Origin of the sequence: Bradyrhizobium sp. Tv2a-2 (assembly GCF_000472425.1) — a bacterium.
Lineage (GTDB): Bacteria > Pseudomonadota > Alphaproteobacteria > Rhizobiales > Xanthobacteraceae > Bradyrhizobium.
Genome location: NZ_AXAI01000008.1, coordinates 206,019 through 259,108, shown reverse-complemented (window position 1 = coordinate 259,108; position 53,090 = coordinate 206,019). Strand labels below are relative to the sequence as shown.

Annotated in this window: 70 protein-coding genes, 3 tRNA genes and 1 pseudogene (2 of these 74 cut by a window edge); 29 read left to right on the top strand and 45 right to left on the bottom strand. The window is 61.2% G+C overall.

Translation table 11 applies throughout. The annotated features are described in order from the left end of the window. The 3 genes and pseudogenes from A3AI_RS45800 to A3AI_RS46310 form a co-directional block, all read left to right on the top strand. Positions 1–52: the final stretch of a hypothetical protein gene (locus A3AI_RS45800; RefSeq protein ID WP_024517127.1), read on the top strand. The gene continues 377 nt to the left of window position 1, outside the view; only the last 52 of its 429 coding nucleotides appear in the window; its start codon lies off the left edge, out of view; it ends in the stop codon at positions 50–52. A 677-nt stretch (positions 53–729) separates the two neighbouring features. Continuing rightward, positions 730–1,105: pseudogene (locus tag A3AI_RS43125) on the top strand (helix-turn-helix domain-containing protein); the annotation flags it as partial. Positions 1,106–1,185: 80 nt separating this feature from the next. Then, the gene (locus tag A3AI_RS46310) at positions 1,186–1,521 is read left to right on the top strand and encodes a DUF3551 domain-containing protein (RefSeq protein WP_084800978.1); all 336 of its coding nucleotides are present in this window, start codon (positions 1,186–1,188) and stop codon (positions 1,519–1,521) included. A gap of 120 nt (positions 1,522–1,641) precedes the next feature. Here the strand turns inward: A3AI_RS46310 and A3AI_RS47740 are convergent, their stop codons facing one another. The 3 genes from A3AI_RS47740 to A3AI_RS43120 all read right to left on the bottom strand — a co-directional run bounded on the left by A3AI_RS47740 (position 1,642) and on the right by A3AI_RS43120 (position 3,140). After that, positions 1,642–1,797 (bottom strand): hypothetical protein, encoded by a 156-nt coding sequence (locus tag A3AI_RS47740; protein WP_156927858.1) that lies wholly within the window; start codon positions 1,795–1,797, stop codon positions 1,642–1,644. A 161-nt stretch (positions 1,798–1,958) separates the two neighbouring features. Beyond that, entirely contained in the window at positions 1,959–2,345 is a 387-nt protein-coding gene (locus A3AI_RS0119210) for a hypothetical protein (RefSeq protein WP_245286916.1), read from the bottom strand. Positions 2,346–2,807: 462 nt separating this feature from the next. Then, positions 2,808–3,140, bottom strand: coding sequence for a hypothetical protein (locus tag A3AI_RS43120; protein WP_024517124.1), 333 nt, complete (start codon positions 3,138–3,140; stop codon positions 2,808–2,810). Between the two features lie 198 nt (positions 3,141–3,338). Here A3AI_RS43120 and A3AI_RS49980 point away from each other — a divergent pair, with 198 nt between their 5' ends. After that, positions 3,339–3,467, top strand: a complete 129-nt coding sequence (locus A3AI_RS49980; protein ID WP_283807252.1) for a hypothetical protein — start codon at positions 3,339–3,341, stop codon at positions 3,465–3,467. Positions 3,468–3,524: 57 nt separating this feature from the next. Here the strand turns inward: A3AI_RS49980 and A3AI_RS0119190 are convergent. After that, positions 3,525–3,598: transfer RNA gene (locus A3AI_RS0119190), tRNA-Gly, on the bottom strand. A gap of 551 nt (positions 3,599–4,149) precedes the next feature. Between A3AI_RS0119190 and A3AI_RS0119185 the strand changes: the two genes are divergently transcribed. Further along, positions 4,150–4,551, top strand: coding sequence for a YciI family protein (locus A3AI_RS0119185; RefSeq protein WP_024517123.1), 402 nt, complete (start codon positions 4,150–4,152; stop codon positions 4,549–4,551). A 394-nt stretch (positions 4,552–4,945) separates the two neighbouring features. On the opposite strand, the gene A3AI_RS45400 is transcribed toward A3AI_RS0119185, so the two are convergent. Next, positions 4,946–5,980 carry an acyltransferase family protein gene (locus tag A3AI_RS45400; RefSeq protein ID WP_024517122.1) on the bottom strand — a complete coding sequence of 345 codons (1,035 nt, stop codon included), beginning with the start codon at positions 5,978–5,980 and terminating at the stop codon, positions 4,946–4,948. 238 nt (positions 5,981–6,218) lie between these two features. Here A3AI_RS45400 and A3AI_RS0119170 point away from each other — a divergent pair, with 238 nt between their 5' ends. Both A3AI_RS0119170 and A3AI_RS47735 read left to right on the top strand, forming a co-directional pair. After that, positions 6,219–7,124, top strand: coding sequence for an SDR family oxidoreductase (locus A3AI_RS0119170; RefSeq protein WP_024517121.1), 906 nt, complete (start codon positions 6,219–6,221; stop codon positions 7,122–7,124). A gap of 425 nt (positions 7,125–7,549) precedes the next feature. Beyond that, positions 7,550–7,783 (top strand): hypothetical protein, encoded by a 234-nt coding sequence (locus A3AI_RS47735; RefSeq protein WP_156927857.1) that lies wholly within the window; start codon positions 7,550–7,552, stop codon positions 7,781–7,783. Positions 7,784–8,041: 258 nt separating this feature from the next. On the opposite strand, the gene A3AI_RS0119160 is transcribed toward A3AI_RS47735, so the two are convergent. Beyond that, a tRNA-Tyr gene (locus A3AI_RS0119160) sits at positions 8,042–8,127 on the bottom strand. A gap of 234 nt (positions 8,128–8,361) precedes the next feature. Between A3AI_RS0119160 and rlmB the strand changes: the two genes are divergently transcribed. Further along, a complete protein-coding gene (gene rlmB / locus A3AI_RS0119155) occupies positions 8,362–9,198 on the top strand; it encodes a 23S rRNA (guanosine(2251)-2'-O)-methyltransferase RlmB (RefSeq protein ID WP_024517119.1) in 837 nt (278 codons plus the stop codon). A 56-nt stretch (positions 9,199–9,254) separates the two neighbouring features. Here rlmB and A3AI_RS0119150 read toward each other — a convergent pair whose 3' ends face one another. The 4 genes from A3AI_RS0119150 to A3AI_RS0119135 all read right to left on the bottom strand — a co-directional run bounded on the left by A3AI_RS0119150 (position 9,255) and on the right by A3AI_RS0119135 (position 11,640). After that, positions 9,255–9,740 (bottom strand): hypothetical protein, encoded by a 486-nt coding sequence (locus A3AI_RS0119150; RefSeq protein WP_024517118.1) that lies wholly within the window; start codon positions 9,738–9,740, stop codon positions 9,255–9,257. A 44-nt stretch (positions 9,741–9,784) separates the two neighbouring features. Further along, the gene (locus A3AI_RS0119145) at positions 9,785–10,264 is read right to left on the bottom strand and encodes a hypothetical protein (protein WP_024517117.1); all 480 of its coding nucleotides are present in this window, start codon (positions 10,262–10,264) and stop codon (positions 9,785–9,787) included. A 143-nt stretch (positions 10,265–10,407) separates the two neighbouring features. After that, on the bottom strand, positions 10,408–11,100 hold the full coding sequence (locus A3AI_RS0119140; RefSeq protein WP_024517116.1) for a sulfite exporter TauE/SafE family protein: 693 nt from the start codon (positions 11,098–11,100) through the stop codon (positions 10,408–10,410). A gap of 327 nt (positions 11,101–11,427) precedes the next feature. Continuing rightward, entirely contained in the window at positions 11,428–11,640 is a 213-nt protein-coding gene (locus A3AI_RS0119135; RefSeq protein WP_024517115.1) for a hypothetical protein, read from the bottom strand. 175 nt (positions 11,641–11,815) lie between these two features. On the opposite strand from A3AI_RS0119135, the gene A3AI_RS0119130 reads away from it, so the two are divergent. The 20 genes from A3AI_RS0119130 (at position 11,816) to A3AI_RS46305 (ending at position 22,640) form a co-directional block, all read left to right on the top strand. Next, positions 11,816–11,890 (top strand) — tRNA-Thr (locus A3AI_RS0119130). Positions 11,891–12,304: 414 nt separating this feature from the next. Beyond that, on the top strand, positions 12,305–12,916 hold the full coding sequence (locus A3AI_RS0119125) for a hypothetical protein (protein ID WP_156927856.1): 612 nt from the start codon (positions 12,305–12,307) through the stop codon (positions 12,914–12,916). 44 nt (positions 12,917–12,960) lie between these two features. After that, positions 12,961–14,280 (top strand): RtcB family protein, encoded by a 1,320-nt coding sequence (locus A3AI_RS0119120; RefSeq protein WP_036048723.1) that lies wholly within the window; start codon positions 12,961–12,963, stop codon positions 14,278–14,280. 53 nt (positions 14,281–14,333) lie between these two features. Next, positions 14,334–16,370, top strand: coding sequence for a DUF8224 domain-containing phage-derived protein (locus tag A3AI_RS0119115; protein WP_024517112.1), 2,037 nt, complete (start codon positions 14,334–14,336; stop codon positions 16,368–16,370). Between the two features lie 27 nt (positions 16,371–16,397). Further along, entirely contained in the window at positions 16,398–16,793 is a 396-nt protein-coding gene (locus tag A3AI_RS0119110) for a hypothetical protein (RefSeq protein WP_051382444.1), read from the top strand. A gap of 54 nt (positions 16,794–16,847) precedes the next feature. Then, positions 16,848–17,369, top strand: a complete 522-nt coding sequence (locus A3AI_RS0119105; RefSeq protein WP_024517110.1) for an HD domain-containing protein — start codon at positions 16,848–16,850, stop codon at positions 17,367–17,369. Continuing rightward, positions 17,362–18,336, top strand: coding sequence for a DNA polymerase beta superfamily protein (locus A3AI_RS43110; protein WP_036048721.1), 975 nt, complete (start codon positions 17,362–17,364; stop codon positions 18,334–18,336). Before A3AI_RS0119105 ends, A3AI_RS43110 begins: the two co-directional genes overlap by 8 nt. Further along, on the top strand, positions 18,333–18,791 hold the full coding sequence (locus A3AI_RS0119095) for a hypothetical protein (RefSeq protein WP_036048719.1): 459 nt from the start codon (positions 18,333–18,335) through the stop codon (positions 18,789–18,791). The genes A3AI_RS43110 and A3AI_RS0119095 overlap by 4 nt, the downstream gene beginning before the upstream one ends. Positions 18,792–18,867: 76 nt before the next feature. Then, on the top strand, positions 18,868–19,029 hold the full coding sequence (locus A3AI_RS47730) for a hypothetical protein (protein ID WP_156927855.1): 162 nt from the start codon (positions 18,868–18,870) through the stop codon (positions 19,027–19,029). Further along, a complete protein-coding gene (locus A3AI_RS0119085; protein WP_024517108.1) occupies positions 19,029–19,211 on the top strand; it encodes a hypothetical protein in 183 nt (60 codons plus the stop codon). The genes A3AI_RS47730 and A3AI_RS0119085 overlap by 1 nt, the downstream gene beginning before the upstream one ends. Next, positions 19,211–19,552: a hypothetical protein gene (locus A3AI_RS48790; protein WP_024517107.1), complete on the top strand. Its 342-nt coding sequence runs from the start codon at positions 19,211–19,213 to the stop codon at positions 19,550–19,552. The genes A3AI_RS0119085 and A3AI_RS48790 overlap by 1 nt, the downstream gene beginning before the upstream one ends. A gap of 166 nt (positions 19,553–19,718) precedes the next feature. Next, on the top strand, positions 19,719–20,006 hold the full coding sequence (locus tag A3AI_RS0119070; RefSeq protein ID WP_024517106.1) for a hypothetical protein: 288 nt from the start codon (positions 19,719–19,721) through the stop codon (positions 20,004–20,006). Beyond that, entirely contained in the window at positions 20,003–20,239 is a 237-nt protein-coding gene (locus tag A3AI_RS0119065) for a hypothetical protein (protein WP_024517105.1), read from the top strand. The genes A3AI_RS0119070 and A3AI_RS0119065 overlap by 4 nt, the downstream gene beginning before the upstream one ends. Next, positions 20,236–20,478 (top strand): hypothetical protein, encoded by a 243-nt coding sequence (locus A3AI_RS0119060; protein WP_024517104.1) that lies wholly within the window; start codon positions 20,236–20,238, stop codon positions 20,476–20,478. The genes A3AI_RS0119065 and A3AI_RS0119060 overlap by 4 nt, the downstream gene beginning before the upstream one ends. 10 nt (positions 20,479–20,488) lie before the next feature. After that, positions 20,489–20,677: a hypothetical protein gene (locus A3AI_RS0119055; RefSeq protein WP_024517103.1), complete on the top strand. Its 189-nt coding sequence runs from the start codon at positions 20,489–20,491 to the stop codon at positions 20,675–20,677. Between the two features lie 99 nt (positions 20,678–20,776). Further along, complete coding sequence (locus A3AI_RS0119050) at positions 20,777–20,968, top strand: hypothetical protein (protein ID WP_024517102.1); 192 nt, start codon at positions 20,777–20,779, stop codon at positions 20,966–20,968. Beyond that, complete coding sequence (locus A3AI_RS0119045) at positions 20,965–21,147, top strand: hypothetical protein (protein ID WP_024517101.1); 183 nt, start codon at positions 20,965–20,967, stop codon at positions 21,145–21,147. Before A3AI_RS0119050 ends, A3AI_RS0119045 begins: the two co-directional genes overlap by 4 nt. 34 nt (positions 21,148–21,181) lie before the next feature. Next, entirely contained in the window at positions 21,182–21,502 is a 321-nt protein-coding gene (locus tag A3AI_RS43100) for a hypothetical protein (RefSeq protein ID WP_024517100.1), read from the top strand. 20 nt (positions 21,503–21,522) lie between these two features. Continuing rightward, positions 21,523–21,696 carry a hypothetical protein gene (locus A3AI_RS47725; RefSeq protein WP_156927854.1) on the top strand — a complete coding sequence of 58 codons (174 nt, stop codon included), beginning with the start codon at positions 21,523–21,525 and terminating at the stop codon, positions 21,694–21,696. A 104-nt stretch (positions 21,697–21,800) separates the two neighbouring features. Continuing rightward, positions 21,801–22,640, top strand: a complete 840-nt coding sequence (locus A3AI_RS46305) for a class I SAM-dependent methyltransferase (protein WP_084800962.1) — start codon at positions 21,801–21,803, stop codon at positions 22,638–22,640. Here the strand turns inward: A3AI_RS46305 and A3AI_RS45395 are convergent. The 24 genes from A3AI_RS45395 to A3AI_RS0118905 form a co-directional block, all read right to left on the bottom strand. Continuing rightward, the gene (locus tag A3AI_RS45395; protein WP_156927853.1) at positions 22,637–25,420 is read right to left on the bottom strand and encodes a hypothetical protein; all 2,784 of its coding nucleotides are present in this window, start codon (positions 25,418–25,420) and stop codon (positions 22,637–22,639) included. The genes A3AI_RS46305 and A3AI_RS45395 overlap by 4 nt on opposite strands. A gap of 14 nt (positions 25,421–25,434) precedes the next feature. Next, positions 25,435–26,232, bottom strand: coding sequence for a hypothetical protein (locus tag A3AI_RS0119015; protein WP_024517096.1), 798 nt, complete (start codon positions 26,230–26,232; stop codon positions 25,435–25,437). Between the two features lie 216 nt (positions 26,233–26,448). Then, positions 26,449–27,333 carry a hypothetical protein gene (locus A3AI_RS0119010; protein ID WP_156927852.1) on the bottom strand — a complete coding sequence of 295 codons (885 nt, stop codon included), beginning with the start codon at positions 27,331–27,333 and terminating at the stop codon, positions 26,449–26,451. A gap of 63 nt (positions 27,334–27,396) precedes the next feature. Further along, entirely contained in the window at positions 27,397–27,837 is a 441-nt protein-coding gene (locus A3AI_RS43090) for a GNAT family N-acetyltransferase (protein WP_024517094.1), read from the bottom strand. Then, the gene (locus A3AI_RS0119000; protein ID WP_024517093.1) at positions 27,834–28,193 is read right to left on the bottom strand and encodes a hypothetical protein; all 360 of its coding nucleotides are present in this window, start codon (positions 28,191–28,193) and stop codon (positions 27,834–27,836) included. Before A3AI_RS0119000 ends, A3AI_RS43090 begins: the two co-directional genes overlap by 4 nt. After that, a complete protein-coding gene (locus tag A3AI_RS0118995) occupies positions 28,190–29,425 on the bottom strand; it encodes a hypothetical protein (RefSeq protein WP_036048716.1) in 1,236 nt (411 codons plus the stop codon). Before A3AI_RS0118995 ends, A3AI_RS0119000 begins: the two co-directional genes overlap by 4 nt. A gap of 86 nt (positions 29,426–29,511) precedes the next feature. Continuing rightward, a complete protein-coding gene (locus A3AI_RS43085) occupies positions 29,512–30,171 on the bottom strand; it encodes a P-loop NTPase family protein (protein WP_036048714.1) in 660 nt (219 codons plus the stop codon). 16 nt (positions 30,172–30,187) lie between these two features. Next, positions 30,188–30,382, bottom strand: a complete 195-nt coding sequence (locus A3AI_RS0118985) for a hypothetical protein (RefSeq protein ID WP_156927851.1) — start codon at positions 30,380–30,382, stop codon at positions 30,188–30,190. 65 nt (positions 30,383–30,447) lie between these two features. Continuing rightward, complete coding sequence (locus tag A3AI_RS0118980; RefSeq protein ID WP_024517090.1) at positions 30,448–31,389, bottom strand: hypothetical protein; 942 nt, start codon at positions 31,387–31,389, stop codon at positions 30,448–30,450. 22 nt (positions 31,390–31,411) lie between these two features. Further along, entirely contained in the window at positions 31,412–32,086 is a 675-nt protein-coding gene (locus A3AI_RS0118975; RefSeq protein ID WP_024517089.1) for a lipase family protein, read from the bottom strand. After that, on the bottom strand, positions 32,083–32,286 hold the full coding sequence (locus tag A3AI_RS43080) for a hypothetical protein (protein ID WP_156927850.1): 204 nt from the start codon (positions 32,284–32,286) through the stop codon (positions 32,083–32,085). Before A3AI_RS43080 ends, A3AI_RS0118975 begins: the two co-directional genes overlap by 4 nt. A 5-nt stretch (positions 32,287–32,291) precedes the next feature. Continuing rightward, positions 32,292–32,927: a glycoside hydrolase family 19 protein gene (locus A3AI_RS0118965; RefSeq protein WP_024517088.1), complete on the bottom strand. Its 636-nt coding sequence runs from the start codon at positions 32,925–32,927 to the stop codon at positions 32,292–32,294. 46 nt (positions 32,928–32,973) lie between these two features. Beyond that, positions 32,974–35,028 carry a hypothetical protein gene (locus tag A3AI_RS45390; RefSeq protein WP_024517087.1) on the bottom strand — a complete coding sequence of 685 codons (2,055 nt, stop codon included), beginning with the start codon at positions 35,026–35,028 and terminating at the stop codon, positions 32,974–32,976. Between the two features lie 114 nt (positions 35,029–35,142). Then, a complete protein-coding gene (locus A3AI_RS0118955; RefSeq protein WP_036048708.1) occupies positions 35,143–36,309 on the bottom strand; it encodes a hypothetical protein in 1,167 nt (388 codons plus the stop codon). A 2-nt stretch (positions 36,310–36,311) separates the two neighbouring features. Further along, positions 36,312–37,076 carry a UCP028438 family phage-derived protein gene (locus A3AI_RS43070; protein ID WP_024517085.1) on the bottom strand — a complete coding sequence of 255 codons (765 nt, stop codon included), beginning with the start codon at positions 37,074–37,076 and terminating at the stop codon, positions 36,312–36,314. After that, positions 37,073–38,320, bottom strand: a complete 1,248-nt coding sequence (locus A3AI_RS0118945; RefSeq protein WP_024517084.1) for a baseplate J/gp47 family protein — start codon at positions 38,318–38,320, stop codon at positions 37,073–37,075. Before A3AI_RS0118945 ends, A3AI_RS43070 begins: the two co-directional genes overlap by 4 nt. Positions 38,321–38,329: 9 nt before the next feature. Then, positions 38,330–38,695, bottom strand: a complete 366-nt coding sequence (locus tag A3AI_RS0118940; RefSeq protein ID WP_024517083.1) for a hypothetical protein — start codon at positions 38,693–38,695, stop codon at positions 38,330–38,332. Position 38,696: 1 nt separating this feature from the next. Next, positions 38,697–39,596 (bottom strand): hypothetical protein, encoded by a 900-nt coding sequence (locus A3AI_RS0118935; RefSeq protein ID WP_024517082.1) that lies wholly within the window; start codon positions 39,594–39,596, stop codon positions 38,697–38,699. Beyond that, entirely contained in the window at positions 39,596–40,357 is a 762-nt protein-coding gene (locus A3AI_RS45385) for a hypothetical protein (RefSeq protein WP_024517081.1), read from the bottom strand. Before A3AI_RS45385 ends, A3AI_RS0118935 begins: the two co-directional genes overlap by 1 nt. After that, entirely contained in the window at positions 40,354–41,379 is a 1,026-nt protein-coding gene (locus A3AI_RS0118925) for a hypothetical protein (RefSeq protein WP_024517080.1), read from the bottom strand. The genes A3AI_RS45385 and A3AI_RS0118925 overlap by 4 nt, the downstream gene beginning before the upstream one ends. A gap of 12 nt (positions 41,380–41,391) precedes the next feature. Next, positions 41,392–41,748, bottom strand: a complete 357-nt coding sequence (locus A3AI_RS0118920; protein WP_036048706.1) for a hypothetical protein — start codon at positions 41,746–41,748, stop codon at positions 41,392–41,394. Between the two features lies 1 nt (position 41,749). After that, positions 41,750–42,064 carry a hypothetical protein gene (locus A3AI_RS0118915; RefSeq protein WP_024517078.1) on the bottom strand — a complete coding sequence of 105 codons (315 nt, stop codon included), beginning with the start codon at positions 42,062–42,064 and terminating at the stop codon, positions 41,750–41,752. Next, positions 42,061–42,558, bottom strand: coding sequence for a hypothetical protein (locus A3AI_RS43060; RefSeq protein ID WP_024517077.1), 498 nt, complete (start codon positions 42,556–42,558; stop codon positions 42,061–42,063). Before A3AI_RS43060 ends, A3AI_RS0118915 begins: the two co-directional genes overlap by 4 nt. 3 nt (positions 42,559–42,561) lie before the next feature. Then, positions 42,562–44,391, bottom strand: a complete 1,830-nt coding sequence (locus A3AI_RS0118905; RefSeq protein WP_024517076.1) for a phage tail tape measure protein — start codon at positions 44,389–44,391, stop codon at positions 42,562–42,564. A 29-nt stretch (positions 44,392–44,420) separates the two neighbouring features. On the opposite strand from A3AI_RS0118905, the gene A3AI_RS0118900 reads away from it, so the two are divergent. After that, on the top strand, positions 44,421–45,053 hold the full coding sequence (locus A3AI_RS0118900) for a GIY-YIG nuclease family protein (protein ID WP_024517075.1): 633 nt from the start codon (positions 44,421–44,423) through the stop codon (positions 45,051–45,053). Here the strand turns inward: A3AI_RS0118900 and A3AI_RS43055 are convergent. The 11 genes from A3AI_RS43055 to A3AI_RS0118840 all read right to left on the bottom strand — a co-directional run. Continuing rightward, positions 45,050–45,502: a phage virion morphogenesis protein gene (locus A3AI_RS43055; RefSeq protein ID WP_024517074.1), complete on the bottom strand. Its 453-nt coding sequence runs from the start codon at positions 45,500–45,502 to the stop codon at positions 45,050–45,052. The two genes, A3AI_RS0118900 and A3AI_RS43055, sit on opposite strands and share 4 nt — an antisense overlap. Then, a complete protein-coding gene (locus A3AI_RS0118890) occupies positions 45,502–46,740 on the bottom strand; it encodes an N-acetylmuramoyl-L-alanine amidase (protein ID WP_024517073.1) in 1,239 nt (412 codons plus the stop codon). Before A3AI_RS0118890 ends, A3AI_RS43055 begins: the two co-directional genes overlap by 1 nt. Before the next feature lie 177 nt (positions 46,741–46,917). Then, positions 46,918–47,310, bottom strand: a complete 393-nt coding sequence (locus A3AI_RS0118880; RefSeq protein ID WP_024517072.1) for a hypothetical protein — start codon at positions 47,308–47,310, stop codon at positions 46,918–46,920. 90 nt (positions 47,311–47,400) lie between these two features. Then, complete coding sequence (locus A3AI_RS0118875) at positions 47,401–47,838, bottom strand: hypothetical protein (protein ID WP_036048704.1); 438 nt, start codon at positions 47,836–47,838, stop codon at positions 47,401–47,403. 69 nt (positions 47,839–47,907) lie between these two features. Further along, entirely contained in the window at positions 47,908–49,869 is a 1,962-nt protein-coding gene (locus A3AI_RS45380; protein ID WP_024517070.1) for a hypothetical protein, read from the bottom strand. A 69-nt stretch (positions 49,870–49,938) separates the two neighbouring features. After that, the gene (locus A3AI_RS0118865; protein ID WP_024517069.1) at positions 49,939–50,133 is read right to left on the bottom strand and encodes a hypothetical protein; all 195 of its coding nucleotides are present in this window, start codon (positions 50,131–50,133) and stop codon (positions 49,939–49,941) included. A gap of 15 nt (positions 50,134–50,148) precedes the next feature. Further along, entirely contained in the window at positions 50,149–51,099 is a 951-nt protein-coding gene (locus A3AI_RS0118860; protein ID WP_036048702.1) for a hypothetical protein, read from the bottom strand. A 1-nt stretch (position 51,100) separates the two neighbouring features. After that, positions 51,101–51,493, bottom strand: a complete 393-nt coding sequence (locus A3AI_RS0118855; protein WP_024517067.1) for a hypothetical protein — start codon at positions 51,491–51,493, stop codon at positions 51,101–51,103. Continuing rightward, positions 51,490–51,645 carry a hypothetical protein gene (locus A3AI_RS47720; protein ID WP_156927849.1) on the bottom strand — a complete coding sequence of 52 codons (156 nt, stop codon included), beginning with the start codon at positions 51,643–51,645 and terminating at the stop codon, positions 51,490–51,492. The genes A3AI_RS0118855 and A3AI_RS47720 overlap by 4 nt, the downstream gene beginning before the upstream one ends. Position 51,646: 1 nt before the next feature. Next, positions 51,647–52,546: a head-tail connector protein gene (locus A3AI_RS45375; protein WP_051382442.1), complete on the bottom strand. Its 900-nt coding sequence runs from the start codon at positions 52,544–52,546 to the stop codon at positions 51,647–51,649. Positions 52,547–52,755: 209 nt separating this feature from the next. Next, positions 52,756–53,090: the 3' portion of a hypothetical protein gene (locus A3AI_RS0118840; RefSeq protein ID WP_024517065.1), read on the bottom strand. 7 nt of this gene lie beyond the right edge of the window; the window shows 335 of its 342 coding nt (coding positions 8–342); its start codon lies beyond the right edge, outside the window; its stop codon occupies positions 52,756–52,758.

Sequence of the window (53,090 nt, the reverse complement as noted above, 5' to 3'; positions counted from 1 at the left end):
TGGTGCCTTCGCGACCCAACCTTGGACCAATACGCCGACCTGTCCGTATTGATTTCCATATTGATAGAGTCTCTGGGCCTCCGCAGGTCGCTACCAGGGCGCCCGCGCGGCTGGGATTTTCAAATTTTGATCCCCGCCGGTGCCGGACGCTGCATGGCCTAGGCCGAACCTTTGGCCCGCCGCGCCCGGCGACGTGCGCAACGGAGGAGTCGGCCTGTGCCGCTGCGCCACCATCAACGCGGCCGTTGGCCGATGGTTCACGCCTCGATCCGGCACCGGCCAGGCGGTGCGGCCGTCGGCTCAGTCCCGCTTCCCCTTCTCGAAGGTGGAAGTGGGGCGAGAGCTCCGTGCAACCATATGAGATTACGTTGGCGTAATTGCGTTTGGTTCAATCCGACGTCGGCACCGCGCTTGGTTCTTATTTGATGGACCTCGCTGGGCTAGTCGGCGATGATGCCTCCCGATACTACGCCCGGCGTGCGATGGCTTTGGCGCGTCGGGCTTTTTTCATTTCCCCGCAGTTTTGCCCAACCCTCCGGGTGGCACTTGCATACCGCAATTGCGGTACCCCCGCTAATCCAAGGTTGCCGGGGTAACCGCGTATGGCATGTGGCAGGGTACCGTGGGGACGCATCGTCATTTCGGGCGGTCGCTCTCCACATAGCGAGCCTTGCCCGGCGAGATACCCAGCCCGCCGGGCTTTTTTCGTGAGGTCCCGACCACCCCGAGTTCATGCGGCGCGGCGTGGTGATCCGCACCGTCATCAACAACGTGACGTTTGATGGTGCCACTCAGGATCCCGTGCAGAAGGCCGTGCGCGACGCACTGATCGCCTTCATGGCCGCGACGGCGCAGAGGCGCAGGCCGAAGCGACGAAGGCCGCTCAGCGAGCCGGTATTGAGCACGCCAAGTTAAGGGCGAAGGATATCGCGGGCGCAAGCCGAGCTACACGCGCGACCAGTTCAGCACCGTGCGGAACATGCTTGGTCAGAGCGCCAACGTCGCTGACATAGCGCGGACCTCAGGCCTCACCCGTCAGACCGTCTATCGTATCAAGGATGACCCGACATCGGCCGAGACGGCACTGGCGATGTGGGGCCTTTGATCCAGATCAAGCTCGCCAGCTGGTCGGGAGATCAGAGTCAGCGCGGTTGGGGCGACGACCAGCACGAAAGGGATGCCCCCATGCGACGCATTCTTCTGATCACAACTCTCGCAGTTGCTTCCACGCTCACGCTGACCGCATCAACGTCACCCGCCTCCGCGGCGCGCTATTGCCTGCAGGGCGGTCACTGGGGCCATCCAGGCAACTGCCATTTCGCGACTCTCCACCAGTGTAGGGCGGCAGCGTCGGGCACTGGCGCTATGTGCGGCCTCAATCCGCGATATGCGGCCAGGTCGGGCGGTACGGTCGGCATGGGCTCCGGCAGCACCGTGGGCACCCCCGCAGGCGGCTGGTACGGCCCTCGGGGCGGGTTGGTTGGTGGCTCGGATAGCGGTGTCGATAGGCCGACTCGTTAGACACGAGCGCAACGGATGAGGCCGCCAACTGAGGCGGCCTTATTCTTTAGCTAGGCCATGGCCGAAATCGCCAAGTCCTACGCCGTCGACATCAGCATAATCTCGCGGCTGCGCTGATCGTCACGGCAGTACAGGCACCGAAACTTTGGCAATACTTCCGACAATGTTTCCTATGTCAAACGAGCCGCCGGTAACCGCGTCAAGCTCGTCATCTCGCAGGGTCTGAATGTCGCGTTCGATGTCTGGTGCCTGTCGAGGTTCAGTCGTGCTGCTCATGGCGGGTTCTCCTGGTTTGCTCGGGGGAGATAGGATGTCCCTCCCAGAATAAGCCAGCGGTTCAATTTCACCGTGATGCGGATCACGATCCTGGGGTATTCGTGCGTATCTGCGGTCTCCCTTCGCCTTGAGCCCGAGCCCGACCAGCCGGCTGATGAGCCTCAGGTGCCGTCAGGCTTACCTTCTGGTTTGCCCTGAAACTGAATGTTGCACTTCTTCGCGATGGACGCTTGCTCGACGGCAACCATCTGGCCCTTCATCTGAGCAAGCTCAGCTGCCGTCTGCTTATCACCACCAACGAAAAACGCGGCCGGCCAAAAGATAACGACCGCAGCGCCCGTGGCCCAAGCATCCTTGGTTCGCTGGCTGTCTTGCGCGCCGGAAAGTGTGGCGGCCCTAGTCGAGATCGATTGAGCTTCGAGCGCCAGTTGCTGACAGGTATAAGATTGGTAGGCAACCGGCGAGACGTATGCCGGTGCAATATCAGCCGCGGACGACGCGCAGCCGCCCAGTGCGGCGCATAGCGCCACGATTCCCAGATTACGCATGAACATTGCCCCCTAGACCCGCCACAATCCAAGCGCAACTAGGGCGCGAGGGCAAGGGGATATCCCCAGCTGCCCTGGCTATGACGAGCGCTGCGCCTGAAGCGCGACCGTCCCGATCTACGGACATCATTGTTGACTAATAGCGGTTTGCGAGCGCGTGTGTGAATTGTGTCACTCAACGAGCCCGGGAATTACGCTATGTTTTGGTACTTCCTCCCTGGACTGACCCGTCGCCAATGGCGGGTCGATTTTCGAGAGGCTGCCCATGGTTCGTTTGGATCGGACTGAGTGGCTGTTCGCCGCAATGGTGGCGATCGGGGTGGCTATGTTCGGCGTCGCGGCTTTGATGTGGTAGCTGCACCAGAGTGGCTCGCTGATGCGTGTTTTTGTTGCCCGCCGTCTGCCACGACCACTGCAGAATAACGCGCAGGCGCGGCCTGGCGGGCGTGTTAACGCCGCTCCCTAGCGAAGACGATTTGGATCTGACCTAAATTGGCCGCCGGCCGACATTTCGAGGCAGGTCAAAAGCTCGACGTAGCTCTTATCGCCCCCGATGACGCTCTCGCCGACGCACTCCTTTTTCTGTGACGCGCTATAGGAAGACCAGCGTTTGGCCAGCTGATTCTTGGCTTCTGTTTCGTCACTCGTGCAGCGGGCGGGCCCCTCGATGCCCGCATCTGACGTTTCTGCCTTGCAGTTTCGAGCGATATCGAACTCGGGCACGTCGTCGGCTCTGGCCCAATCACTCGCAAAAGCAGGAACGATGGCAGCCAAAGCAAAAATGAAGGTGCGCATTTGAACTTCTCCAAAGTGACTTATTTCTTCACCTTCAGCCCAATCGCTACCAGCCGACGGATGGCTTCGGTCTCCAAATAATCACTCACGTCAGAGCCATCGAGGAACGGCGGCTTGCGCGATGAGATATCCTTTGCCTCGTTCCGACATGGTGGGCCTAACCGAAACTGACGACGCCGAGCTGACTGACCCGAGATCTTGGCGCAGAGCAGGCACACCATCGTCAAGGTGCTGCCGAAATACGTGAAGCGGGCCACGAAACAGATCGCCACCGGCGCCAAGAAGCGGCGCGCGGCGCGAAGGAAAGACGGACATTTGTCCGAATGAGCACCAGCATCCTTGTCCGAAAGGAAAACGGAGGACGTGATAAACCATTGAAAACATTGGAGCGGGTGAAGGGAATCGAACCCTCGTATTCAGCTTGGAAGGCTGCTGCTCTACCATTGAGCTACACCCGCGCGCCAACGATCCCCTAGCACGGCCGGGCGGGCGGCTTCAACCGGCTGAGCCCTTCGCTCGCTCCCGTTCCACCGCCAGGACACGCTTTGACCCGGGCCGCCCAAGCCCTATATTGGGAGTCCCATCAACAAGGAAAGGAGGTGATCCAGTGTCTTATCCCAAGCGCTGTCACCTCGCTGAGGTCGCCCGCTAGGCCGTCATGACGGCTGGCACGGGGCGCCTCGGCGCCTGGACCAGCGAGTTGCAACAGTTGGAGCGCGGCGGGAACCTTCCCGCCGCGCTTTTTGAACTTTGCGCGGTCACCCCAGGGAAACGCCCGCCGGAATCACCGCCCGGCCCGGCTCGACGCTCGTCGATAGCCGGCCTCCGTGTCGCCTTCGTTATGCTGCGTCAGTCGCCTCCTGCGCGAGCCGCGTTCGGGAGGCACCGGCTCTGATCGTGCTTCAGGATTGTTTCGCGCCTCCTCCCGAACGAGATCGTGGCGGTGTCGGAATAGGCTGGCACCGAACGTCCTTGAGGGTGTGCAGGCCAATCGGAACAAGGGAAACTCATGCTTTACGCCATTCTCGCCTATCACGTCGAAACCGAGGTAACGTCCTGGACGCCGGCGGAGGACGCCGCCGTGATGGCCGGTCTCAACGAGGCTCATGCTCGCATCAACCGGACGAGCAAGCTCGGACCCGCCGCGCGGCTCGGGGCAACGCAAAAGGCTCTCACGTTGCGCGGGCCCGGCGCGGGCATCGTGCTCGACGGCCCGTTCTCCGAGACCAAGGAGCAGCTACTCGGTTTCTACGTCGTCGATGTCAACAGCGAGGACAAAGCCATCGCCGCCGCGCGCGAACTCAGAACCGCCAATCCCGGCGCGGTCTACGAGATTCGTCCGATTGCCTTGTTTCTTCCCGGGCAGGGCATTCCGCAAACGCAAGACGATTCGGCGTTGATCCCATCGTAGAGCTTCGGTTTTGACTGAATCAGAACCGAAGTTCCAGATTCTTGTTTTGGCGCGTTTTCTTCACTGCGAAGCGGTGTCCACTTCGTTTTCCGATGCGGCTCGGCCGCTATCTCGCGACTTTTGCCCTGCTCACCGCCGTGACAATAGCGGTATCGACCGTCACCTACATCTGCATCGAGGACGCGCTTTAATCGACTAGGCCGCAAGCTGGCTCGACGTTGGTTGCCGCGTTCGGATCGTGCCGATCCATCTTCAACTTTCGGCGTCCACACCGTAGCGAAAGCAGAGGTGGCGAACGTAGAGGCCCGGACCGCCGCCTGAGCGGGCCCAATTCGCCCCTCAATCCGCGGCAGGATCGGCAATTGCGCCCTCGGTGCTATCCATAAAGCGGGAGCTAGCCTTTCGTCATCGCGGAAGCCACGGTCGTTTCCGAATGTTCCACCTTGCTTTCGCCGCTTCTTCTTGTTGTCCAGTTTCCGTTTCGAATCCTACGCAGCATTGGCTTCTCGACGTAAAGATGAACGCAAACGCCGATTGCGATACTCGCGGCAACCCAAAGCAGCATCACTTGGACGCTATTTTTCGGCAGCGTCTCACCGTGTCGTATGGCGTGGCTCTCGGCCATCGTGAAGAAGATGAGGTGCGTTAAGTAGATAGCATAGGAGGCATCGCCGATCAGGACCAACGGTCGCCATCTAACAACGACGCCGCTGCTCTCCAAAAATAATGCGCTGGTCACGATGATGATCGGCGCATGCGCGAGCAGCGTCAGGTCTGGCACCCAGGGCTTAACGAATTGCGACCCATAGCAGATCACAATGGCTGTAATGCCAATGATGATTGTCGGCCAACGTGGCGCAAAGCGCGAGAGGGCAACCCAACCGTAGTACACCGCGATGCCGTAGAGAAAATAGCGGATGTAATCGTGTGAGTAGTAATGCACCAGGAACCCGCCAATGCCGACCGAGTCGAGTAAGAGCACGCCATAAATGAATGTGGCTGCGATCAGAGGTGCAAACCGTTGATTGATCCAAAGCGCTACCGCGAACACCAAATAAAAGTATATTTCGAAGTTGAGCGTCCAGCCCACATGGAGCACTGGGAAATCTAGTGACGGCAGAAACAGCAAGCTTCGCGCCAAATAGGTCACGAATTGCCAGCTCATTAGATCTAAGGGCAGTTTGAACGTGAGAAATATCAGAGCGAAAGTGCAAGCCCAATAAAATGGCACGATGCGCTCGAAGCGCTTGCGCAAGAAACGATCCGCATCGTCGCGCGTGATCCAGCACATGATAAAGCCGGAAATGACAAAGAAGGTCGAAACGCCGAAAAATTCAGTGTGGTGGTCGCCGCCAAGAAGGAAGCCGGTATGGTAAAAAACTACACCGACAGCCGCGATACCGCGCAGGATCTGCAGATTAAACAACATGTTTGACGGCCGCGAGAATGGTCTTCTGGCCGTTCGACATCGTTTTCGGTACGCGCCGCGCGAACAGAATTGACAATGTTTGGAAACTTAACAGAAAGACATAGAAATGCACAACTTGTGCGTTGTATTTTCCCCTGCCGCTGTGGCTTTTGGGTCCCAGTCAAGCTCGTTCGCAAAGGACGGGAAGTAAGATCAAACTGCAGCTCATGGTTGCTTCTGTCAATGAGGCGTGACCATCATGAAGCAATGTTCAGGCAATGCCGAATCCAGTCTTGTGATCGGAGCTTCGGGTTTGGTCGGCTCTCACATCGTCTGTCAGTTGTTTACGGAGAGCAAACCACCATTTGGCCTCTCCCGAACGGAACAGAGCGAGGCTCGTGCTCGATGGATCAAGGGCGATCTCGCAAATCCAGAAGGAATCTCTTGGCCGGAAGTTGAGGTCATATATTGCACGGCGAGCGCGAGGCTCTTCGCAGGCGCGTTGCCAGATATAGCTACACCTTCCCTGAGGCGTGTTGTCCTCTTCACGACCACGAGTATCTCCACGAAAGCCAATTCGCCTGATCCCGAAGTGCGAGCGGGGATCGACGCCTATGCAAGGGCCGAAAACGACGTGATCGCTTGCTGCAATAAAATTGGTGTGACGTGGACGGTGCTCCGCCCGACTATCATTTACGATGAGGGCAACGATCGTAACCTCACGCGACTGGCCCGTTTCATCGCGAGGTTCGGCTTTTTTCCATTGTGCGGACGGGGGAGCGGTTTGCGCCAACCGGTCCATGCTGAGGATTGTGCGGTGGCTGCCGTCAGTGCAGCGCAATCTGAAAGAGCCGCCAACAAGATTTACGATTTACCGGGTGGGGACACAGTTACATATCGCGAAATGATCGGCCGCATCTTCGATGGCTTGAAACGACCTCGCTTCATCGTTCCGGTCCCGCGGCCTTTGTGGCTGCTGATATTTCGCTTAGTTCAGCGCTATTTTCCGGGCATCAAGGCTGAGATGGGTATTAGAATGGCGACCGATTTGGTTTTCGACAAATCGGCTGCCGCAGCCGACTTCGCGTGGAAGCCAAGAGAATTCCATCCATCTTTCGATTTGGGGGTCCCTCGGAACGTCACCGATCGCTGGAGCCGCAAGTGATTGGGGGCGAGTGCCATCGTTTTGCTCACTCGGCATTCGCCGTTGATTGCGCGAATGGGTCCGCTCGCCTTGCGAAGCGCGCGAGCATGGCGCCGGCGATCACGGCCGGAGAGCGGAATGTAGATAATTCCAGAGGCGGACAGGCCCGATGGCTCCGCCGAAAGGCTCTGGGATATTGTTTCTCTAGGTACCCATGTCGCTAGATGCCCCGAAACGTCGCTCCTCGGTCAACAGTGATTGAATGAGGCATCCGGGTAAATGATCGTGATCGGCCGATTTCTCGTTCTGGCAAAACGAACGGTTGACCACGTCCCCGACCGCAATTGCTCCTCTGGCTCTGCCGGAGTGGCAACCAGCTCGTCGGTCGCAAATACGATGTTCCTGTTGCGCGCGAGATAAGGAAGCTCGGGCCTCATCCTCGAAACATGGGTGATCTTGAAGGCTCGCTTCGTCGGATTGAGCGGCGGGTGGATGTGGATCTCGAACCCGGCCGCTTCGGCGATATCATGGGCTTGCTCATCGGCTCCGATGCAATCGCCGTGATGAAACTCGCCAGCGGCGGTCTGAAGGAATTTGCGGAGGCTATTGCGCTGCGCGTCTGTCATACCGCGCCGCGTTCCCGTGAATCCAATCTTCATGCTTCTCCTTTCATTCCGTGAGTTCGGGTCTGGCGACTCAGTAGCAAATATGGGTCCGGAAGGTCATCTGACCGTTCCAGAGACGGCCGGAGACATGCCGTGGAGCACTTGAATCCCATCCGACCGTGGAAAGTAGCCCCCGATCGTCACGCATATGGGGCGCCAAATGTAGCCCTCGAGGCAGCGTACAAACCGGGAAATTCGGATTGCTTACAGCGATGCTTGCGGATTGATTACAGCTGTCCGAGCTGCGTTCTGGACTTGCCAGAGATTTCAAGTTGGTGGGGGAGGAAGGACTCGAACCTTCGAAGCCATGAGGCGGCTGATTTACAGTCAGCTCCCTTTGCCACTCGGGACACTCCCCCGCTCGACGGCGTCGCGGTCCGCTGATCCGCTTTTTTGAGCGGCGGCGCCGGACCTGCGGCCATGGAGTGGTGAAAACCGCGTCTCCACAATGATGGGCGAAGCGGCCGGGCGCGTTTATGGGGATGGGAAGCGGCAAAGTCAACCAATCCGCGACCGCAAAATAGGGGCTAAAGCCAGTCAAATTGCCATTCTTCGGAACCCATGACACAAGGCGCACGGAAAAGAAGGCACAAATGACCAATCGTGACCGAAAGCCGCCGTTTCGGCGCGGCGGGGGAAAGCCATACGTCAAGGGCAGCCTCGGGCGAAAATCTGGCCCGAGGCCCGCATTTCGTGCCCGTGACGCGTCCCCCGACGGCCCGGTCATCCTCTATGGCTGGCACACCGTCAGCATGGCGCTCGCCAACCCCGAACGACGCTTCCGCAAGCTCCTGCTCACCGAGAATGCCGCACACCGGCTGGCCGAGGAGAACGTCCCGACCCGGATCACCCCGGAGATCGTGCGGCCCAACGACATCGACCGGCTGCTCACCGCTGACGCGGTGCATCAGGGGCTTTATGCCGTGACCGATCCCCTGCCCTCGCCGGACCTCGAGACGCTCGCGCCGAAAGGTCTGGTGCTGGTGCTCGACCAGATCACCGATCCGCACAATGTCGGCGCGATCCTGCGCTCCGCAGCGGCCTTTGCCGTGAAGGCCATCGTCACCACCGCGCGGCACAGCCCGGAGGCCACGGGCGTGCTGGCGAAAGCCGCCTCAGGCGCGCTCGAGCTCGTGCCGCTGGTGACGGTGCAAAATCTCGCTCGCGCGCTCACGGCGTTGAACGAGCGCGGGTTTCAGACCGTCGGCCTCGACAGCGAGGGCAGCGAAGATCTTTCGGCCATTGGATTGCGCGAGCCGCTTGCGCTGGTGCTCGGCGCCGAGGGCAAGGGTCTGCGGCAATTGACCCGGGAGACCTGCAGCGCGGTCGCGCGGCTCGACATGCCCGGCGAGATCAAGAGCCTCAACGTCTCCAATGCCGCGGTGCTCGCGCTCTATATCGGCGCCAGCCGGCTTGACCTGATGAAATGAGAAACGCCTGCCCGCAGGCTGCGGACAGGCGTTGAAGCTCAGGACAAATCTAAAGCTCAGTAATAGCGGCGCAGCACACGACGGCCATTATAATACGGGCCATAGTGATAGGTGTAGTGACGGTAGTGATGCCGCGCGTAGCCGTAGCGATAGCCGTAGACCGGCGGAGCTGCGACGCCCGCGCCTTCATAGTAACCGTAGCGAGCAGGATGCTCGACAGGCACCGCGTTCTCCTCATAGACCGGATAGGGCGCGAACGCGCCGGGGCCGGTATAGGTCGGGCCCTGGTTCACGTAATAATATTGAGTGGTGGGAGCCGCGAGGCGCTCAAAGCCCCAACCGGCATAACCGAAATTGCCGCAGCCGCCGCAGCCCGAATAGCCGTAAGTATAGGCCGGCGCGTAGGTATAGGCCGTTGCATAGGTCTGGGCGCAAGGCGAATATAAGCCGCAGCAGCCACCCCAGCCACACGCCATTGCCGGCGCGGCACCGACGGTCATCAAGCCGACGGCTGCCATCATTCCTGTCAAAGTCTGACGCATTACTCTCTCTCCTGTTATGCCTGTTTTCGTTGGCTTAAAAAAACTTAGTTCGGAAAATGCTTCGGCATTGGCGGTCGCATCTTGCGCTGTTGGAAATCATTGCCCATCGGCGGCGCCACGATCACCGGCGGCGGATAGGCCGGCACCTCCTGCGGCGATGTCGCCGGCAGCGGCATGGAGTGCGCCGACCATGATTCATGATAGGATTCGGCCGGCTTCGGCAGCGGACGATTTGGCGGCGGCTCGACCTCGAGCCGGCCATAGCCGGGCCGCTGCCCGAGGCTCGGATAATAATGACCGACATTGGGGACCACATCGACGTAGTGGCCGCCATACACCGTCGGCTGGTTGTTGACGCCCTTGCCGAGGCCGAATTCGCCCTCCACGACACCGAAGGACGCATCCACGCCGTTGATGATCACGGGGACGCCGGGCCGGCCGGGGATGACGACATTGAACCCGTCCGAGGCGTATGCCGCGGGCGCAAGTCCGATCAGAATGGCCAAAGCCGCTTGAAGGCGCATGGAAAGGTCCGGTACTCGAAGCGGCAATTTAGCCAATGACCGCATCGCAAGTGTTAAAGGGCCGCACTAAACGTCCGGTAAGCCTAACGGGATAGGCATTTACCGGGGTCAATTGCCGGCTATCCCAACACCAAAGCGTTAATTTAGAGCGCCGTCGCGACGATGGTGTGCAGCCCGATCGCCATGGTGACGAGCCCGACAGCGCCCTGCAGGCCGCGATTGGCAAGGGTGAGCCAGCGCGCAGAGATCGCGATCGGCACCGCGATCACGGTCGACAGCACCCCCATCCCGATCATCGAGCCGACGCCGAACAGCGCGACATAGCCGAGCCCGATCGCGGCATTCGGCGCCCGGGACACTGTGAGCACCAACAGCGCCGCCGATCCGGCCATGCCATGCATCAACCCGACCAACAGCGTGCGCCAGCGAAAGCCGTGACTGTGCTCGTGGCTCGCGCGGTCATGCGACCCGCGTTCGCCAGCATGGCTATGGGCATGGAAGTGCAGCCTGCCATCGCCATGGGCGTGACCGTGAAAATGCACACGGTCATGCCACAGCCGCCACAGCACATGTGCTCCCAGACCTACCAGCATGATGCCGACCGCGGTCTCCAGCGGCTGCGACCAGTGCTTCGGAATGGCATGCCCGAGCAGGATCGCCGCCCCCGCAAACAGGAACAGCGTCACGGTGTGGCCGAACCCCCAGGTCAGGCCATGCTTGACGATGTCGGCGACCTCGCTGCGCCGGGCGGCGATGCTCGAGACCGCGGCAATGTGATCGGCCTCCAGCGCATGCTGCATGCCCAGGAGGAAGCCCAACCCTAAAATTGCAAACATCGGCCCGCTTCTCGCCCGCCACAAAAGCCGCCGCTCCCACGATCGCTTCGATGCAGGTGACGGCGCGTGGAACTTGAGCACCCGTGCCAGAGCCGCACAACCCCCTTTGTGCGCCTCAACGCCGTGTGAAGCGAAAGGCTGATGAGGAACGCAACCTCTCCCGTGCTTGTTGCTAACGCCGCAACCACAACAGAGGCCCCCAATGCAGACCTCAGCGTTCTTGGCGCGGCGATGCTCGCGGCGGCCTCAACCCTCGCCGCAACCGCGCAGATACCTGATCCTTGCATCACGCTCGACACCCGCGTCGGCGTAGGACAGGCCCAGGCATCATTGGTAGTGAACGGAAAAATCCGTCAACCAGCGTGAACCCTGCAGGCCGGCCGCACAGCGCGGATTGGCAAGCGCGCCGCGCACCTGCTTCAGGGCTGCCTGCGAATACTGCCGGCAGAAGGCGGGATCGGCCGCCCGTGCCCCGCTGATGGCGGCGAGGGCCAGCGCGCCGACAGCCAAGGCCATGCCGACAAGAGGCCTTTTGGTCATGTGCGTGCCCGCGCCCCGATTCCGGATCGCGATTCTACCACACAGGGGACTGCAACAAACGCCTCCAGGCGGCTCGTCAGCCTGTAGCCCTGGCAGCCCAACTCTGCTATCTGACGGCCCGTCCGCCCCGTCCACGGGGAGCGCGATCAATCGAAAGCGCGGTTTTTCGCCTGTCGCCGGCTTAGCTCAGCGGTAGAGCAGCGGTTTTGTAAACCGAAGGTCGGGGGTTCAATCCCCTCAGCCGGCACCAAGTAAACCGCTTGAATTACTTACGTTTTCGCGATTTGACGGCCCCGGCATAAGCGGCACATACGGCGAACAGCAGCGGTCGCGACAGGCACAAAAACAGGCACAGTTGTTCTCGTCTTGTTTACGGCTGAGTCCGGGCTTTGAGTTGGAGGTGGGGTGATGACTAGACCCCGCTTTATCTCCGGCTGTTGCGAAGGCGAGCGCTGCCACTGCGGTGCCCCGGCCGAGCACAAGGTCGAAGAGGCCGTCTTTTACGATGACCCTCTCCCGCAACGGCACCCGCTGACGGCCTACGTCTGCCACGAACATTTTCGGCAGATGATGGGACCAATCGCAGATTGACGCTTTACAAATGCACCAACTTGGTGCAAATTGAATCGCACGTCCCCGTTCGCAGCGGGTCAAGGAGACCACATTGTCATTCGCCACCCTGCCCGACGTCCCCATGGACGAGGTGATCGCCACCTCGTATCGGGACTTCCACGTCAAGGGCTTTGATTACATCTGCCTGCGCCGCTCTCCGTCGGAGACGGTCAAGCTCTATTTCTTCGATGGCGATGTCTCGAAGCTGCCGGAGGTCGTGAACCCGCACGATCACCGATATGACTTCACGACGCTCTGCGTCGCTGGGCGCGTGCAGAATATGTGGTTTAGCGAGAGCCGTACGGGGGAGCTTTTCCAGCGGTTCGCCTATGAGACGCCGCTACTCGGTGGCGACGGCTTTACGTGGGTTGGCGAAACGCGCCTGTCTTGTGTGCGGAAATACTCCTGCTCGGCCGGACGGCGCTATTCCATGCGGCATCACGAAGTCCACACCATTCGGCTGATGGAAAACAACACCGTCATTAGCCTGGTCCAGTTTGAGGACAAGGTTTCGGACTTTACGCCCACACTAACCTTTACCCGCGACCGTGAGCCGCCATCGCTTGACGGCCTCTACCGTCGCTTCGAGCCGGACGCGATCCTGAGCCGCCTGAAGGCGCTTCAGGAGCGCGTACGAGGTTTGAGATTGCCAAGGATTGTCTAATCCCCTTCCCAAGGAGACCAGCATTGAGACGATCTGATCCCTACATGGAGCGAGCGCGAGAATTGTGCGTCGCTGCTGGCGTTGATCCCGACTCTCGCGTCGGCGAAGGTCGCGGACAACCCGCGTGGTGTCTCTATCGCGATGCTGCCCGTAAAGAGCACCTGGGCCGCGAAGCCGCGGCCGCCAGTGCGGAGATTGTGGCCCTGCGTCCGCAGGAGGCTCGCTTTCAGAACGCGCCCCTGGAGGTCCACGGCCAGCACGACGAGGCCACCATCGAGCAGATGCGCAACTGCATGGCGGTCGGCAACGTCGTGGGCGGTGTGATCTGCGCTGATGGCCACCTTGGTTATGCTCAGCCTGTTGGGGGTGTCATCGCCTATGAAGGGCAGATTTCCATCTCGGGTGTCGGCTTTGACATCGGCTGCGGCAACATGGCCGCGCGCCTCGACACGCCCTATGAGGCGATCCGCGACGTAGCTCCCTTGCTTGCGCGCGACATCGCCAGGATCATCTCCTTCGGTGTGGGTCGAACCAATGCCGAGAAGGTGGAGCACGCGCTGTTCGACGATGGCCACGCGTGGGTCGAGAGCGACATGGAGGGCTACCGCCAGAAGGCGGTCTCCCAGCTCGGCACCGTTGGCTCGGGCAACCACTATGTCGATCTGATGCGCGACGAAGACGGTTACGTGTGGGTCGGCGTTCACTTCGGCTCCCGCGGCCTCGGCCATACCTCGGCGACGCGCTATCTCAAGGCGGCCGGCGGCAAGGACGGCATGAACGTGCCGCCGGCCGTGATCGACGAGGACTCTGAGCTTGGGCGGCGCTACATCGCCGCCATGGAGCTGGCGGGCCGCTATGCTTATGCGGGCCGGGAGTGGGTCGTGGATCGGGTGCGCCAGATCATCGGCGGCAACATCACCGAGACCATCCACAACCATCACAATTATGCGTGGCGCGAGAACCACAACGGCAAGGATCTCTGGGTCGTGCGCAAGGGGGCAACGCCTGCCTTCCCGGGCCAGAAGGGCTTTGTCGGCGGCTCCATGGGCGACGATGCCGTGATCATCGAAGGCGTCGACAGTGAAGAGTCGAAGGCCTCGCTCTATTCGACTGTGCACGGCGCCGGCCGCCTGTTCAGCCGGACCGCCGCCAAGAGGACGTTCACGCGCAAGCAGATGGACCGCTGGCTCCACGAGCGCGGCGTCACGCTCATCGGCGCTGACCTCGATGAGAGCCCCATGGCCTACCGTCGCCTACCCGAGGTGATCGCCGAGCACGCCGGCACGATTAAGGTCCTGCACACGCTGCGGCCGTTCGCCGTGGTCATGGCAGGCAAGGATCTCGAAGACCCCTGGAAAGACTAGTCACCACACCCAAGGCCCCTGTTCGCAGCGGGGATCGTCAACAAGGAGACCACATGGACTTCCACGCCTTCAAGGCGCCCGTCGAGGCGCAGTTCAAGCGGCTGACCAAACACGACCTGTTCTGTGTGGACGTGGATGGGGACGCGCTCTGGGAGCACTACCTCGCCAGCTTCCCCGAGGGGACAAACCCCATCTTCCGCAAGCGCACCGAGCACGACTGCTCGTCCTGCCGACGCTTCGTGAAAGTCCTGGGTGGGGTTGTCGCCATCGTCGATGGCGAGCTCAAGAGCGTGTGGGACGTCAAGATCAAAGAGCCGGCCTATGCGGCCGTTGCCGGCGCCATGTCGGAGTTCGTCAAGTCGAAGGCGATCGACCGGCCGTTCCTGCATGGCGAAAAGCATGTCGGCACCGACAAGAACCACGGCGAAGTCGATGGCGCAGTCCGCACCTTCAATCACTTCTATGCCGACATCCCTTGGGGGCGGAACGAGGGTAAGACCTTCTTCTGCCAGGCCGCGGACATCCCGACCAAGATCGGCGAGATGAAGACAACGCAAGAGGTGTTCTTGCGATCCCTGCAGACGGTGAGCCAGGAGGCGATCGACACCGTGCTGGAGCTGATTGCCAATAAGTCGCTGTATCGCGGCGAGGAGCACAAGTTCGTCGTCACCGAGTTCGCGAAATTGAAGCAGGCTCACGACCTCTTGCCTGCGGGGGAAGCGCGTGTGCTGTTCACATGGGCCAACTACGACAAGGTGCCGCCCTCAGTTGCGCGCGTCCGCAACACCGCCATCGGCACCCTGCTCATCAACCTGTCCGAAAACATGGAACTCGAACAGGCGGTCGGCAAGTTCGACGCCGTGATGGCGCCGACCAATTACAAGCGCCCCACCGCGCTGGTCTCCAAGGCCATGGTTGAGAAGGCCCGCGAGGCCGTGGTGAAGCTCGGCATCGGCGACGCCCTGGAGCGTCGCCACGCGCGGCTGACCGACATCTCCGTCAACGACATCCTGTTCGCGGACCGCAGCGCGCGGAAAGTGATGAACGGCGACGTATTCGATCAGGTCGTCGTCAAGGCCCCTGCCAAGGCTCAGAGTCTCGACAAGGTCGAGACAGTAGGTGTCGAGGAGTTCGTCCGGCACATCCTGCCCAAGGTCGATAGCATCGAGGTGATGTTGGAGAACCGCCACGCCGGCAATCTGGTCAGCCTGATCGCACCCCAGCACAAGAGCGCCAAACCCCTGTTCAAATGGGGCAACGGCTTCTCATGGACCTATAACGGCGAGGTCACCGACTCGATCAAGGAGAAGGTCAAGCGCGCTGGCGGCAACGTCAGTGGCGACCTCTGCTGCCGATTGGCGTGGTTCAACTACGACGACCTCGACTTGCACATGAAGGAGCCGAGCGGGCACCATATTTTCTTCGGCACCAAGAGTACGGTCTCGCCGTCTGGTGGACGGCTCGATGTCGACATGAACGCGGGTCGCGGCACCACGCGGGAGCCGGTCGAGAACATCTTCTACGCCAACCGGGCCACCATGAAGGAAGGAGAGTACCGCCTCTCCGTCAACCAGTACGCCCGGCGCGAGGTAGACAACGTCGGCTTCGACATCGAGATCGACTGGCTCGGCGAGGTGACGCACATCCACTACGACAAGGCCCTGATTGGCTCAGCCGAGATCGCCCACCTGCGCTACACCCGCGCCAAAGGCATCGAGATCATCCGCTCACTGCCGAGCACGCAGGTCTCTCGTTCCCTGTGGGGCATCAAGACCCAGGACTTCCACCGCGTCACCACGGTCATGCTCTCGCCGAACCACTGGGCCGAGGGCAACGGCACCGGCAACAAGCACTATTTCTTCATGCTTGACGGCTGCGTCAACGAAGAACGCCCGCGAGGCTTCTTCAACGAGTTCCTGATCGATGAGCTATCGCCTCATCGCAAAGTGATCGAGATCGTGGGCGCCAAGTCGAAGGTCGAGTCCACGGTCGACCAGCTCTCGGGTCTGGGCTTCTCCTCGACCCAGAGGAACGAGCTCTTGGTTCGCGCCAAGGGCAGCTTCACACGCACGGTGCGTGTGCAGTTTTAATCCAGACCCACCACCAAGGAGACCACCATGGATATGTTTGAGAAGGCGGCGCGCATCAAGCTCCGTTTCGACACCGGCAAGGGCATGCTCGCCGTGGAGGATCTGTTCGATCTTCCGCTTGCCTCCAAGACCGGCAAGACCAACCTCGATGACCTCGCCCGCTCCCTCTACAAGCAGCTTAAGAGCGGCGAGGACATCTCGTTCGTGGAGGCCGACAAGGCCTCCGACCCGACCGTCCAGCTCCGCTTCGATATCGTCAAGTTCGTGATCGACACCAAGCTGGAGGAGAACCGTCAGGCCTCCAAGGAGCGCGATCGCGCCGAACAGAAACAGAAGATCATGGCACTGATCGCCGACAAGCAGGACGAGGCGCTCAAGGGTAAGTCGCTGGAGGACCTGCAGGCCGAACTGGCCAAGCTCTAATCAGGCATCGCGCCGGCTCCCCTGCGGGGCCGGCGTCACTTCGGGATCGTTTCAATGAACATCGTCGACAAGGCCCGCAAGTTCGCCGAGCGCGCACACGCGACCCAGGCGCGCAAGTATACCGGCGAAAAGTACTTTGTGCATCTGCATGAGGTCGCGGAACTGTGCCGGCAGTTTGGCCTTGGCAAGACGGCGATCGCTGCGGCCTATTTGCACGACACCGTCGAAGACCAGCCCGTCACCCACCAGGATCTGGAGCGCGAGTTCGGGCGCGAAATTGCCGGCATTGTGCGCGAGCTAACCGACGTGCCGGCGGTCCCCGGCGGACCGACACGCAAGCAGCGCAAGGCCATGGATCTGGCGCGGCTTGAGGCTGCTGGCGCCGATGCGCAGTCGATCAAGTGCGCCGACCTTATCAGCAATACCTCCAGCATCGTTCGTCACGACCCGCATTTCGCGCGGACGTACCTGCCGGAGAAACGTGCCGCGCTCACCGTGCTGACGCGGGCAAATACCGGCCTGCACGCCCTGGCATGGCTGCGGCTATTGGAGGCGGAGAAGCAACTCGATGCGTAATATCGTCACCGTACATTTCGGTAGTTTCCTCTACGGAACCTCCACGCCAGCCTCCGACATCGATTACAAGTCGGTGTTCGTTCCATCCGCGCGCGACATCATCCTGCAGCGAGTCAAGTCGACCATCTCCAACAAGCGCCCCAAGGGCATGGGAGAGAAGAACTACGCTGGAGAGGTTGACGAGGAGGCGCACAGCCTGCAGCGGTTCCTGGAGCTGGCCTCCGAGGGTCAGACGGTCGCGCTCGACGTGCTGTTTGCGCCCGAATGGGCCATGGTCGAGCCGCCGTCGGGCGAGTGGGTGGAGATCATGGCCAATCGCCATCGCCTCCTCACCAGGAAGTCGGCGTCGTTCGTAGGATATGTAAGGACCCAGGCAAACAAGTACGGCGTGAAGGGCTCGCGCGTGGCATCATCGCGCGCGGCGCTCGCACTCCTTACGCTGGCGATGGAGAAGTACGGAACGACGCAGAAGCTGGAATTGATCGGGACGGACATCCAAGACTTCATCGTCGCGCACGAGCACACGACCGTCATCACCATCGACAACCCATCAACCGGACGTCCCATGCCGCATTGGGAAGTCTGCGGCCGCAAGATGCCATACTCGGCCTCGATAAAGAACGCCCATGGCGTCATGCAGCGCATGGTCGACGAATACGGCCAGCGTGCGCTGATGGCGGAGACCCAGCAAGGCGTCGACTGGAAGGCGCTCAGCCACGCCGTGCGCGTGGGGACGGAGGCGCTGGAGCTGCTCAAGACCGGTCACATCACCTTCCCGCTACCGAACGCGCGGCATGTATTGGACATCAAGACTGCAAAGCTTCCTTACCAAGAGGTTGCGGCAGAGATCGAGGATTTCCTGGAGAAGGTCGAGGCGGCAGCCGCCGTGTCGGCGCTGCCGGCCGAGCCGGATCATCAATGGATCGAGGACTTCGTGCATCGCGTGTACTTGGCGGAGGTTCTATGAGCATCGCCCACGACCTCATCGCGCACATGCGCGCAAGGATGGATGCCAACGTGCGTGCCATCATGCTCGACACCTTCACGTCAACGGTGCCGGCGCCACCACAGGAGGATCTGACGTTCGAGAAGATCCGTCAGGCAATGCGTGACTTAAACCCGCCACCAAGACCACCGACCATCGCCTTCTCGATCCACGCAACGAAGGACGGTGACCGCACCTTTCCGGTCAGCAGGCACCGCTCCAAGCGCATCCACAAGAAGCTCATCAAGCGGTTCGGTGGGGAGTTCAAGCGAGACCCCGCTATCTACCAAGTCGGTGATGAGATCATCGCCCATCCGTTCTTCCGGTCGCAGCTGGAAGCCAAAACCAAGGAGACCAAGAGCGATGTGTATATGCACACCACACAAACGAACCCCATTCTGTGGGGCCGCAGGTTGTACGGCACCGCCACAATCTGATGAGACTCGGACGCCGCTCGGGGTCGCCGTCGGCGAGCACTGGCGGCACAAAAAGCGAGGCGGCGTCTACGAGGTCGTGTCAGTCGATGCCGAGATACAAATTTCAGCTCTGACCGCCGACAAGTCCGCTCTCCTCGAAGCGCAGGACTGGGTCGCCTACCGCAATATCAACGGCGGCAAGCTCGTGTTCCGGATGCGCGAGGAGTTTCTGGACGGTCGCTTCGAGAGGGTCTTCTGATGCCCACCATTGAATCGAAGCTCACCGACATTGAGGCCGAGCTACTGCAGGAGACCGACCGCGCCTACCGCCTGTACGACGGCAAGACGCGAGCCTGGGTTGCGAAGTCGCTGGTCGAAAACAACGGTGACGGGTCATGGACCCTCCCGCTCTGGCTGGCCCAGGAAAAGGGGCTGGTCTGATGCCCAAGATCATCAAGGAGCTCCCCTCCACCGTGACCGAGGTCGACGCCGACGGCCGTGCGACCATCAAGCCGATGTCGTGGAAACTCGTGCCGCCGCCAAAGGATCACTGTCTGGTCTGCGCGCGCAAGCACCCTCCCGAAGACCCACACGACGTGCAGCAGATCTATTACCAGACCTGCTTCCAGGCCATGGTCGGGCGTCCCGCCACATGGGCGGACGCCATGGCGCACTGCTCGGACAAGATCAAGCGAGTGTGGACGGAGGTGCTGCACAAGACGGGCCACTGGAGCGAGCCGCCGAATGGCGAGGCGCCGGTCAAGCACCACGGAGTCGAATGATGGATCTGTTTTTGAGGGCGCATGAGTTCATCGAGGTCGTTAATCGGCGCTGGTGCGTTGGGTGCGACCTCTACCAGAGCAAAAGCTCAACCGCTTCTTGGCGGGAGCCGCTGGAGGAGTGCCCGCGCTACACGGCATACGCAGTCGCGCAGGATCGGAGACAGACATGACTGACATTCCCGCGATCGCCTCCAGACTCACCATCATCGGTGCCATCAACGTCAAGGACGCCGGCAAGAACGAAGACGACAGTTGTGGCCGCATCCACACCGGCCTTGGCAAATGGACCCACATAGCCGCGCTCGGTGTCGAGCGTAGCCTGACCAAGCTCGGTCTGGTCGAGGTCCGTGGGAAGCATGACGGCCTGTTCTGGACCCCTCTTGGCAAGGAAGTTGGCGCGTACGTGCGCGCCAACTGGGACAAACTTAAATTCAGGGATGGGCGCAAGCGATGACCGACCCTCGCACCGTCCACCGCTTCGTCCCCGCATCCGACAAGCACGGCAACAAGACGGCGTGCGGCATCATGCTGCGTCCTGGTCGCCTGCAGCCAGAAGATCCGCCGATTGTCGAGGTCTTGGATGAGTATGAGAGTCGTCTGCTCGTCGCCAAGAAGGGCGAGCCCTTCGACTGCAAGCGCTGCACGGCAACCATCGAGACCTTTCGCAAGGGGAGAATGACCATATGAAAGTAGCAGAATTGATTTTGGCGCTGCAGGCGCTGCCGCAGGACGCCGTCGTCGTCCAGGCGATAGATCCGGAAGGCAATGGGTTCATGCGGACATCAGGTGCCCACATAGGCCGGTACGACGCCGGTGACAGCCGCTTCGGTCTCGATGAGCTGACGGACGAAGACGAGGAACAGGGGTATTCGGAAGAGGACGTCGTGGACGGCCCCTTGGCGGTATGCCTTTGGCCGACGCACTGAGAGCTGCGCCATGAGCAAGAACATCCGCTGCGTCGTCGTCACCACTGACGGCAAGCGCTACGTGACACGGTGGTTCACGAATGGCCTGACCGCCATCCGGGCCGCTGAACGCCTTGCCGAGCGCAAGGAGCTTAAAGTGAAGGCAATTAACGGGATGGTGCGGAAGCAGGTCGCGGATACTTCCGGCGCTCTCGCGTAGCACCCTCGAAAACGCAAAAAGCGCCCGCTCCACTGCGGGAGCGGGCGCGATGGTTGGTAAGATCAGCTGGTTTAGAGGCGACTTTTAGTAGGAAACGCCATGCAGATAAAAATCACATTCGAGGAGTCATCCACGGCCAGCTTCATAAGCTGGAAGCGGTTGGCGGAGGAACTATTCAAGCGGAGTGGCGAGCTTAAATCCGGCGAGCGCATCACCCATTTTGACGTTGGCGAACGCGGTATCAACTACTTCGTCGCCAGAACGCCGATCGCGAATGGCGAGGGACAGTGAGCAAGAAGATCAGCCGCGATAGGCTTGAAAAGGCAGCAAGGGCTTACCTGCTGGAATGGGGCTATGAATACAACGGATCGATCCTCGACTGCGCAGAATCGACCGATCCGGACGTCTACAATCCGCGCTGCGCGAAGGCTGTAGAGGCTGCGCGCAAAATACTACTGGCGGCTGCGTAACCGCTTTTGACCGAAGACTGACAGCGAGGAAACAATGAGCGATCCCTATGAACCGATCATGAAAGAGGCGCTAGCGATGGCGGATGAAAAGCTCAAACTCCAAAAGCGGGTTTTTGAGAAGAACCGCGATCCGCTGGAGGCGCTAGTCTCCAAGTTCTCGGCAGCATTGCTTGAAAAGCTACGCACGGCCGAGAAGAAGTACGGCTACAACAATGATTGGATGCGCGACAATTGGGAGGCAGAATGCCAGAAGCACCTAGCCGAACATTTGGCGAAGGGTGATCCGCGCGATGTTGCCGCCTATGCTGCTTTCTGTTGGCATCATGGCTGGCCGACTGCTCCCCGGCAATCCTGAGCAGCAACCGGGAGACAACAATGTTTGAAGATGAAATGACTGAGGAGCACATAGCCCGCACCGAGGCGGAGTACCGCGCGGTGACACGGCAGGAGGTACGTGATCAGAAATTGGCTGACGACCGAGCACATCAGCGTGCATTGGCCGGCGCGACTATAGCCGCCGCGTATGCGGTCCTTCGCAGCCGTTCTTAAACAGTGAGCGGTCGGGAGCCGATCCGCGACCAATTGTAGGCCACAAGCACGGGTTGTGTTCAATCCCACTGACATTTATAACAACTAGAGGTCGTCTTGCACTTATGAATTGCTTAATTTGCGACGCCGAAACCAATCGGCTATTTCAAACTTCTCATTTCGATTTGCGTTGGTGCAACCAATGTTCATTCGGTCGCCTGGCTGGAGACTTCACCCCAGAGCAGGTTTCCAGCTTCTATCCGGCATCCTACTATACCCACTCAATAGCGAAGGATGAGTCGCGCAAGCCGTCGCCTCTCGAAAGGCTGCTAATTCACAGCGCGTTCAAATTGGACGGCGGCAAAGATTTCGATCCGAGCGAACTTCCCGCCGGCAAAACAGCTTGCGATATCGGCTGCGGGAATGGCGATTTGCTCCGAAAATTGCGATCCGCGGGCTACAGCATTGTTGGCATCGAGCCTGATCAACGTGCCCGCCACATCGCAAACGATGTGTGTCCAACCTACGATGGCACCGCAGAACACCTGCCGCCAGTTGGCAAATTTGATGTCGTGCTCATGTCTCACGTTTTAGAGCACTGCATTGATCCAATTCGAGCCCTGACAAACGCAAAATCGATTCTCGCGAACGACGGCGTCATTGTTATCGAGGTGCCAAATAACGCCGCCACTGGCTTTCGCTGGTTCAAGGATGCATGGCCATGGACAGATATCCCGCGCCATCTTTCTTTCTTTACCGAAAGATCACTTCGACTTTTGCTCGAAAGAACTGGATTGCAAGTTACAGACGTTTTTTACACTGGGTACACTCGGCAGTTTATGCCGAAATGGCGGGCCGAATTAAACTTGGTGCGCGCTGGATGGCCCCTGCTGCTTCGGACGATGCTCGCCCCAAACAGTGCGAAATACGACTCGATCAGGGTGCATGCGAGGGTGCTGAGTTAAGGCACACCCACGAACGACGCAAAGCCGTTGTAGAGCTGATATTTCGCTGATGTCGGGAGAGTGCCAGATGTCAGCGAATATTGACCACCACCCGGCAGAACGAGATGCGATGGCGTCTTGGAGTGGGTCAGCGCCATGAACGCGTTGTAGTAGGCTAAGATCAACGCGCTGGCGTCAGCGTTGTTCTTCCAACTGGTCAATCCCGCCTGCAGGGCGGCGTTTGCGGTCGCCGCCGATCCGGCGACCGTCACACCGACGCTGGTTAACGAGTTCGCGCCCGTAGCCGGAGGCGCCAAAGGCTCTGGAGCCCCCTCGTACCACTCGACACGCAGCGCCGACATCCCCGCCGGCCTGTCGCTATCGAAGGCCGCCGCAACGGCTTCCCATTGCGGATACATGTGAGCGGTCAATGCAGCGAGCGTCGTGTCGTTTGCTGGCCCAACGGATGTCGTCCCAGTGCCAGGCGACACACCGATCGGTGTGCTGCCGCACGTCCCATCCGAATTGAACGCGGCGATCTGGAAGGTCGTGGATGTGACGTTGATAAAGCAATAGCCCTTCCCCGCAGTCAGACCATTGCAGACAGTTCCCCCGGTCGCCGTGAAGATGGCGACCATGTTGTTATTGCCGGGATTGGTGTTCGAAAACCCATGCGCGGCAGAGGTCGAGAACGTGGTCCCGGTCGGGCAGCTAAAGGTCGTCGAGGTGCCCGAGTTATAGGTCAGCGTCGAGGCTGTGCCCTGCCGGAAGTCGTTGTCAAGCGATGCTATCGAAGTCGGATCGTTCGGGTTGGAGTTGAGGGCCGTGGCCAGCGTCTGCAGGAACGGGGCATTGATGCTGGTGACAGCGGTGCCACCGTTTACGCCCTGGTCGGAGAAGTTGGTGCCGGCGGTGTACGGCGCATAGCCCTTGCTCTCGATAAAATCGACAGGCCGATTTGGCTTCGCGTTGTAGGCGACGCCAATGATCGAGGCATAGTATGGATTGGTGTAGGTCGCGGTCTGCGTGCCCGATTGCGTCCCGCTTGTGTTGATCGCCGCGCCACCTGGCGTGGCCGAAAGCTGGAGCGTGCCGTTGTTTGAATTTGGGTTGAGAACGTAATACGTCGTTCCGGCAATCAAGCCCGTCGGCAGAGACCCTGTCGTGGACATAACGACTGGCCATCCGGACTGCAAGCCGTGCCCGAACCAGCCAGAGAGAACGGCGGGCGAGGCTACGGAGATTGAAACCGGGTTTGAGTAGCTGACGTTGTTGGCAAGGTCGGCGCCCTTCATCCGGTAGGTTTTGGTCGCCGCGGGATCGCCGAAAGCCTGATAGCCAAGGTAACGGCGCAGATTGGAAGTGCGCCCGGCCCACACCGATGGAACGGTGCTTCCGAGATACTGCGCGATGCGCAGGCCGTACCAGCCGCTCGCCGGCTCGTTGTTGGCCTGCGGGAAGCCCAGAGCCAGCCCTCGCTGGTTTGCCCACTGGGTCTGCGGAAAGGAAAAATTCCAGATCTCGTTGCTGTACTCAAAGATGCCGTAGAGACCCGTCTTGAGATTGAGCGCAGCGGTCGCCTGCTGAGTCACGTAATTGGAATTGGCCATCGCGGGGATGGTGATCCACAAATTACGATTCAGGTAATTCGCAAGGAGGACCTGAGCTTCAATGGGTAGCGTAGCCGTCAGGCCGCCATCAGGATTGCTGCCGCCGACGATGTAGGCAATGTTCAGCCAACGATGCGTAATCCCGTCGAAGATAAAAGTGCCCTGACCGGACGAAACAATTCCAGCGCCGGTGGTCAAACCGTCTGGAGTGACAACTGGATATTGTGCGCCACCGACGCACAGATAGGGCTGCGCCGTCGTGTTGGTTGTCGGGATGACCCCTTGGATTACCGATCCGTCAACCGGAGCGCCGGCCGTGTCGGTCGTGGCACTAGCCGTGTAGACTTCCTGTGAACCTCCAACTGTCGTGCAGCTTCCGTTGCCAGTCGCAGCATAGGTAATGCTGCTCGACCAAACAGTGGTCGGGAAAACACCAGTGTTCCAGCTCAGTGCGCTTACTGGAGTCCGATAATTCCACGCGGTATCGCTTGAGAGATTGTTTCCGCCACTATCAACCCAACCCATGGGCCTGATGTTTTTGGCGTTTGTACCCGCTTGAAGGGACAGATATTCCGGCGTGAAGATCCCGCGCGCATCGGTGTTGCCATAAGCAAGATAGTTCGCGTAGTCCGTCGCCCTGACAATGGCGAGATTGGCGGTTCCTGCAGCGCCGTATGACGATGCCCCGCTGAAGTTGATCGTGAACTGCCCTGTCGGGGTGAACTGAACTGCAGCAGCGCCAGTGCCGTCGAAGGTGATGGTGACATTTCCGCCGAGGCATCCGGTGTAGCTGCCCGCCGTCCCGGAAAGCACGGAACAACTGCTAGCTTGCGTGCCTCCCGTGCTGGTGAATGCAAGCTTGGTCCCGGCCGGCACAACCGCGACATAAGGGACATTGTAGAACCCGCTGCCACCGGTCAGCGGCTCTGTAAAAGATATGGTCCCCGAAAAGCTTTTGGTCGGATAGCCGTTCGAGTCCAGCCCGGCCGAATTTGGCGTGGCCCCTCCCGAAAACCCCGCCTGCATCACATGCATGATGTCGACGAAATTTCCGAGCGCGAGATCCCCGCCGCCGATATTCAGGGTGGCGCCATTAGGCGCCACGCCTGCTGCCGACGCCTTAATGGGCCAGGCATGACTGGGCTCAGAAATCAGTAGCGCCGAGAGTAGAACGGCTAAAAATCTTTTCACGGATAGCACCCCAATTACGGAACGGACTGCACTTTAAACCCGACGATCGGGACGGGATTTCCTGTCGTGTTGGAATTGATGATTGTCCAGGTCGAGCCGGCCAGAGAGGCGGGCCACGTGTTGAAGGTGCTGGAGCCCCCGTTGCAATTTGCTCCAGAGCAAGAGACGCCGCCTATGCTGGTCCCACCAGTACCGTTCAAGATGTCTGACAAAGTTGAGCTTCCAACATAGGCCGCCCCGCTCAACGCATTGAAGCCGCTTATGACCGGGGTCATCGTGCTATCGTTGGTGTTCGCGCAGAACCATAAAGCGGCGTCGCCGTTGGCCCCTCCGGGACCGACCTGTTTGTTGGCACCGAGCGCCCCGCTCACTGCGCCAGTCACATTGTTGGCGATGTTGGCTGTGTTGCTGAGTAGCGACCCGGGTTTGCCATTTACCGACGAATAGACCGCAAGCTGCACATTGCTTGACCCGGCCGTATTGATCCCGATCGCAAGCGCACTGATCGTGACCTTCTGATTAATGATTCCGAATTTGCAATAGATTGTGCTGGACGTAACACCTTGGCCGATAGAGGACGCAGCTTCGTTGATTGGCACATACCAATTGCTGGCAACATAGCCTGGCGAAATATTCGAGTATGCCTTGACCTGGGCTGCGGTTGGCGTGGTCGCAGGATTGGCGCCTTGATAGGCTGGGAACAGGTCGGTGTTGCTGACCGCGCTGCCGGCGCCGAGCGTGTTAATGGTCTGATCAGCGTACGCGGTTGCTGGCGCAAGCAAAAGCAACGCGATCAGTAGGAGCTTCTTCATTGCGAACCTCATTGGAAAAGCAGGCATGAGCCAGTGTTGGCGAGAAGTTTGGAGCCGGTCTGGACGAGAATGCAGTTGGTGGTTGCTCCCCCACTCGAACTCCCCACCCCCGTGAGGAGCATGTTCGTGGCACCTGCAGGGGATATGGCCAGCCAAAGCGCGAGGGCTACGCGGACGGCCTTTTGTAGAGATCGATGCAAAGCCATTCGCGTCTCCTTACTGAGCCCAACCAGAAGCGTTGACGATTACGTTCGCGCCGGTCGTGACATCCACCGCATAGAGGCCGTTGCCCGAGGTGGTGTGGAACATCGGAGTGCCGCCAGCCTGCTCGACATGACCGCCAAAGGTTGGACCGCAAGTCAGCGTCCTAAGCGTCGCGCCGCCGCTGCCGTCTTGAATGTTCACGAAGGTGCCGGTCGAGCTGCTGTTGCCGCAGGAGACCTCGGTCACGTAGATGCTTTTCGACGCGACGGCAGCGATGACCTGCGTGCTGGTCGTTGCGGTCATGGCGGCAGTCGTGCCGTTCACGTAGCTCGAGACCGACGCCCACAGACCGAATTGAGCGGCATAGTTTGTACCGGTCGGAAGAGGTCCCTTGATGTCATCGTCAATCTGCCCAAGGCAGCCGATAACCGTATAGCCAGCCACAGAGCAGCCGTGCGCGGTGGTGATCGTGCCTTCCACCGTGTCGGCGCCGTTGGCGACCGTGACCGCGCCACCGCCACCCGCGCCGCACCCGGTAACGCAGTTGACCTTCAGGTTCTTCGACCCATCAACCTGGATCTGGTCCCAGGTCGTGCCGTTGAAGCCATAGAGGTACGCGATCGCAGGGAGATTCGCGGATGATGTCGTCACCGCCGAAGACGCATTCGATGAAGCGCCGGAGACAGGCTGCGCGGTCGTCCCGGTTGGGTCGGTGCGCAGCGGGTTCGACGCCGTCGCCTTCTCTGAACCGGACGAGTCGATCAGCACCTGCGCCGGGCATATCTTTGTGGTCTGACACACGAAGGATAGGACGGTCTGCAGAGTGCCGGTGCCGTCCTTGATCTGATAGTCGGCGAACGCCCGACTTCCGACGAATACAGCGGCGATGAGAAGCAAAGTCGGAAGGATCACGCGTTGGAGACGCATGGTGGTCAGCCCCTTTTGTTTTGGAGTGGGTCGCTAGAAAAGGATCTTGGCGAAGTAGATCGATCCCGGGGCGCCCCACGGTTGCTCCGGAATGAACTCGGAAAATCCAGCCTTGCTGAAGTTGCTGGCGGAATGGACGTTGTCGCCGCTGCACTCGGAGACCAGCATGCGCCAGCCCAGCTGGCGCGCCTTGTCCTCGCGCAGGCGCATGAACGAGAGTTGCAGCCCCTGCCCGCGGTACTCCGGCAGCACGTAGGCTCGTTTGAAGTAGCCTACACCGTCCTTTGGACCGAAGAACGGCACCAGGGCCGCGAAGGCGACCGCAATGTTGGTGTCGTGCTCCTGGGCGATCCACCAATATCCATGCGAGAAGTGCTTGCTCGCAAGCGCCGGGAACGACGGATCGAACGCGTTCATGGTGTGCAGGATGTCGGAGCACTCCATGCCGTCGATTTCGCGCACGAAATAGCTCATAGGTACTTCTTCATCCACATGAGGAGCTTGGGGTTGTCGCGGAGCAGAGAGACCATGCCGGCCTCGAAGGCGAGTACGATCTGCTCTTCGCGATCTTCCTTGTCGCGCTTGAGTTGCCCGAGGCCATGATTGTCGAACATGACGTGGTAGCACTCGTGCAGAAAGATCCCGACGACCTTTTCGGCGGTGGCGATGTTCTTCGGCCAGATGCGGATGGCGCTGGTGTCGAAGTCGGCCTGGCCGTAATTCTCCGAGGCATCATCCAGCGCCACGACCTGCCAGTCGTACGCCCCGATCTTGATGGTCTTGGGAAGGTCCGCAATGCAGGCTTCAACCGTGCGCGCGGTCCTCGTCACGACATCACCATCTCGGGCGTGAGCGTGATGCGACCGACCTCGCCGTAGTTCTTGTGATAGGTGATGACCTTGGACGAGCGGCCGCTCCGCCAGCCGCCATTGGCCTCGTAGGAAGAGGCCGCCGCCAGCGTCTCGTGGCGCTCCACCTTCATCAGGTTCGATGAAAAAAGCTCGTCCGAGTGCAGGTGGCCGGTGTGCCCGTAGGAGAACCTGGTCTTGCCGTAGAGCTCGCGATGGGTGGCGACGAACACATCGTCCACCTGCTTGATCTTCTTCTTGTGGCCGTGGTGATAGAACAGTGAGACCAGGCCCCACTCGAAGGCGTAGTAGGTCCCGGGCGACAGGTCGATCGAGACCCGCGGTTCGTCCTCGTAGTGGGCTGCGAACATCTCGCGCAACCAGATCTCGGATGCCGGATCGTGGTTGGCGTCCGCCATGATGAGGTGAACGTTCTCGTGTTTCTCGAGCAGAAGCCGCACCGCATATCGCATGCAGCGAATGACCACCCTGACCACCTTGGCGAAGCGGCTGTCGGCGTCCAGTACGTGGCCGCTGGTGGGCGTGACAGCCGAGAGGCTGTCGAAGTGCAGGAGGTCGCCGAGCTGGGCCAGGATCGCGGTGTGAGCGTCTGGCGCGAGCCGCACGGCGGCCGCGAACCAGTCCATCCAGAGCTTCTCGGCGATCTTCAGATCCCAGTCCGCGCCGGTCTCAGGCCTCCATGACAAGAGCCCAAAGTGGTAGTCCGTGATCGTATATTGGTTGACGAGGTCGGCGTTGCCGACGATGTGGGTGTTGACCGGCTCGGCGCGCGGCAGCTCGCTGCAGAAGCCCGCGACGACGGCCTGGATGGCCGCCTCGCGCTGCTGGACATCGACCTCGGCCCTGATCCAGTCTTGAATGATGCGGCCAGAGGCGTCGCGATTGACGGTCATCTTGCCGAGGAAGTGCGTCTTCGGCATCTCGAAGACGGCGCCCGGCTCTTGCTGCTGGGTGATGTGGGTCGGGTTGCCCTCACCGTCCGTGGCGACCTTGGTGACCTCGAAGCCCGGCATAGCCTCCGGGCCGCCGCCGTTGAGCATCAGGCCGCGCTTGGCCGCCTGCTTGAGGCGGTCTCCGACGGAGCGGTCAGCGATGCCGAGGGTCTTTGCTGCACCCATCCAGCTTTTGTTGTTGTCGTAATAGGCCTGAACCGTTGCTCGGAGCGTTTCGTCAGAAAGAGGATTCGCCGGCATCGGATCTCCTTCACGCAGGACTTGACATGACAAAGCCGCCACGGCGCTTGCCATGGCGGCTCGAGAACTATGCGGAGAGGTCGGATCTAGAGGACGTTGAACGCGTGGTCGTCGTAGGCCTTGAAGGTGCGGTTGAGCCACGCATCGACGTAGCCGCGCAGCACGCCGGACTGGTTCGCCTCGTCGTTCCAGAAGGCCTTGAAGCCCATGCTGAGGCGATCGACGGTGTCGGCTGCCATCTCGTTGAGCTGGCCGACGATGATCGGATCGCGCACCGAGTCCGGCAGGCCTGCAAACTTCGACTTGTTGATGTGGTTGAGCAGGATGTGGTGTCTTGCGCCGGCCAGGGCCGACGCCGTCTTGTCGATCTCGTCGAAAGAGGCCTTGTTCGAGCCGATGACATGGACCACGGAGGTCCGCATGCGGTCGGCCTGCGCGCCCCCGAGAAGGCCGACCTCGGTCAGGGTCGCCAGCGTCTTGGAGAGAAGCCCTGCGCGAATGTCGATCAGCGTCACCTGCGCGGCGTTCAGATTGTCGAACACCAGCATCTGGTCGGCCGGATCTTCGAGATTGATGATCTTGGTCTTGGTGGGATGGAAGCGCGCCAGGACGCCTTCCGGGTGCTCGGTATCGAAGGAGCGAACCGTGATGCCGCGGGTCTCGAAGTAGTCGACGAAGGTGCGGGAAACGGTGGTCTTGCCAACGCCTCCCTTGTCCGCGCCGACGATGAGTACATGGGGAGCCATTTAAGCCTCTTGGGGGTTAGTCGTTCTTCAGCCAGTTCCAAAACTTGCGAGCCAGGAAGAACAGCTGCAGGGCGCCGACTGCGAAGCCGACGTACGGGAGAAGCGTGCCGAAGAACCACGATCCATCCACAAACAGCTTGAGCCAGCTCTCCGACGTCATCAGGACGACGGAGAGCGGGAGGTTGACGATGTAATCGTGGTGCATCCGCATGGTCTTTCCTTTTGGAAGCATCGGCGGGCAGCCGACGTGCACCCGCCCGCCGGATTGAGCGGGCGTTAGTAAAGGAAGCTGATGCCGACGCGGGCACCTTGATCTGGTTTGATGCAGGCAGCGTTACCGATCGCGCCGACGCAGATCGATTGGGTCGCGGCCTTGTATTCAGCGAAGGTGTCGGCCACGACTCCGTTGGAGAGGCGGTAGCGAAGGCCGAGACCGATGCCCCAAGACAACAGCCACTCTCGGTTCTGTGAGATGCCGTTGGACAGCGAGATATCGTCCTGATGCAGGGCGACAAAGGCGTACGGTGCGCCGGGGCCGGATGTGATGCCGGTGGGCAGCAACGGCAGGCTCGGGACCGCCGGCGAGGCCGAGCCTGCCGGCAGGATCGATCCGATCACGCTGTTGAGCGGCGTACCGGCGCCAAAACGTTCGGTGAAGGATGCGGGACCAGAGAGCGACAGGCCGTTGGTGGCGCCGTTGATGTTGGTGATGTCCGCCATCGCCTCGACGAACCAGAATGAGCCGTTCTGGGCGTTGATCGGACAGCCGTAGCCGACCGTGCCACCGAGACCGCCCTGCACCACCTGCGTGCCGGGCTGCACATTTCCCGCAACGCTGGAGGTCGAGCCGATGGCGTTGAAGCCGAAATAGGCCCCGCACCTGGTCAGGTCGTAAGGCTGCGCAAAAGGGTTGGAGAGCTTGGCCTTGGTGGGGAGGTCCGCCGCACGGACGGTGCTCGCCAAGCCAACCAGCGAGATCACCACAATCAATACCGCCGGCAAAGCCTTCTTGATGCCGTCCGGCAGCTTGATGTCGGGGAGCGCGGGATAGCCCTGCACCGCCGTCATGATCATGGTGTTGATGACGACGAGGTTGAAAGCCCAGTCCTTGATCACGGGGACCCAGTCCGGCGCTACGCCGGTCAGCTTGAGCGTGCCCAGCGCGAACAGGGACAGGAAGTTCGTCCACAGGCCGAAGGCGAACAGAAAACGCTTCATGGGGATTGGTCTCCTTGGTCTCTCAGTTGAGCCGCTGGGGATCAGCAGCTTTCGTCTCAGCGGCCGCGATCGCCGCCTCGTAAAGTTCGATGTGGTGCCAGGAAAACGCGCCCCAACGATCGTCCGCCGGCGGCGCGGCGCACACCCGGATGATCGGCGTCGGGCGTACATACTCTTCCGGTGGGAAACTGAAGGGGACGTCCGTGATGAGATCGTGGTGAAAGCCGTCGCCGTTGCGGTAGCTACCGCCGGGGATGCGGGCGATGCGCGAGGTGAAATCAATTAGGCCGGGCTTCGGCTCACCGAACACCACACGCAAGACCGGGTCTTGCCCGTCGGTGCTCATCATCGCTGCCATCACGTCGGCACGGGCCGCACCCAAGGAGTGGCCCGTCACCGCGACCGGCTGGGTGACCATCTTCTGGCAGTCCGACCACATATGCTCCATACCAGCGTAGAAGCCGGTGTGGACGTGGCCAATGCGACTCGGCAGCGCCAGCGCCAGGATGTCCCGCGCCCAGTCCTGCATCGTCACGGAGCCGCGGAAGACGACAACGTCGCAGCCATCGAGGCGCTTGATGGCCCAGCAGACGCCGTCGTCCATGCCGGCATCGAAATAATCGAAGCCGGAAACGGCGGCGTTCGGCTGATATATCTGGGCGCAGAGCTTGACGAGATCGCCCGCGGTCGGCGTCATGCTTTCACCAGCTTGTCAATGAGGGCCGATGCGTCCGCATGCGCGGCCAGTCCGGCCTCCACTCCATTGGCGAAGTGATCGAGAGCTTCGTGATCGTTCGCGATGACGTTCTGGACGAGGACGGAAAAGATTTTCCCAATATGCTCATCGAAAGCTCGGTCGAGCGCAGCTTTGACGATTGATTGTGTCATGATGGTCACAGTGATCACGCTCCGAGTGCATGTTTCCAGAGCCCGATAGAGGCCTGCCGCTGCTGCAGGCCGATCAGCCCTCCGTTGAGGTGACGCGTCTCGTTCACCTCGTCGTCCCGCTCCGCGTAAGGCAGGCACTTGCAGATGGTGACGAAGTCGATCAGCCCGGCCTCCAGGAAATGCTCGGGCGCGTTGATCAGCTCGGGATGGGTGACGAGATCGAGCCCCATCAGCTGACCAAGCTGCGCGTAGGCATCTCGCCCGGTGGTCTGCGATGGGCCGCGGCCGCGATAACTCCAGCCGTCGTCGGTGCCGATACGGTTGCCCATGCGGCCGTTGTAGGCCTGATTGGCGATCAGCTGCGGGTGGTGCTGCATGGCGAGCGCCTGCGCCGCCGTGAAGTGGCGCGGCCACTGCGAGCACAGCACGCTTGCCCGATAGTTGAGGTTCTCCTCGACCTCGATGCCGCCGCCGCACTCCTCCGTGCACTCTCCCATGAAGTTGGCGATCGCCATCGGCGTCACGAGACCGTACTTGGCAAAGAGCGCCGGTGCCTGCGACACCATGGCGGGACGCAGGCCCGGGATCTTGTCGTCGCCGTGCGGCCATAGCTGCATCAGCGCGGCTTCGAACCTCGCGGAGTCGAACATGCGATGCTCCAAATGAAAAGCCGCCCGAAGGCGGCCTCGTGGGTGGTTACGGCAGATACTGGCCGCCGAACGTGAGGATGCCCGGCTGCGTTCCGGGCAGGAAGTTCAGGCCCAGCGTGTAGCAGGTGATCAGGCCATTGAGCTGCGACTGAAACTTCTGGCCGTTGACGTAGCTCGCGTTGACGAACGACGGCGGCGTTCCATTGCTGACTTCGACCTGCCCGCCATAGGCGAGAACGGTACCGTCGATCACGGAGATCGGCGTCGAGAACGTATAGGTGAACTGGGCGATGTTGCAGAAGCCGCCGAAGTAGCCGGCAAAGCACGTCGCGCAGCTGCCGTTGAATGTGTGGTTGCCTGGGTTGATCGTGGCGCCCTGATAACCGGCAAACACGGCGCCACCTACGCCATTGCTCGCCGTGTTGTTCGTAGTCAACGTCGCGCCGTTGGTGGCGGAGAAGCCATTGGCATTTGCGCCAGAGGTCTGCACGGTGACGTTGTTGACGGTGAGCGTGTTTGGTCCACCGACATCCACGGCCGTGTTGTTGCCGCCGTTGATGATGACACCCGCTGTGGAAGCGCCCTGGATGATGACGTTCGGCCCGGCGTAGCCCGGTGTCTGCACGTTCTCGCTATAGGTGCCGTTCGCTACCTGAATGGTGATGCTGAACTGGCTCGGTGCGTAGCCGAAAGCGATCAGTATCGCCTTGCTGATCGTCTTGACCGGTCCAGAGGTCCCGGTCCCGACGGTGGCCGATGTGCCATCGTAGAGCGTGTCGCTTCCGGTCGAGGTGTTGACGTAGATATTATAATTCGACGTCGGCCGGCGATAGAACATGCCCGCGGACGTGTTGGCAATCTGCCATGAAGCCATCGCCGTCGAATAGACGAAGAGGACATCCATGTTGGCGACAAACACGTTGTAGGGCGGGTTGGTGCCGTCACCTAGAACCACAGGCTTTGCGCCGAGGCCGTTCGCGTTCAACGTCGCCGCACCGGTGATCGCATTGGCGAGTTTGACCGAGACATATATGCCATCGGTAAGCGAGCCGATTGACGGGCTGAAGGTCGCAACGATCGCGTTCTGCGTGCCGGAGTCTGCGACATAAGGGATGTCGACGACGGTGGAGGTGTTGGTGTTGGCACCGGAGCCGGTGTAGTTCTGGATCTGGAAAAAGGTGCCGTCATACTTGAGGCGAACGATCTGGCCGGACGTGATGTCATTCGCAGCGGTCGCCACGCCGTTGGCGCGGCGAATGGTGACATTGCCAAGTCCCTGCACATTGACCTGAGACGAGCCGGTCGAGGTGTTCAGCGCCTTGAACTCGACCTCCATGCCGGTGGTGTAGCCCGCCGGGATCGGCTGACCGGCCTGGAAGGTGACGACATAGTTGTTGGCCGTACCCGTATCGGTGCCACCATAGACGTAGTAGCCCTGCTGGACGTCATACGGCACCTGCGGCAAGGTCCGGAAGAACGGCGCGCTTGCAAGCTGCGCGATCATGCCGGAGGTGATCTGCGTGGTGGCGTTGGCGATCGTGATGGTGTAGAGACCGACCCACCCGGCATCTGCCGACGGAGCGACCTGCGTTCCGGTGGTGGCGGGCACGCCGGCCTTCAGCTGGATCACGCAGCGGCAGGTGCGGATCGTGTAGTTGGACGAGCCGGAGTTGTTGGGGCCGGAAAACGGCTTTAAGGGATTGGCCGAGTTATAATAGCTCAGCACCATTGCGCCGGCGTCGATATCCTCAAGCGCTGCTTGGACGAGATAGACCTGTGAAAAGCCTGTCGTGCCGGGAGGCGTGAGGGTCAGGGTCTGCGCGGTCGGCAGAATGCCCTGCTTCATGATGTTCTGGGTGTTGCTGCCAAGGCTGCCGTATGCGGACGCGTCGATCTCATCCATCTCGAAGATCGAGCCGACGCCGACATTGACCTGCAGAGATGCCGGCGCCGTCGGTGTGCAGGCAAGACCCGACACCGCGTTCGACGTTCCGAAGATGGCGGAGTTCTTGAAGCCGCCATTGATGAGCGCGAACAGGTTGGTGTTGAGGAGGTCGGTATCCTGCGGGAGGGCACCGGGATAAACGATGACGCGATCCATGAAGGCTGTTTCCTTTGGACAACAAAAAACCCGCCTCGAGGGCGGGTTTGCTGATGTGATTGGCGGGTAGTTGGCGTCAGACTGTCTTAGGCGCGTGCATCAAGAAGGTCTGGCTCACCTCACACGGCGCGCCTCGATGCGGGCAGCCATGCTTCCGCCGCCAGCGTTCCACGTCACGTCGCCGACGGCGTAAATCGTGGTGGTGGTGCTAGTAGCGACGGTGATGCGATAAGGCGTAATCGCCAGTGATACATTGTAATATTGCACGAACGGACCAGCGAAGGCCGCCAGCGTGCCTGTAGTGGACGGCATGGTGAGAGACGTTGTGCTGATGCCAAACTCAACGACCTGCACCGTCCACGGTGAGCCCGTCATCATCATGAGACCGGAGACGTCCCAATCGCCGGGCGTCAAGACGATCGAGCAGAAGTTGAATGGAACACCAGAGCTCATGCCGCTCACGGTGTTGTTGCACTGGATGATCTCCCCAACATTGCCAGAACTGGCATTGTCATTTGTCGCCGTGCCTGGGACCTGTCCGGCCGTTACAGCAAACTGGCAAGGACTCGATGCGTTGGTGCTGGTGTTATCGCAGTTGCCGGACGTTACAAGACCAGCGCCAGCCGTGTTCTTCTGCTCGGTGACCGTGCCGGACGACACGCCACCATCCTGGATGTTGCCGTTCACATCCCACGTTGCGGCATGATTGGCCGTCTTGGTCCCCGTCGCGACCGTTGCAAGCTGGGATGTGTTGCCGCTGACGGTTGGGCTCGTGAGTGGAGCGGCAAGCCGTGACAAATTGAGAAAGCCGGTGTTGATATTGCTGGCGTTGGTCGCGTCAGTCCCGCAGGACGGAGCTACTCCCGCTAGATCGCTGCACCCCGCCTTCGAGACGTTGCCGGTGCCGTCGCCCTTGAGTGCGCCGTTGACGGTGCCCGCACCGCCATAGGTGGACCCGAGCACGCCTGCATTGATGTTTCCGGCGTTGAGAGCATTGATCGTCGCCGACGGCGCAAACGCAACGCCGTTGGTCTTGGTGCAGATGATGGATGCAGAGAAGGAGCAGTCCCCGTTGATCATGCCGAGGATCTGTTGCGGAGATGTCGCTTTCGACGTGCCACCCTGCACCGCTCCGATGCGCTCGTTGCCGACGAGCGCGCCGACGGACTGCAAGCCGAGAATGTAGGCTGTGTAGGTTTCCGTGGTCTGTGCGAGCGCGGGCGCGGACGCGCCAAAGAAAACAGCGGCAAGCAGCATCGAGAGTCGCGAGATTTTCAGCATCGTCACCCTGCAATGAGTTGAGAGCCATTATCGGCAGTTATGTTGGCGCCGCCTTCGGACATGATCAGGCTGCCCTGTGAGATGCTCGAGATCAGCACCCAGCAGGTGGAGCCGGTCGGCTTGGTCTTGTTGATGAGGTCGTAGATCATTGCCGGCGTGACGCCGGACTCTTCGATGGTTGGTCCGGCATATTCGGACGCGCCGACGCCGTAGCCCATGATGCCCGTGCCGTATCCGCCGACATCTGGAATGCCGGCGCCGACGCCTGGGTCAACCTGAATGAAGGTCTGCGCTGGCAGCACCATGCTGCCGTAGCCGCCCTGGCCGACGCCGTAGCCGAATTGGCCACATACCTGACCGGCCTTGGCGTTCGAATATCCGCCAGTGTCGTAAGTATTCCATGGTTCGAAGATGATCGGCGCCTTACCGGTCAGGGCCGTGATAGCGTTGATCATGCCCTTGCGGGTGACCCGTTCTTGCAGAACTGTCGCCTTGATCAGCGCCCGGAAGGCGGCATCGGGCGCGCCGTTTCTGACGAGGTAGCGCCCGAGAAAGTCGAACGCCCAGACGTCGAGCCAGACGCCGTACGCGGTCGAAAGGCGCGTCTGCGCGCGTGCGTAGCCGATCAGGCCATAGCACCATGAAGCGGCATCCGAGAGACCGCCGACGATCGCATTGCGGATCGGTGCGGCCCACTTGAACCACCCCTTGGGAAGGACCCGAAAAACGCGTTCGGAGATATTGGACGAGCTGCCGGTTATGCTCATGCGATCGTCATGGTCCCGGATTTGATGGTTGCGTAGGAGATCGTCCCCTGACCGTCCTGAGTCTTCTTGGTGGTGGCGAGCGAGGCGGCATCGCCACCCGCGCCGTTGAGCAGCACGCCGGACACGCCGGTCACGCCCGGAACAGAATAGGCCCACGCCGCAAGCTGCGACCACGGCAGGGAATTGCCGAGACCGAGCGAGTTGATGTTGGTGGCAATCAGGGCCGCGACCTGCGCCACCACAACCGTGTGGGTGTAGCCAGGCGCGCTCGTGATCGTCATCGAGACGTTCGCCGTCATGATGACGGGCGGAAACACCGTGCACTGATTGCCGAGCGGCCGCACGGCCTCTGCAGCGGTGCGGATGACGTCGAGGAACGCTGCCGACGGGTTGCCGCTCCCATCATCGGCGACGACAAAGAAGTAAGCCGGATGGTAGCTGCCATCGTAATTGTAGAACTCAGTCAGCGTCCATTGCACCGTGACGGACGCCCCCTCGATCGAGGCGTTCAGGCCGTAATAGTCGCCGCGCGACAATCCGAGGATGTAGGCGGCAAAGCGCCGCTTCAGCGCGCTGTCGCTTTCCTGATCGGCGCCATTGGTGAAGGCGGCCACGTTGTTGACGGTGTCGATGCCGGTGATAGGTGACGTCATCACAGCGATCGCGCCGGCCACGACATTGCCGGCGCTGCCCGGGAACTGTGCCTGCGCCGCCACCGTGATCGAGGCGACAGACGAAGCCAAAGTGTAGCCACCGAGCGTGGCCGAGTAGTTGGGGTTGGTCGTGTCAGCCATCACAACGAATGACTGCGAGCCATCGCTCGATTTCATCGTTGTAGCGTTGTTCGTCCCCGCATTGGTGATGGAGCCGCTCGCATCCACCGCGCTTGCGGCCGGGATGAAACAGGTCGTGGGCGCGGCCGTGAAGCGCGCGAACGTCACCTGTCCGCTTGCGAACTGCGGGCCAAGTCGCGGCGACGCTACGCCGTTGGAGATGCCGACTGTCGGCATGAAATCGGCCGTGAAGGTGTCGACATCGACGCCACTCGCGGTCGATAGCCGGCACGCCGCCAACAGCTGCAACACCATCCCCTGAAACCAGAGGAAGACGCCCGCAAAGCCTTCCGCGATCGCCCGCAGGGTCGATCCGATCGCGAAATTGATAAGCTTGGACGAGCGACCCTGGATGCCGGAAACGGTGTTGGTGACGATCGTCTGAAACGATTGGGTCGGCAGCGTAGCCATTCGCGCCCCTTATGCCGTAATGGAAAAGGACACCGACTCGCCGGTCCGAGCGTCCCAATACTTGATGCTGATCGTGACGGTGCCGCCGACCTGCTTGTCGACGGTGAGCTGCGCCGGTGGGTTTGGGGCGACCGATGCCTCCATCGCGATTTGCGAAGAGACGATCGACTGGATCTCGGATTGCGACAGCACGCTGCCGATCTTTTGGGGCAGGCCCGCGCCATACTCTGGATGCCAGACGTAGCCGCCTTTCGCCGCGGTGAAGAGACGACGCTCGAGGCGCTGGCGCACCTCGTCGTCGCCATCGACCAGCAACAGGTCGCCGGTGGCGTCGACACCGAAGTCGCCGCCCCACTCAAGATCACAATCAGCCATGTCACCATCCGGTCGTGGCGTCGTAGGAGACCACCGAGGTGATCGAGGTGAGAGCGTTGATCGCAGCCTGCTTGGACAGGCTGGTCGACTGCTTCGATGCATTCTGAGCGTTGATGGCGACCACGATCGCCTGCAGGTCTGTCGGTGACAGGGTTACAGGCGTCGTTTGCCCGACTGGGATCAGGCTGATGGACGGTGCCGTCAGCGTAGAGTTTCCAGAAAAACCGGAGAGGCCGCTATCAAACGTCACCGCCGAAGGTCCGGTTACGCCTGCTATGGTTGCGCCGCCGCTCTGGAACGGCAGCGAGGCATTGATCTCGCTCACCAGATTATTGAGGGCAGCCTGAATTTGGGAAGGCCAATTGCTGTTTAGCGTGTTGAAGTTGGTCGCCCATGTGCTGTTGAGCGTGCTTAACGTCGTATCTATTTCGGTAATCAGCGTGTTGACTTCTCCGATAACAGTATTGACCGGATCGACATAGAGCAGCCCACAGAGCGGCGCGAGCACGCGCTCCACGGTGCTGTCGGTCGCGTCCCATGAATAGGTCCCCGCGGTCACGTGGATGCTGACCGCGGCCTGACGCTTGACGGCGTAGATCGCATTCACGAGCGAACACTTGATCGCCTGCGCCTGCGAAAGCGTGAGCGCCGGACTCCCGGACGCCAAGGCGGTGATCCATTGGTTGACGTAGGTCTGATATGGCGAGGGGTCGGAGAAGGCTTCCGGCAGCGGTTGCCGGTCGTTGTAGGTGATCTGACCGACACCGGTAGCGCCATCGAACTGCACAAGGCTAACGTTCGCGGCCAAGGTGTTTGTCGTAAGCGGCGCCAAGATGGCGCCGACGTGGATCGTCTGCAAGGCATTGTTGATGACGAAGCTGAAATCGGCGAGCTGGGTCATTACGGCGTCACTGTCGTCGGAGGTTGCATCGAACCGCCACTCGCTGGAGTGACAGATCCATCTGAGACGCTGCCGCCACCCTGGATATTGACGGAGGCACCGCCGGTGAGGCCTGTGATTTTTCCTGCCGAGATCTCAGCGTTGCCGCCAGCGCCAAGACCGATGTCTCCGCCGGCCACCATCGTTACAATTTTGGCGATGTCGGAAATCCAGTTGCCGTTCACGGTGATCGTCAGGTTGTTGCAGGTCAGCTTGACGTTGCCGTTGCCGTCCATGACCAACGTTGCGCCGTTGCCATCGGTGATGGTGGCCGAGCCGTCGTTCTTGAAATAAATCTGCTGTCCGGTGCCGCCTTGACCGCCCTGCGCCGACTCCTTGCCGCCATCCGACTTCTGAAACCTTGTCCAGACGACGAGCTCGCCTGACTGCACGGTCGGCGGCTTGTCATTGTCGGAGTGGACGCGCTGGACGATCTTGCCGGCCTCGACATCGCCCTCTTGGTAGCGGACCACGACCTGGTCGCCGGTCGTCTGGCCATCTCCGGGCTGCAGGCCGACAGCGATGCCGTATTGATTGCCGATGTGGCCGGTCTCGATCGGGAGCCAGTCGGACTCCTGTCCGCCCGGCTGGAATTTCACCTTGGCGAGATACTTAACGGGATCGTAGCTCGTGACGATGCCGTGCTTCTCGCTGTAGCGGCCAGACCACCACCGCTCCACGGTGTGCAGGATGATGTTCTCGAGATCGCCGTCGCCCATCATGATGCCGACCTCCCCTCGCCTGCACCGCGCGCGGTGATGTGGGTTCGGTGACCCGGCATGCCGAAATTGTGGTGAACGGTATCGATGTCGTAAGTCTGGTCGAACAACTTGGTGCCGGAGAGCTTCAGCCCCATGCCGGCATAGACGGTAGGATCACCGACGACGGTCGCCGACACAGTCAGCTCATGACGCGCCTTCTCGCTCGCCATTGACTGCGCGTACTTCGTCGCGTGGTCCTGCGTCAGGTTCGGGATGTGGTACTGGTACTGGACCGGTCCGCCCCTGCCCTCGACGTTCGACTGATACTGAAAGGTCTGCTTCAGCTTCGGGTGCCAGCTCTTGACCGTGGCTGAAATTCCCTTTCCGGCCTGCACGTTGCGGGTGATGTTCAGATCAAGACAGTCCGAGACGATCGGCTCTTGGTCCTGATTGATGAAGATCGAGTAGGTCCCGGCCGGGCTTCCGATCGGCACGTAGTGGAATTTTCCGCTCGGATCGACCCACCATTTGGCGTTATCGAGCTGCGCCAGCTTGTGGATGATGTAGGCAAACGAGACGTTGTCGGAGAGCTTGACGAAGTCGGAGGAGACCTTCTTGCCGGCCATCAGCGCCGACGAGGTCACGTTGCCGGAAAGCCCGACGCGCCCGATCAGATCGGACACGATGTCGCTCGGCATCTTGTTGAGCCACTTCTCGCTCGACTTGTTGTCGTGGAGTTTGGCGGAGCCGTCTCGCCCGGTAACCCTGATGGTTCGCCCGATGTAATCGATGCTGACCCGATCGACCTCACCGGTGATCAGCGTCCCCGTCGTGCCGCGGGTCAGGACCGTGATGGTCGCATTGTTGTCACCGAGACCGGCAAGCGTCTCGTAGGCGCCCTTCACGCTCATCGGTATCGCGCATGAGAACGAAGACGTCTTGCGCTTGGCGCTCTGGGTCACGCTGCCGTTCTCGATGGCGAGCGTCTCGCCATCGACGTTGAGCCAGGCCTTGTGCGGGCCGGCTCCGGAAGTGATTGCCATGCGCTGCTTTTTCTAGATGAGGGGCAGGTATTGAGAGTCTTGCGACTGATCGAACGAGAGCATCGCCGGCGAAGCCGTTGTCGATGCTGGCGCCTGCTGCGCTGGAGCGAGCGGAGTGACGACGCCGGCGTTGGACAGCCTGATCGCATCGAGGATTCCGTCCTGCTGCCCACTCGGGAATACCGGAGGGATCAGGATCTCCATCTCGCCATCGATCCATGGATCGGAGATGCCGTTGAGCTCGGCGATGGCAACCCACTGCAGCGGGTCGCCCGTCTGCATCATGGCGACGTGGAACAAGGTTGTTCCGGACGCGCGGATTTTCTTCGCGGGAATGGTCGCCGCGATGTAGCCTGCGGTGTTTGCCATGTCAGGTGAGCTGATTGAGATTCGAGGCGGCGCGGCCGGTGACACCGCGCATGAACGACAGGGTGGACTGGTCCTGCGCTGTCGAGACCACCGACAATAGGCCACTAACGATCGCGCCTGGATCGATCGATGCCGACCATGTGTCGAGCAGATTGTTTGGCGCAGTGAGCGCGGTCTCGATGTCGCTAACGAGTTGCGCTGCGTTGAGCTGGAGCGCCACGATGGTGGCGCGCGACGCCTGCTGGAGCGGCTTGGCGGCAACGACCTGCTTCTGCAGCGAGGTCAGTTCGTTGATGATGTTGGATGGAATGCTCACAGCCCACTCCCTCCGGCGCCGCCGATCGCGGTGCCCTGGTCGCTTGTTGCGGCCAAGGCGCTCGACAGGTCGGAGCTGACCAGATCATCGACCGACGATGTTGACTGAGACAGGTCGCCCTGCATCGGGTTTTGCACAACGGTGCAGGAGATCGAATAGATCACCCATACCGGCATGCGGCGAATGGAGTATTTGAAGTCGCTGATGATGACCGAGCGGTACTGCCCACCCCAGGTTAGCGCCAGGACCTGGCCGTCCGCGCGCATGGCGTCGAGTTGCAGGGCGTTCTGATAGGCGTCGGAGCCGTAGAAGAAGCCGTTCCATTGGATGTCGGCATCGTCTGGCCCTAGCGTATCAATGACGCGGGCGCCGCCGGGCAGCTTGTGAATGACCATCGCCTGACGGCCGCCGGCAGGCATCTCCGATGGCGGCGAATAGTCCGTGAAGACGAAGCCTCCGAGAGAGAGGACGTCGGCAGGGATATCGAATGCCATGGGCTAGACGCTTCCGAAATTGTGGTCGCCGGAGGAGTAACGGCCGATGCCGTCCGCGGCCGGGCCGCCCATCGAGAACTCGGTGAGCGCTTGCAATTGGTCGCTGACCGTCTGCGCGAGCGTGCGCCCGTCGATATTGAGCGAGAGCGTAAGATTTCCGTGGCGCCGGTCGTCGGAGCCGGGATGGAAGCTCTGCAGCTGGATGCCGCTCTTCAACCCGTTGACGAGGTCGTCGGCGCTCTTCTGATCCGATGGAGACTGTGGTGGAGCAACGAATAGCTTCACCTTGTCGTACATCGAGACGATGAAGTCCCAGAACGCCGCAAGACCACTGGTGATGGCGCGGAATTTCTCGGTCCAGTCCTTCCAGATGATGTCGCCGAGCTCCCTGAAGCCGTTGGCAACATAGCCCCAGTTCGCGGCGACCAGGGCTCCGACGGATGCAACGATGGCGAAGATCACACCGCCGGTGCCGAAGAGGGCGAGAAGGGAGGCGGCGCCGATGGCGATCAGGCCACCCGCAACACCGATCAGCGCCTCGCCGATCAGCTTGATCATCTGGGGGTGCTCGGAGCTCAGCTTGGTCGCCCAGTCCAAGGCGCCCGTGATGCCCTTGAGCACGGAGATGAAGTGCTCGCCCTGCGGGCCGCCGATGGCGACCATCAGCCGGTCCCATGCGGCATGCATGTTGTGCAGGTTGTAGTTGACGCTTTCGTCGGCGTACTGATGCAACCCCTGCTCGACGGTCGCGCCTTGGTTGAGGCCTTGGGTTTCCCGGTCGATCTGCTGGCGCTGGGCGACGATGTCGGAGACGAGCCGCTGAGATGTCTGGCGGCCGATCATCTCGGTGATGGCGCGCATCTGGTCGTCTTTGTTGGTGATGCCCTTCTTTTCAAGCTGCTCGACCATCATGTCGACGAACTTCACCGGATCGTCGTTGAGGAGGCCAAGCAGGCGCTTGCTCCCCTCCGGCGTCATGTGGACATGATCGCCCTTGCCGATCTCGTACTCGCCGGCGCGAAGCACACCGTAGTGCGCCATCGCATCTGCGCTGCGTGCGAGCATGGCGCCGGTCATCTGTCCACGCAGTGACAACAGCGCGGTGCCGGCACGCTGACCTCCCATTTCCTGGGAGAGGATCATCATGTGCTCGTAGCCCTCTCGGGAGAGGCCGCGGAGCGAGCCGGGCCCGGCCTGCTGCGCCATGCCGTACAAGGTCTGCGCATTGACCTGGCCGTGGGTGGCAGCCTCGGCAATGGCCGCCATGTCGAACCAGTCCTTGACCTTGGCTGGGTCGATCTTGCCCTTGTCGTCGTACAGGCGGCCCGAGAGTTCGCCTGCCCTGATGAGCGTCCTGATGCTTTCTTCCGGGTGGCTTCCCGGGTGACGCGACTCCATCAGCCGCGCATAGGCGGATGCGTAGGGAAGGATCTCCTTCGATTCGCCGACGTCCTGAATGGCGCCGAAGATGCCGCCGTAGATATTGACGACGTCTTCTGCCTTCATGCCAAACCTGGCGCCGATCTCGAAGGCTTCCTTGCGCAGCTCGCCGCTCTGGACCACCTGAGCGACCTTCGGGTTCAGCTGCGAGACCTTGATCATCGCATCCTGAAACTCGCCCGCCTTCTCGGCGAGCTTGGTCATGGCGCCAAGGATCATGGAGCCGCCAAGGAGGCCACCGACCCCGACGAGAGCCGCCGTCCAGCCCCCAAAATTCTTATTGATCTTGTCGACTGAGGTATGGAGGCCGAGCAGGTCTCGACCTATGATCGCAAGGACCGGCGAGACGCCGTTGGCGAGTACAATCGATACGCCAATCTTGTAGACGTCCACGTCGCCACCTCGTTTAAGGCATTGAAAAGATGCGATTTTTCTTTAGTGGCCCGCGCATCGCGGGCCTTCGGCCGGGCATCAGTTTCGGCCCGGAAGACTTCCGAAAGCTCTCAAGCTCCAGCCAAGTCTCCTCCTCCGGCCAGATGACCGGAGGTTTCGTTTATGTGCTGGCCGACGAGAGCGGGCGGCATAAGATCGGCTCCGCCATCGACCCGATTGCGCGCCGCGCGCAGCTGCAGACGGGATCGGCGGAGCAGTTGAGCTTCGCCTTTGTGGGTGTGGCGCCGGAGATGACCTACGTGCGGATCGAGCGCGCCGCGCACGCGCTGCTAGAGCAGCAGAAGATCCCGAACGGCGGCGACGAGTGGTTTCGGGTCCCGGCTTCGATCGCCATCGGCGCCGTCTACGAGGCGGCCCAGCGGCTCGGCTTTCCGATCCAGCAGGTGGCACCCGAGATGGTGCCGCATATTCTCTTGCTCGCCAGACAGCCCGATCCCGCGGCAGACGTTGGCGCCAGGAAGGCGCGACGGCGATGGGGTATCCTGGCTGGCCTGCCGTGGTACCTGCGCTATCCGGCCGCGGCTGTGGCCTACAGCGTTATCGGCGTCGTGGTTTTTAGCGTCGTGCTAGTGATCGCTTTCATCGCGAAGGGCGGCTCCTAGAGCTCATCCACCTCGCGCGCCTCGCCGGACAGCGCTCCGACGATCTGATGGCCGATGATGTCGAGGACCTCCGGCGTCTTTTCCTTCAGCGCCCCCTCAAGGAATGGCCGCGGCGGGATCTTGGAGGTGCCAAGCTCCTGCCAGACTGCGATCTGGTTGTCGGTGCCGATCTGACATTCGTGGTGGTCGGCCTTGTACCAGACCGAGTCCCGCATCGATCCCGTACGCAAGAGGGGCTCATCAGGCTCGAAGCCGAGACTCTCGCGCTGATCCTGCGTGGACGGCGCCAGAGGCTTCCATCCATAATCATACGTTCCGACGACGCGGTAGACCTCTTTGGTGACGAGCTTGCCGCAGCGCTCCAGCGCCACATGGTTCTCGTGCTCCATCTCGAGCTGCATGGTGGAGAACAATTCCACCGCACCCAAGAGGCTCAGTTCCTTGGTCATCAGATCTTCCCGTCGTCCGGCTTAGTCTCTGGCGGCTTGGCCTGCGCGGCCTGACTGGCCCGGTCAGATCGGATGGCGTTGACGATGGCAGCGCCCTCGTCCGCTTCCTTGTGTCCCGGATTGACCTCGCCATGGCCGTAGACCGGAGTGTTCGGGTAGTTCTTGGCGATGAAGGCCCTTGCGGCCGCGACCTGGGCTGGCGTGACGTCCTTGTTGTCTCTGGCGATGACCTCCATGCCAACCGTGTTGTTGTTGGAGAGTCCCTCGCCCTTGCCCCATCCCGGAAGCATGTGCGACCGCATGTTGCCGCCGCCGGGAACGATGTTGCCTTCCCGATCCATGATGTACTCGACGCCAAGGTGGCGCCCTTCTAGCGTGTCGCGCACGCCTTCCGGACCGCCACCGCCGCCGGTGTGATGGAAGATGAAGGCTTGAGGGGCTTGACCGTTGGGTGCGGTCATCGAGCTGGTCGGTGTCGACGATGGCGCGCTGACCGCCCTGCCGCCCGTCTCCCGCGCCATGGACTCGCTCTCATTGACGAGATCGTTATAGGCGCGCTGATGGGCGGCGATGCGGTTGTCAGGCCCGAAGAAGTGCTCGCCGTTGTAGACCTGCTTCTCGGTGAAATTGCCGCTCTCTCGGTCGCGTCGGGCAAGGCCGCCGGAGGAGTTGTCGGTCGCATAATTCGAGACGTTGGAGTAGTTGAGCGCGCGGTCGCGGCTCGCTTCGAGGGTCTTGCGTGTGGCGGTCGAGACCTCGTCGCGCCAGCCCTCGTAATAGCCACCCTCATTCGTCCTGCGCAGTTCCTTATCCAGCGTCGTGCCACGAACCGCCATGCGGTTGATGGTCTCCTCCCAGAGCGCGGTAGAGGCGTCCGGGTCCGGGTTCTCGCCGGCAAAGATGTGCATGGCCTTTTCGTTGAGCTCAGGATGGGCCTTGAGCTCTTCACGCGCGCGGTCGCGCGCATCCGCGAGGCGGCCGTAGACGCGGTTGCCGACGACGGGCGATGGCGCGCCGTCGACTTGCCTTGAGGTGTAACGGTCGCCGCCGTGGCTGGGTGAGCCGTAGCCTGGCGCGTGGCGCGGACCGGCCGAACCCACCCCCTCTTCCGTCATGAGCGAGGCGTCATGAAGGAGAGATGGTGCTGGCGGCACGTAATTGGGGCGCTCGTGGGTGCCGTGCTCGAGCGAAATGATGCCGATTGCCCGACCGTCGATGGTGATCAGGCCGATCTGCATCGCGTTAGCCTCGGTCGATGAACTTCATATTGTCCCAGTCCCATGTCTTGCCGTGCTCAAGACGGGCGAAGGTGATGCAGAAAGCGATCAACTCATATTCCTGCATCGCAAGGGCGACGTCGAACGGGACCCCGTTTTTGATGGCAAAGCACTGCCAGCTAAAAATGGGGTCCTCGGCTAGTTTTTTGCTTCTTCCTTGACGTCGCCGGCACTGAGCGCATCGGCCTGCAGCTTCGCGACCGCCCGGCTGGCGGCGGCGAGGCCCTCCTCATCAAGCCGATCGTACATCGCATCGAGCTCGGCGCGGCTCCTGGGGAACGGGATCTGGGCGCCATCGATCTCGCACACCGATGCAACCACCATCAGGGGCGTGCGATGGGGGATGGCAAGCTTGAGGCCTTGCTCGGTGGTCACCTCGTCATAGCCGGTGACGTCAGCGGTGAAGCTGGCAGCCTTGGTCTGCTCGGATGGCTTGAGGCGACGGACGCCGATGACGCGGCCCCAGGCATCGGCCTCGCGCTCGACCTGCTTGTAGCGCTGCAGGCGGATTTCGCTTTCGGTGAGCTGCATGTCTGTTCTCATATCGGTTGGGGATGGGGATGAAATGACGCGGAAAGAAAAGGCCCGCCTTGCGGACGGGCCTCATTGGCGAATCATGCGTTAAGCGAGCTGGACCTTGTCGCTGGCGCGGCCGGTGAGCTTCAGGGTCGTCGTCTTGTCACGGCTGATGTTGCCGTGATCGGTCAGGAACACCACGAAGTTGGTGTACTGGTAGCGCGAAACCGAACCATCCGGATTTCTGATGGTCTGGTTGAGGTAGCCTGGCGACTGCACCTTGCCCGACTGGAAGTTCTGCGCCAGCGTCACCATCAAATCTTCCAACGTCGAGTCGGTGCGAGTGATGTTGAAGTTGACGTCGTAGCCGTCGGGAACGAAGGCGTAGCGCGGCACGTTGTTGTAGGGCTGGCTCTTGATGTCGTGCTTCATCGCCGTGATGGTGACGTCCTGCACGTCACCAAGGTCGATCAGCGTCCCGCTGGTCGCATCGTAGTACGACAGCGCGTAGTCGACGCCAGTGTTCATCCCGTTCAAGGGCATTGGGCTCTCCAATAAAAAACCCGCCTCGAAGGGCGGGTTGAGATCGGGCTAGAGATGACGGAAGCGGCGTTAGCTGCTGATGGTTGTCTGCGCGTTCAGCGCGGCGGCATCGCTGAACGAGGTGCTCGACGAGGTCACCACGACGTTTCCGCCGCCCATGAACTTGACGACGAAATAGCGGACCACGTTCAGGTAGCGGACTTCCCAGTAGAGGAAGAGGTAACCGCGGGCCTGCATGGGCGCCGGGTTGTTGCTGGAATCGCAGATCACCTTCCACGGAGCATCGATCATGCCCTGACCGCCGATGCCGAGCCCAACCTGCGGACTTGCGAGCTGGGCCGAGAAACCATCGAACAGCGCCTTGGCGTTTTCGCGCGTCTGGTCGTTGGGCTGGATCGACTGCAACTGACCGATGAAGGAGCCTGCCGCCTTCGACTGCGCCGCGCGCGCGAGCCAGTTGGTCATGCGCGTGTATTCGACGCCGTTCGCTGAATTGTTGGACGAGACGTTGCGACCAGAGGCGAACGAGAAGTAGTTCCCGCCTGGCGACTGGGCCGGGCCGAGGATGGCGTCAATGCCGCCGGTGTTGATCAGCGACAACTCGGTCATGCTATAGGGCTGACCGAGGCTCACGCGCTGGGTGGCCGTGACACCAAGCAGCTGCTTGTTGAGCGGCGATTCCTGCGGCGACAGGTTGCCGGCGATGCCAATGCCAAACGCAGCCGGGTTGATGACGCGCGTGACCTGATTGTAGTTGTCATAGAACGACGGGTAGTCGCCCATGATCAGCCACAGCCAGGGGCTGTCGACGCCGGAGTTGATGCGGGTCGCGGTCGCGTTCGAGATGGTATCTCCGGAGACCGTGCCCACGATCGGCAGCATGTTCTCGGACAGGCCGAAGGACACGATGGCGGAGTAGTAGGACGAGGTCACAAGGTCGCACAGCGTGAAGCTGTCGCAGCCCGAAGAGCGCAGCATATACATGCCCTTGCGGGGCGAGATATCCTGGCCAATCAGGGTCGCATCAGTCACGCCGGAGGCGCCGTCGGTGCCGCCGGTCAGCGTCACGGGCGAGGACAATGTCGGCGGCAAGGTCGAGGTCTGGGCGGTCGCAACCACGCAAGAGCTCGGACCCGGCGAGTAGAAGTTGCCCGAGTTGATGACGTTGGCGAGGTTATTCCAGAAGGTCTGCCAGGTGCCGCTACCGCCCGAAAGCGTCGCTCCAGAGACTGTGATGTTGGTCGATGTCTTGGCCAGCGTCAGTGCGTTGCCGCCAACGCCGGACTGTGCGCCAGAATTGACGAACTGGTTCGCCGTGATCGTCAGCGCGTTGGAGCCGCCAGCGACCGAATAGGTGAACTTGATCAGATTGGTGTCCTGCGACGACAGGCAGAAGCTCAGCAGGTTCGACAGCGTGACGGGCACGGATGTGCCGATCTGCACTTGCGTTCCGGTCGGCGCACTGGTCACGAAAGTGATGGCCGTGCCGCCGATGGTCAAAGTGTCGTTTGCTGCCGGCTGACCGGTAAAGGTCGCCGTCGCACTCGCTGGCACGGGGCCGAGCACATTGTTGAACTGCTCGGGCTGCTTGCCAGGGAACGAGACTACGCCCATGTAGGAGTTGGCGAGCGACGCGTTCTGGATCGATGCCCTGATCTGGTTGCCAAGGATGCCGGTGCATTTGGCGGTCAGCAGGACGCCACCGAGGGTGGCGCTCGCGGCCGTGTCCGTGCCGTCGGAGACGCGGATCATGATGTATCCGATCGATCCGCCGACCTGACTCGAGGCCGCCACGTAGGAGGCGAGGTCGTAGGCGCGCACGACGGGCGGGCCCACCGAAAGCGCCACGTCGTTGGGTGTGGAGCCGGGGATCTGAGCGCCCACGATGCCCCAGCTGCCGACGCCGACGAGACCCTCGATGTTGGTCGGCGTGCCGACGATTTGCGGTTGAGGCAGAATGATGTCGGTGTATTCGCCCGGCACGGTCAGCGCGGCGAGATTCTCCTGACCGTCAAGGAAGGTCTGAGGCATGGGTTGCTCCAAATAAAAAACCCGCCTTGGCGGGCGGGTTTACGAAGAGAAGGATTGAGGTTTTGCGGCTCAGAGCAGCGTCGAAGGATCAGGCGGAGCTGACGTTGGAGCCACGATCTCCTCCTTCACCTCCTTGGGCGCGTTGGTACGCACGAAGTGATGATCGCGATCCTTCATGAGCATCCGCACCTCATCAGGATCGGTGATGCGCTGGCCCTTGGTGTATTTTCCGAACTCGTGAATGCAGGTCAGATGGAAGCTCACTGGCGTGCCCCGTCGTTAGATTTCAGGTATGTACTGGGAGTCGTCGGGATCGCTGAAATCGAGCGATGGGTTGACGACGTTGACGGGGTCGCCGCCCGTCACGGCCGTTGCGATTGTTGTCGTGTCGGCAAGGTTGATGATCGACACTTGCGTCGAGGTGATCACGTAGGCGTCGAATATCTCGAGGGTCGCATACTCGACATCGAACACCAGGTCGCGGCGATAGATGCCCTTGGACTGCTCTTCGTCGATCGTATTGGTGCGGTTGTAGGTGACCTTGATCTGCGACGTGTCAGACAACGTCGTGACGATGGTCTGCTTGATCTGGACGTCGATGGCCTTGGCAAAGGCGGCGCGGGCGATTTGATTCGGCGCCCACACCGTGACCATGATCGAGTTCTTCTGGCGGTGGATAACCCTTCCCACCTTGCCGACGCCGCCCTGCCGCACGACGAGAATGTGCGTGCCGGGAACGGTGAGCGAGGTCGAGGTTGCGCTCGCCTGCGGGTATGCCGCCTGCGCATCGGCCAGGAGCGCAGCCAGTATTGCCTGCGTGGTGGCGCCACCGCGCGAGAACACGTACTCGTCGTCGGCGATGATGGTCAGATACTCGCCCGCGGCCGGCTGGCCGGACACCGTAAGCGTGTTGCCGACGACCGTGAAGGTGAGCCCATAGGTGGGCTGGCTGATCGTGCGGGTCTTGTTCTGGATCTGAGGGACCGGCGCGCCCTGCCCCAGCATCGGGAAGATCGAGACGTTGGCGCAGACGCCGCCAGGACGTTTGACCTTGTCGCCGTTCTCCATCATGAAGCCGGTCAGGTCGTTGTCGAGCTGGTCGGGAAGCGGCCAGCCCTCGAAGATGCGGCAATCCATGCCGGCGACGGATGCCGAGCCTGTCCCGTTTGGATAGACGGCAATGAAGGCTTGTTGCGCCAGATAGGCGGTGACGTCCGACAAATCTGCCACGTCACGCCTCCAGACGAATACACATGCACTTGTAGCCGAGCATATTCCAATAGGCCTGGCCGACCTCGTAGCGATACTGCTCGTCGTCAATGATGATGTCGCGGTCGCGGATCGAGCCGTTGGGAACGGCCATGGCCGGGATGAACACATTCCACGTCGGATTGGAGACGGCGTCCTGCGGCAGCGCGCTGTCGCGCTTGCGCCCCGTGGCGGCGGCTTGAATGCTCGCCGGCACCCCGGTGAAGAGCACGGTCTCTCCTTGCGGATCGGACGAGCTCGTATCGACGGTCATGCCGGAATATCCGGTCAAGCCGATAGTGTCGGCCGCGCCGGATGCGGCGGCCACCGTCTTTGGGCGGTGGATCTCGACCGTGCGCGGATAGAGCCCGCTCACTCGTCGCCTTCTGCGTCAGGGTAGAGCACGCGGATACTCATGTCGGAGAAGGACCGCGCGTAGGTGTTGATGCGCTCGATTTTGGCTGCTGCGGTCTCGCGGGCGCGCGCCTGCACGTGTGCCTCTTCCCTGGTAAGCTTCTTCGTCCTCATGTCAGAACCCGCTCACCATGGCTACGCGCCGGTAATTGTTCAGCACGGCAAAGACCGATGCCGGCATCGGGATTGTCTTGGTGGAGGTGACGGAGCCATCGCCGCCGAAATCAAAGGAGGAGTCGCCGGCCTGCACACGGATCACGTTCGATCCGAACGGCGTCGAGCCCGCCGTCGAATAGACGATCTTCATCCAGTCGAGACAGGCCTGCTCGACGTCAAACGGGATCGGCGAGTAGCCGGAGGTGTAGGTCATCGAGATGTTCTGGAAGCCGTGGCGAAATTCGTAGCCAACCAGAAAGATCGAACGGGCGTCGTTGTAGAATCCCGGCAGCTGCGTGGCGCCCGACCATGCGCCCTGCTGGATCGTCTGGCCGTTCACGGTCAGCGACTGCACGGAGACCAGCGGCAAGTCTGGAACGAAGAAGCGGCGGGTACCCTGCCCGTTGAAGGTGCGCGTGCGCGAGCCTTGCGCGAGCGAATAGCCGAGCCAGTTCTCGATCTGGGTCGATAGGACACTGATCAGGCGGGCGATGTTGCCGTTGTCGTCGTTGGCTGCGCCGAGATAGCCGAGCGCGTTGTCGAGCGTGGTGAGACCTGCCGACGCGAGCTGGCTATTGACCTGGAGCTGCACCGACTCGACGAAGGTCTGGCCAGCCGCGGTCGTGATCGTGTTGGCAAGGGTGTAGAGGATGCCGACATTGCCGGCGGACAGCACGACGGTAGATCCCGTGTTGGTGTGGCTCGACGAGTTGATGGCGAGCGTGCCGGCGGCCGGCGCATCGCCGCCGATGACAGCCCATGTCGATGTCGTGATGGTGTCGCCGGCGAGCTTGACGGTCCAGTCGAGGGGGAAGCTGCGGTCCTCGCCCGGGGTCTTGCCTTCAGTCCATGCGAGCATCAGAGGCAACCATTCGATGAGCTAACGAGACCCCGACAATCGGGGCACGGGCAGATATTGAGCGGATGTTGATGCTGGATGTGCGCCGTACCGACCGGGACCTGCGGCTCCGCGACAACCTTCGCCGTCGCCGGAACCTGTGGGGCGCGAGGGGCGGCCGGAACGACAACTGTGCGTGCGGTCATCTCGACTGCCCCTTTGGGTATGGGTTACTTCGCGGCCTGCTTCTCGACGGCCTTTTCAGCGGTCTTGACCGGCTTGGTGGTCTTGGCCTTGACGGTCTCGCGGAAGACGGCAATCAGCTTCTCGGAGCGCATCGCTCCGTTGACGCCAACGCCGAACAACTCGAGCACGTCGATCAAGTCCTTGCGGGTGACGCCATGGACAGGCGTGGTGTCGGCGATCACGGTATCCGGCGTCCGGAAGCCGTGCGGCAGAAGATGCGGCGCGATGTGGTCGGCGACTTCGACATGACCGTCCTCGCCGACTTCGAACTCGTGACCGTTGTGGGAAAAATGCGTGACGCCATCTGGCGCGACGAGGC

What these genes read in the sequence shown, in the direction of transcription:
- A3AI_RS46310 (WP_084800978.1), top strand. Translation starts at nt 1,186, where the DNA reads ATGCGACGCATTCTTCTGATCACAACTCTCGCAGTTGCTTCCACGCTC.
- A3AI_RS47740 (WP_156927858.1), bottom strand. Translation starts at nt 1,797, where the DNA reads ATGAGCAGCACGACTGAACCTCGACAGGCACCAGACATCGAACGCGAC.
- A3AI_RS0119210 (WP_245286916.1), bottom strand. Translation starts at nt 2,345, where the DNA reads ATGCGTAATCTGGGAATCGTGGCGCTATGCGCCGCACTGGGCGGCTGC.
- A3AI_RS43120 (WP_024517124.1), bottom strand. Translation starts at nt 3,140, where the DNA reads ATGCGCACCTTCATTTTTGCTTTGGCTGCCATCGTTCCTGCTTTTGCG.
- A3AI_RS0119185 (WP_024517123.1), top strand. Translation starts at nt 4,150, where the DNA reads ATGCTTTACGCCATTCTCGCCTATCACGTCGAAACCGAGGTAACGTCC.
- A3AI_RS45400 (WP_024517122.1), bottom strand. Translation starts at nt 5,980, where the DNA reads ATGTTGTTTAATCTGCAGATCCTGCGCGGTATCGCGGCTGTCGGTGTA.
- A3AI_RS0119170 (WP_024517121.1), top strand. Translation starts at nt 6,219, where the DNA reads ATGAAGCAATGTTCAGGCAATGCCGAATCCAGTCTTGTGATCGGAGCT.
- A3AI_RS47735 (WP_156927857.1), top strand. Translation starts at nt 7,550, where the DNA reads ATGGGTGATCTTGAAGGCTCGCTTCGTCGGATTGAGCGGCGGGTGGAT.
- rlmB (WP_024517119.1), top strand. Translation starts at nt 8,362, where the DNA reads ATGACCAATCGTGACCGAAAGCCGCCGTTTCGGCGCGGCGGGGGAAAG.
- A3AI_RS0119150 (WP_024517118.1), bottom strand. Translation starts at nt 9,740, where the DNA reads ATGCGTCAGACTTTGACAGGAATGATGGCAGCCGTCGGCTTGATGACC.
- A3AI_RS0119145 (WP_024517117.1), bottom strand. Translation starts at nt 10,264, where the DNA reads ATGCGCCTTCAAGCGGCTTTGGCCATTCTGATCGGACTTGCGCCCGCG.
- A3AI_RS0119140 (WP_024517116.1), bottom strand. Translation starts at nt 11,100, where the DNA reads ATGTTTGCAATTTTAGGGTTGGGCTTCCTCCTGGGCATGCAGCATGCG.
- A3AI_RS0119135 (WP_024517115.1), bottom strand. Translation starts at nt 11,640, where the DNA reads ATGACCAAAAGGCCTCTTGTCGGCATGGCCTTGGCTGTCGGCGCGCTG.
- A3AI_RS0119120 (WP_036048723.1), top strand. Translation starts at nt 12,961, where the DNA reads ATGGAGCGAGCGCGAGAATTGTGCGTCGCTGCTGGCGTTGATCCCGAC.
- A3AI_RS0119115 (WP_024517112.1), top strand. Translation starts at nt 14,334, where the DNA reads ATGGACTTCCACGCCTTCAAGGCGCCCGTCGAGGCGCAGTTCAAGCGG.
- A3AI_RS0119110 (WP_051382444.1), top strand. Translation starts at nt 16,398, where the DNA reads ATGGATATGTTTGAGAAGGCGGCGCGCATCAAGCTCCGTTTCGACACC.
- A3AI_RS0119105 (WP_024517110.1), top strand. Translation starts at nt 16,848, where the DNA reads ATGAACATCGTCGACAAGGCCCGCAAGTTCGCCGAGCGCGCACACGCG.
- A3AI_RS43110 (WP_036048721.1), top strand. Translation starts at nt 17,362, where the DNA reads ATGCGTAATATCGTCACCGTACATTTCGGTAGTTTCCTCTACGGAACC.
- A3AI_RS0119095 (WP_036048719.1), top strand. Translation starts at nt 18,333, where the DNA reads ATGAGCATCGCCCACGACCTCATCGCGCACATGCGCGCAAGGATGGAT.
- A3AI_RS0119085 (WP_024517108.1), top strand. Translation starts at nt 19,029, where the DNA reads ATGCCCACCATTGAATCGAAGCTCACCGACATTGAGGCCGAGCTACTG.
- A3AI_RS48790 (WP_024517107.1), top strand. Translation starts at nt 19,211, where the DNA reads ATGCCCAAGATCATCAAGGAGCTCCCCTCCACCGTGACCGAGGTCGAC.
- A3AI_RS0119070 (WP_024517106.1), top strand. Translation starts at nt 19,719, where the DNA reads ATGACTGACATTCCCGCGATCGCCTCCAGACTCACCATCATCGGTGCC.
- A3AI_RS0119065 (WP_024517105.1), top strand. Translation starts at nt 20,003, where the DNA reads ATGACCGACCCTCGCACCGTCCACCGCTTCGTCCCCGCATCCGACAAG.
- A3AI_RS0119060 (WP_024517104.1), top strand. Translation starts at nt 20,236, where the DNA reads ATGAAAGTAGCAGAATTGATTTTGGCGCTGCAGGCGCTGCCGCAGGAC.
- A3AI_RS0119055 (WP_024517103.1), top strand. Translation starts at nt 20,489, where the DNA reads ATGAGCAAGAACATCCGCTGCGTCGTCGTCACCACTGACGGCAAGCGC.
- A3AI_RS0119050 (WP_024517102.1), top strand. Translation starts at nt 20,777, where the DNA reads ATGCAGATAAAAATCACATTCGAGGAGTCATCCACGGCCAGCTTCATA.
- A3AI_RS43100 (WP_024517100.1), top strand. Translation starts at nt 21,182, where the DNA reads ATGAGCGATCCCTATGAACCGATCATGAAAGAGGCGCTAGCGATGGCG.
- A3AI_RS47725 (WP_156927854.1), top strand. Translation starts at nt 21,523, where the DNA reads ATGTTTGAAGATGAAATGACTGAGGAGCACATAGCCCGCACCGAGGCG.
- A3AI_RS46305 (WP_084800962.1), top strand. Translation starts at nt 21,801, where the DNA reads ATGAATTGCTTAATTTGCGACGCCGAAACCAATCGGCTATTTCAAACT.
- A3AI_RS0119015 (WP_024517096.1), bottom strand. Translation starts at nt 26,232, where the DNA reads ATGAAGAAGCTCCTACTGATCGCGTTGCTTTTGCTTGCGCCAGCAACC.
- A3AI_RS43090 (WP_024517094.1), bottom strand. Translation starts at nt 27,837, where the DNA reads ATGAGCTATTTCGTGCGCGAAATCGACGGCATGGAGTGCTCCGACATC.
- A3AI_RS0118995 (WP_036048716.1), bottom strand. Translation starts at nt 29,425, where the DNA reads ATGCCGGCGAATCCTCTTTCTGACGAAACGCTCCGAGCAACGGTTCAG.
- A3AI_RS43085 (WP_036048714.1), bottom strand. Translation starts at nt 30,171, where the DNA reads ATGGCTCCCCATGTACTCATCGTCGGCGCGGACAAGGGAGGCGTTGGC.
- A3AI_RS0118985 (WP_156927851.1), bottom strand. Translation starts at nt 30,382, where the DNA reads ATGCGGATGCACCACGATTACATCGTCAACCTCCCGCTCTCCGTCGTC.
- A3AI_RS0118980 (WP_024517090.1), bottom strand. Translation starts at nt 31,389, where the DNA reads ATGAAGCGTTTTCTGTTCGCCTTCGGCCTGTGGACGAACTTCCTGTCC.
- A3AI_RS0118975 (WP_024517089.1), bottom strand. Translation starts at nt 32,086, where the DNA reads ATGACGCCGACCGCGGGCGATCTCGTCAAGCTCTGCGCCCAGATATAT.
- A3AI_RS0118965 (WP_024517088.1), bottom strand. Translation starts at nt 32,927, where the DNA reads ATGTTCGACTCCGCGAGGTTCGAAGCCGCGCTGATGCAGCTATGGCCG.
- A3AI_RS45390 (WP_024517087.1), bottom strand. Translation starts at nt 35,028, where the DNA reads ATGGATCGCGTCATCGTTTATCCCGGTGCCCTCCCGCAGGATACCGAC.
- A3AI_RS0118955 (WP_036048708.1), bottom strand. Translation starts at nt 36,309, where the DNA reads ATGCTGAAAATCTCGCGACTCTCGATGCTGCTTGCCGCTGTTTTCTTT.
- A3AI_RS43070 (WP_024517085.1), bottom strand. Translation starts at nt 37,076, where the DNA reads ATGAGCATAACCGGCAGCTCGTCCAATATCTCCGAACGCGTTTTTCGG.
- A3AI_RS0118945 (WP_024517084.1), bottom strand. Translation starts at nt 38,320, where the DNA reads ATGGCTACGCTGCCGACCCAATCGTTTCAGACGATCGTCACCAACACC.
- A3AI_RS0118940 (WP_024517083.1), bottom strand. Translation starts at nt 38,695, where the DNA reads ATGGCTGATTGTGATCTTGAGTGGGGCGGCGACTTCGGTGTCGACGCC.
- A3AI_RS0118935 (WP_024517082.1), bottom strand. Translation starts at nt 39,596, where the DNA reads ATGACCCAGCTCGCCGATTTCAGCTTCGTCATCAACAATGCCTTGCAG.
- A3AI_RS45385 (WP_024517081.1), bottom strand. Translation starts at nt 40,357, where the DNA reads ATGATGGGCGACGGCGATCTCGAGAACATCATCCTGCACACCGTGGAG.
- A3AI_RS0118925 (WP_024517080.1), bottom strand. Translation starts at nt 41,379, where the DNA reads ATGGCAATCACTTCCGGAGCCGGCCCGCACAAGGCCTGGCTCAACGTC.
- A3AI_RS0118920 (WP_036048706.1), bottom strand. Translation starts at nt 41,748, where the DNA reads ATGGCAAACACCGCAGGCTACATCGCGGCGACCATTCCCGCGAAGAAA.
- A3AI_RS43060 (WP_024517077.1), bottom strand. Translation starts at nt 42,558, where the DNA reads ATGGCATTCGATATCCCTGCCGACGTCCTCTCTCTCGGAGGCTTCGTC.
- A3AI_RS0118900 (WP_024517075.1), top strand. Translation starts at nt 44,421, where the DNA reads ATGCGATTTTTCTTTAGTGGCCCGCGCATCGCGGGCCTTCGGCCGGGC.
- A3AI_RS43055 (WP_024517074.1), bottom strand. Translation starts at nt 45,502, where the DNA reads ATGACCAAGGAACTGAGCCTCTTGGGTGCGGTGGAATTGTTCTCCACC.
- A3AI_RS0118890 (WP_024517073.1), bottom strand. Translation starts at nt 46,740, where the DNA reads ATGCAGATCGGCCTGATCACCATCGACGGTCGGGCAATCGGCATCATT.
- A3AI_RS0118880 (WP_024517072.1), bottom strand. Translation starts at nt 47,310, where the DNA reads ATGCAGCTCACCGAAAGCGAAATCCGCCTGCAGCGCTACAAGCAGGTC.
- A3AI_RS0118875 (WP_036048704.1), bottom strand. Translation starts at nt 47,838, where the DNA reads ATGCCCTTGAACGGGATGAACACTGGCGTCGACTACGCGCTGTCGTAC.
- A3AI_RS45380 (WP_024517070.1), bottom strand. Translation starts at nt 49,869, where the DNA reads ATGCCTCAGACCTTCCTTGACGGTCAGGAGAATCTCGCCGCGCTGACC.
- A3AI_RS47720 (WP_156927849.1), bottom strand. Translation starts at nt 51,645, where the DNA reads ATGAGGACGAAGAAGCTTACCAGGGAAGAGGCACACGTGCAGGCGCGC.
- A3AI_RS45375 (WP_051382442.1), bottom strand. Translation starts at nt 52,546, where the DNA reads ATGCTCGCATGGACTGAAGGCAAGACCCCGGGCGAGGACCGCAGCTTC.